General features: G+C 39.0%; 61 protein-coding genes and 1 pseudogene. 29 read left to right on the top strand and 33 right to left on the bottom strand.

All coding sequences use genetic code 11. From position 1 onward, the window contains the following. Window positions 1–454 precede the first annotated feature (454 nt). A complete protein-coding gene (locus HZC31_00830) occupies window positions 455–919 on the top strand; it encodes a hypothetical protein (GenBank protein MBI5001908.1) in 465 nt (154 codons plus the stop codon). A 324-nt stretch (window positions 920–1,243) separates the two neighbouring features. Here the strand turns inward: HZC31_00830 and HZC31_00835 are convergent, their stop codons facing one another. The 5 genes from HZC31_00835 to HZC31_00855 all read right to left on the bottom strand — a co-directional run bounded on the left by HZC31_00835 (window position 1,244) and on the right by HZC31_00855 (window position 6,942). Continuing rightward, complete coding sequence (locus HZC31_00835; protein ID MBI5001909.1) at window positions 1,244–3,388, bottom strand: hypothetical protein; 2,145 nt, start codon at window positions 3,386–3,388, stop codon at window positions 1,244–1,246. Between the two features lie 58 nt (window positions 3,389–3,446). After that, complete coding sequence (locus tag HZC31_00840; protein MBI5001910.1) at window positions 3,447–4,034, bottom strand: DUF84 family protein; 588 nt, start codon at window positions 4,032–4,034, stop codon at window positions 3,447–3,449. A 195-nt stretch (window positions 4,035–4,229) separates the two neighbouring features. Next, complete coding sequence (locus HZC31_00845) at window positions 4,230–4,439, bottom strand: hypothetical protein (GenBank protein MBI5001911.1); 210 nt, start codon at window positions 4,437–4,439, stop codon at window positions 4,230–4,232. Window positions 4,440–4,450: 11 nt separating this feature from the next. Next, a complete protein-coding gene (locus tag HZC31_00850; GenBank protein MBI5001912.1) occupies window positions 4,451–5,791 on the bottom strand; it encodes an ATP synthase F0 subunit B in 1,341 nt (446 codons plus the stop codon). 215 nt (window positions 5,792–6,006) lie between these two features. Further along, the gene (locus tag HZC31_00855) at window positions 6,007–6,942 is read right to left on the bottom strand and encodes a MarR family transcriptional regulator (protein MBI5001913.1); all 936 of its coding nucleotides are present in this window, start codon (window positions 6,940–6,942) and stop codon (window positions 6,007–6,009) included. A gap of 104 nt (window positions 6,943–7,046) precedes the next feature. On the opposite strand from HZC31_00855, the gene HZC31_00860 reads away from it, so the two are divergent. Next, window positions 7,047–7,271, top strand: a complete 225-nt coding sequence (locus tag HZC31_00860; protein ID MBI5001914.1) for a hypothetical protein — start codon at window positions 7,047–7,049, stop codon at window positions 7,269–7,271. Window positions 7,272–7,277: 6 nt separating this feature from the next. Here HZC31_00860 and HZC31_00865 read toward each other — a convergent pair whose 3' ends face one another. After that, complete coding sequence (locus HZC31_00865; protein MBI5001915.1) at window positions 7,278–7,841, bottom strand: hypothetical protein; 564 nt, start codon at window positions 7,839–7,841, stop codon at window positions 7,278–7,280. 58 nt (window positions 7,842–7,899) lie between these two features. Beyond that, window positions 7,900–9,420 (bottom strand): hypothetical protein, encoded by a 1,521-nt coding sequence (locus HZC31_00870; GenBank protein MBI5001916.1) that lies wholly within the window; start codon window positions 9,418–9,420, stop codon window positions 7,900–7,902. Between the two features lie 96 nt (window positions 9,421–9,516). Between HZC31_00870 and HZC31_00875 the strand changes: the two genes are divergently transcribed. After that, window positions 9,517–9,906: a hypothetical protein gene (locus tag HZC31_00875; protein ID MBI5001917.1), complete on the top strand. Its 390-nt coding sequence runs from the start codon at window positions 9,517–9,519 to the stop codon at window positions 9,904–9,906. 180 nt (window positions 9,907–10,086) lie between these two features. Here the strand turns inward: HZC31_00875 and HZC31_00880 are convergent, their stop codons facing one another. Next, window positions 10,087–10,404, bottom strand: a complete 318-nt coding sequence (locus HZC31_00880) for a YhbY family RNA-binding protein (GenBank protein ID MBI5001918.1) — start codon at window positions 10,402–10,404, stop codon at window positions 10,087–10,089. A gap of 468 nt (window positions 10,405–10,872) precedes the next feature. Here HZC31_00880 and HZC31_00885 point away from each other — a divergent pair, with 468 nt between their 5' ends. Next, the gene (locus HZC31_00885) at window positions 10,873–12,627 is read left to right on the top strand and encodes a cation:proton antiporter (GenBank protein MBI5001919.1); all 1,755 of its coding nucleotides are present in this window, start codon (window positions 10,873–10,875) and stop codon (window positions 12,625–12,627) included. A 29-nt stretch (window positions 12,628–12,656) separates the two neighbouring features. On the opposite strand, the gene HZC31_00890 is transcribed toward HZC31_00885, so the two are convergent. Beyond that, window positions 12,657–13,526, bottom strand: a complete 870-nt coding sequence (locus tag HZC31_00890; GenBank protein ID MBI5001920.1) for an NAD(P)H-hydrate dehydratase — start codon at window positions 13,524–13,526, stop codon at window positions 12,657–12,659. 63 nt (window positions 13,527–13,589) lie between these two features. Beyond that, a complete protein-coding gene (locus HZC31_00895) occupies window positions 13,590–14,378 on the bottom strand; it encodes a DUF814 domain-containing protein (GenBank protein MBI5001921.1) in 789 nt (262 codons plus the stop codon). Window positions 14,379–14,566: 188 nt separating this feature from the next. Between HZC31_00895 and HZC31_00900 the strand changes: the two genes are divergently transcribed. After that, on the top strand, window positions 14,567–14,872 hold the full coding sequence (locus HZC31_00900; GenBank protein ID MBI5001922.1) for a ribonuclease P: 306 nt from the start codon (window positions 14,567–14,569) through the stop codon (window positions 14,870–14,872). A 207-nt stretch (window positions 14,873–15,079) separates the two neighbouring features. Here HZC31_00900 and HZC31_00905 read toward each other — a convergent pair whose 3' ends face one another. From HZC31_00905 to HZC31_00915, 3 genes are all read right to left on the bottom strand, one after another. Further along, a complete protein-coding gene (locus tag HZC31_00905; protein ID MBI5001923.1) occupies window positions 15,080–15,274 on the bottom strand; it encodes a hypothetical protein in 195 nt (64 codons plus the stop codon). A 77-nt stretch (window positions 15,275–15,351) separates the two neighbouring features. Beyond that, a complete protein-coding gene (locus HZC31_00910) occupies window positions 15,352–15,987 on the bottom strand; it encodes a metalloprotease (protein MBI5001924.1) in 636 nt (211 codons plus the stop codon). A 32-nt stretch (window positions 15,988–16,019) separates the two neighbouring features. Beyond that, entirely contained in the window at window positions 16,020–16,442 is a 423-nt protein-coding gene (locus tag HZC31_00915) for a DUF192 domain-containing protein (protein ID MBI5001925.1), read from the bottom strand. A gap of 416 nt (window positions 16,443–16,858) precedes the next feature. Between HZC31_00915 and HZC31_00920 the strand changes: the two genes are divergently transcribed. From HZC31_00920 to HZC31_00930, 3 genes are read left to right on the top strand one after another with little or no spacing between them, the layout of a single operon-like run. After that, on the top strand, window positions 16,859–17,500 hold the full coding sequence (locus HZC31_00920; GenBank protein ID MBI5001926.1) for a phosphatidylserine decarboxylase: 642 nt from the start codon (window positions 16,859–16,861) through the stop codon (window positions 17,498–17,500). After that, entirely contained in the window at window positions 17,497–18,024 is a 528-nt protein-coding gene (gene pssA, locus HZC31_00925) for a CDP-diacylglycerol--serine O-phosphatidyltransferase (protein ID MBI5001927.1), read from the top strand. The genes HZC31_00920 and pssA overlap by 4 nt, the downstream gene beginning before the upstream one ends. Next, window positions 18,025–18,579 (top strand): CDP-2,3-bis-(O-geranylgeranyl)-sn-glycerol synthase, encoded by a 555-nt coding sequence (locus HZC31_00930; protein ID MBI5001928.1) that lies wholly within the window; start codon window positions 18,025–18,027, stop codon window positions 18,577–18,579. It abuts the gene before it with no gap. 4 nt (window positions 18,580–18,583) lie between these two features. On the opposite strand, the gene HZC31_00935 is transcribed toward HZC31_00930, so the two are convergent. Then, window positions 18,584–19,786, bottom strand: coding sequence for a phosphoglycerate kinase (locus HZC31_00935; protein MBI5001929.1), 1,203 nt, complete (start codon window positions 19,784–19,786; stop codon window positions 18,584–18,586). A 157-nt stretch (window positions 19,787–19,943) separates the two neighbouring features. Between HZC31_00935 and HZC31_00940 the strand changes: the two genes are divergently transcribed. Together HZC31_00940 and HZC31_00945 are read left to right on the top strand one after the other, a co-directional pair. Further along, window positions 19,944–20,216: a hypothetical protein gene (locus HZC31_00940; GenBank protein MBI5001930.1), complete on the top strand. Its 273-nt coding sequence runs from the start codon at window positions 19,944–19,946 to the stop codon at window positions 20,214–20,216. Window positions 20,217–21,090: 874 nt separating this feature from the next. Further along, a pseudogene (locus HZC31_00945) lies at window positions 21,091–21,195 on the top strand (DUF1187 family protein). A gap of 25 nt (window positions 21,196–21,220) precedes the next feature. Here the strand turns inward: HZC31_00945 and HZC31_00950 are convergent. Both HZC31_00950 and HZC31_00955 read right to left on the bottom strand, forming a co-directional pair. After that, a complete protein-coding gene (locus tag HZC31_00950; protein ID MBI5001931.1) occupies window positions 21,221–21,790 on the bottom strand; it encodes an NADAR family protein in 570 nt (189 codons plus the stop codon). Then, window positions 21,790–22,227 carry a hypothetical protein gene (locus HZC31_00955; protein MBI5001932.1) on the bottom strand — a complete coding sequence of 146 codons (438 nt, stop codon included), beginning with the start codon at window positions 22,225–22,227 and terminating at the stop codon, window positions 21,790–21,792. Before HZC31_00955 ends, HZC31_00950 begins: the two co-directional genes overlap by 1 nt. A 130-nt stretch (window positions 22,228–22,357) precedes the next feature. Here HZC31_00955 and HZC31_00960 point away from each other — a divergent pair, with 130 nt between their 5' ends. The 3 genes from HZC31_00960 (at window position 22,358) to HZC31_00970 (ending at window position 25,420) form a co-directional block, all read left to right on the top strand. Continuing rightward, entirely contained in the window at window positions 22,358–22,882 is a 525-nt protein-coding gene (locus HZC31_00960; GenBank protein MBI5001933.1) for a hypothetical protein, read from the top strand. A gap of 330 nt (window positions 22,883–23,212) precedes the next feature. Continuing rightward, window positions 23,213–24,919, top strand: coding sequence for a hypothetical protein (locus HZC31_00965; protein ID MBI5001934.1), 1,707 nt, complete (start codon window positions 23,213–23,215; stop codon window positions 24,917–24,919). 51 nt (window positions 24,920–24,970) lie between these two features. Further along, complete coding sequence (locus HZC31_00970; GenBank protein MBI5001935.1) at window positions 24,971–25,420, top strand: hypothetical protein; 450 nt, start codon at window positions 24,971–24,973, stop codon at window positions 25,418–25,420. 7 nt (window positions 25,421–25,427) lie between these two features. Here HZC31_00970 and HZC31_00975 read toward each other — a convergent pair whose 3' ends face one another. Beyond that, on the bottom strand, window positions 25,428–26,375 hold the full coding sequence (locus HZC31_00975; protein MBI5001936.1) for a methyltransferase domain-containing protein: 948 nt from the start codon (window positions 26,373–26,375) through the stop codon (window positions 25,428–25,430). A 64-nt stretch (window positions 26,376–26,439) separates the two neighbouring features. On the opposite strand from HZC31_00975, the gene ppsA reads away from it, so the two are divergent. From ppsA to HZC31_00990, 3 genes are read left to right on the top strand one after another with little or no spacing between them, the layout of a single operon-like run. Next, window positions 26,440–30,063 carry a phosphoenolpyruvate synthase gene (ppsA, locus tag HZC31_00980; GenBank protein MBI5001937.1) on the top strand — a complete coding sequence of 1,208 codons (3,624 nt, stop codon included), beginning with the start codon at window positions 26,440–26,442 and terminating at the stop codon, window positions 30,061–30,063. A 2-nt stretch (window positions 30,064–30,065) separates the two neighbouring features. Beyond that, window positions 30,066–30,395: a hypothetical protein gene (locus HZC31_00985; protein ID MBI5001938.1), complete on the top strand. Its 330-nt coding sequence runs from the start codon at window positions 30,066–30,068 to the stop codon at window positions 30,393–30,395. A gap of 40 nt (window positions 30,396–30,435) precedes the next feature. Continuing rightward, a complete protein-coding gene (locus HZC31_00990; protein ID MBI5001939.1) occupies window positions 30,436–32,958 on the top strand; it encodes a hypothetical protein in 2,523 nt (840 codons plus the stop codon). A 67-nt stretch (window positions 32,959–33,025) separates the two neighbouring features. Here the strand turns inward: HZC31_00990 and HZC31_00995 are convergent, their stop codons facing one another. From HZC31_00995 to HZC31_01015, 5 genes are all read right to left on the bottom strand, one after another. Then, window positions 33,026–33,532: a cupredoxin domain-containing protein gene (locus HZC31_00995; GenBank protein MBI5001940.1), complete on the bottom strand. Its 507-nt coding sequence runs from the start codon at window positions 33,530–33,532 to the stop codon at window positions 33,026–33,028. Window positions 33,533–33,610: 78 nt separating this feature from the next. After that, window positions 33,611–33,982, bottom strand: a complete 372-nt coding sequence (locus HZC31_01000) for a response regulator (GenBank protein ID MBI5001941.1) — start codon at window positions 33,980–33,982, stop codon at window positions 33,611–33,613. A gap of 84 nt (window positions 33,983–34,066) precedes the next feature. Continuing rightward, a complete protein-coding gene (locus tag HZC31_01005) occupies window positions 34,067–34,483 on the bottom strand; it encodes a 50S ribosomal protein L31e (protein ID MBI5001942.1) in 417 nt (138 codons plus the stop codon). Window positions 34,484–34,494: 11 nt separating this feature from the next. Continuing rightward, window positions 34,495–34,668, bottom strand: coding sequence for a 50S ribosomal protein L39e (rpl39e, locus tag HZC31_01010; GenBank protein ID MBI5001943.1), 174 nt, complete (start codon window positions 34,666–34,668; stop codon window positions 34,495–34,497). A gap of 5 nt (window positions 34,669–34,673) precedes the next feature. Continuing rightward, on the bottom strand, window positions 34,674–35,102 hold the full coding sequence (locus HZC31_01015; protein MBI5001944.1) for a 30S ribosomal protein S19e: 429 nt from the start codon (window positions 35,100–35,102) through the stop codon (window positions 34,674–34,676). A gap of 95 nt (window positions 35,103–35,197) precedes the next feature. Here HZC31_01015 and HZC31_01020 point away from each other — a divergent pair, with 95 nt between their 5' ends. Further along, a complete protein-coding gene (locus tag HZC31_01020; GenBank protein MBI5001945.1) occupies window positions 35,198–36,250 on the top strand; it encodes a hypothetical protein in 1,053 nt (350 codons plus the stop codon). Between the two features lie 41 nt (window positions 36,251–36,291). Further along, entirely contained in the window at window positions 36,292–36,939 is a 648-nt protein-coding gene (locus HZC31_01025; protein MBI5001946.1) for an adenylate kinase, read from the top strand. A 16-nt stretch (window positions 36,940–36,955) separates the two neighbouring features. On the opposite strand, the gene HZC31_01030 is transcribed toward HZC31_01025, so the two are convergent. Then, complete coding sequence (locus HZC31_01030) at window positions 36,956–37,402, bottom strand: Lrp/AsnC family transcriptional regulator (GenBank protein MBI5001947.1); 447 nt, start codon at window positions 37,400–37,402, stop codon at window positions 36,956–36,958. Window positions 37,403–37,581: 179 nt separating this feature from the next. Here HZC31_01030 and HZC31_01035 point away from each other — a divergent pair, with 179 nt between their 5' ends. Continuing rightward, window positions 37,582–38,661 (top strand): glutamine synthetase beta-grasp domain-containing protein, encoded by a 1,080-nt coding sequence (locus tag HZC31_01035; protein ID MBI5001948.1) that lies wholly within the window; start codon window positions 37,582–37,584, stop codon window positions 38,659–38,661. A gap of 34 nt (window positions 38,662–38,695) precedes the next feature. Here the strand turns inward: HZC31_01035 and gatE are convergent, their stop codons facing one another. Genes gatE through HZC31_01060 form a run of 5 tightly spaced genes read right to left on the bottom strand, consistent with a single transcriptional unit; the run spans window position 38,696 to window position 42,341 of the window. Continuing rightward, entirely contained in the window at window positions 38,696–40,510 is a 1,815-nt protein-coding gene (gene gatE, locus HZC31_01040; GenBank protein ID MBI5001949.1) for a Glu-tRNA(Gln) amidotransferase subunit GatE, read from the bottom strand. Between the two features lie 49 nt (window positions 40,511–40,559). After that, window positions 40,560–41,249, bottom strand: a complete 690-nt coding sequence (locus HZC31_01045) for a class I SAM-dependent methyltransferase (GenBank protein MBI5001950.1) — start codon at window positions 41,247–41,249, stop codon at window positions 40,560–40,562. Window positions 41,250–41,306: 57 nt separating this feature from the next. Then, window positions 41,307–41,954, bottom strand: coding sequence for a hypothetical protein (locus HZC31_01050; GenBank protein ID MBI5001951.1), 648 nt, complete (start codon window positions 41,952–41,954; stop codon window positions 41,307–41,309). Continuing rightward, window positions 41,951–42,157, bottom strand: coding sequence for a hypothetical protein (locus HZC31_01055; protein ID MBI5001952.1), 207 nt, complete (start codon window positions 42,155–42,157; stop codon window positions 41,951–41,953). The genes HZC31_01050 and HZC31_01055 overlap by 4 nt, the downstream gene beginning before the upstream one ends. A gap of 1 nt (window position 42,158) precedes the next feature. Beyond that, window positions 42,159–42,341 (bottom strand): hypothetical protein, encoded by a 183-nt coding sequence (locus HZC31_01060; protein ID MBI5001953.1) that lies wholly within the window; start codon window positions 42,339–42,341, stop codon window positions 42,159–42,161. Between the two features lie 111 nt (window positions 42,342–42,452). On the opposite strand from HZC31_01060, the gene HZC31_01065 reads away from it, so the two are divergent. Genes HZC31_01065 through HZC31_01075 form a run of 3 tightly spaced genes read left to right on the top strand, consistent with a single transcriptional unit; the run spans window position 42,453 to window position 44,928 of the window. Continuing rightward, entirely contained in the window at window positions 42,453–43,400 is a 948-nt protein-coding gene (locus tag HZC31_01065) for a hypothetical protein (protein ID MBI5001954.1), read from the top strand. Between the two features lie 32 nt (window positions 43,401–43,432). Beyond that, window positions 43,433–44,494, top strand: a complete 1,062-nt coding sequence (locus tag HZC31_01070; GenBank protein MBI5001955.1) for a mechanosensitive ion channel family protein — start codon at window positions 43,433–43,435, stop codon at window positions 44,492–44,494. 26 nt (window positions 44,495–44,520) lie between these two features. Beyond that, window positions 44,521–44,928, top strand: a complete 408-nt coding sequence (locus HZC31_01075; GenBank protein MBI5001956.1) for a hypothetical protein — start codon at window positions 44,521–44,523, stop codon at window positions 44,926–44,928. 251 nt (window positions 44,929–45,179) lie between these two features. Here the strand turns inward: HZC31_01075 and HZC31_01080 are convergent, their stop codons facing one another. The 4 genes from HZC31_01080 to HZC31_01095 form a co-directional block, all read right to left on the bottom strand. After that, window positions 45,180–46,754 carry a hypothetical protein gene (locus HZC31_01080; GenBank protein MBI5001957.1) on the bottom strand — a complete coding sequence of 525 codons (1,575 nt, stop codon included), beginning with the start codon at window positions 46,752–46,754 and terminating at the stop codon, window positions 45,180–45,182. After that, window positions 46,745–47,308 carry a hypothetical protein gene (locus HZC31_01085; protein MBI5001958.1) on the bottom strand — a complete coding sequence of 188 codons (564 nt, stop codon included), beginning with the start codon at window positions 47,306–47,308 and terminating at the stop codon, window positions 46,745–46,747. Before HZC31_01085 ends, HZC31_01080 begins: the two co-directional genes overlap by 10 nt. A gap of 84 nt (window positions 47,309–47,392) precedes the next feature. Further along, window positions 47,393–48,925: a cobalamin B12-binding domain-containing protein gene (locus tag HZC31_01090; GenBank protein MBI5001959.1), complete on the bottom strand. Its 1,533-nt coding sequence runs from the start codon at window positions 48,923–48,925 to the stop codon at window positions 47,393–47,395. A gap of 138 nt (window positions 48,926–49,063) precedes the next feature. After that, window positions 49,064–49,273, bottom strand: coding sequence for a hypothetical protein (locus HZC31_01095; protein ID MBI5001960.1), 210 nt, complete (start codon window positions 49,271–49,273; stop codon window positions 49,064–49,066). A gap of 128 nt (window positions 49,274–49,401) precedes the next feature. Here HZC31_01095 and HZC31_01100 point away from each other — a divergent pair, with 128 nt between their 5' ends. The 6 genes from HZC31_01100 to HZC31_01125 all read left to right on the top strand — a co-directional run bounded on the left by HZC31_01100 (window position 49,402) and on the right by HZC31_01125 (window position 55,329). Beyond that, the gene (locus HZC31_01100) at window positions 49,402–50,361 is read left to right on the top strand and encodes an Lrp/AsnC family transcriptional regulator (GenBank protein ID MBI5001961.1); all 960 of its coding nucleotides are present in this window, start codon (window positions 49,402–49,404) and stop codon (window positions 50,359–50,361) included. A 373-nt stretch (window positions 50,362–50,734) separates the two neighbouring features. Beyond that, window positions 50,735–50,953, top strand: coding sequence for a hypothetical protein (locus HZC31_01105; GenBank protein MBI5001962.1), 219 nt, complete (start codon window positions 50,735–50,737; stop codon window positions 50,951–50,953). Beyond that, on the top strand, window positions 50,931–51,386 hold the full coding sequence (locus HZC31_01110) for a hypothetical protein (protein MBI5001963.1): 456 nt from the start codon (window positions 50,931–50,933) through the stop codon (window positions 51,384–51,386). Before HZC31_01105 ends, HZC31_01110 begins: the two co-directional genes overlap by 23 nt. Then, a complete protein-coding gene (locus tag HZC31_01115; GenBank protein ID MBI5001964.1) occupies window positions 51,383–52,351 on the top strand; it encodes an NTP transferase domain-containing protein in 969 nt (322 codons plus the stop codon). Before HZC31_01110 ends, HZC31_01115 begins: the two co-directional genes overlap by 4 nt. Window positions 52,352–52,444: 93 nt before the next feature. After that, window positions 52,445–54,043: a hypothetical protein gene (locus HZC31_01120; protein MBI5001965.1), complete on the top strand. Its 1,599-nt coding sequence runs from the start codon at window positions 52,445–52,447 to the stop codon at window positions 54,041–54,043. 23 nt (window positions 54,044–54,066) lie between these two features. After that, complete coding sequence (locus HZC31_01125; GenBank protein ID MBI5001966.1) at window positions 54,067–55,329, top strand: hypothetical protein; 1,263 nt, start codon at window positions 54,067–54,069, stop codon at window positions 55,327–55,329. 5 nt (window positions 55,330–55,334) lie between these two features. Here HZC31_01125 and HZC31_01130 read toward each other — a convergent pair whose 3' ends face one another. Next, window positions 55,335–55,781 carry a hypothetical protein gene (locus tag HZC31_01130; protein ID MBI5001967.1) on the bottom strand — a complete coding sequence of 149 codons (447 nt, stop codon included), beginning with the start codon at window positions 55,779–55,781 and terminating at the stop codon, window positions 55,335–55,337. A gap of 101 nt (window positions 55,782–55,882) precedes the next feature. On the opposite strand from HZC31_01130, the gene HZC31_01135 reads away from it, so the two are divergent. Further along, window positions 55,883–56,341: an NUDIX hydrolase gene (locus HZC31_01135; protein MBI5001968.1), complete on the top strand. Its 459-nt coding sequence runs from the start codon at window positions 55,883–55,885 to the stop codon at window positions 56,339–56,341. Window positions 56,342–56,437: the final 96 nt, after the last annotated feature.

Consider the following 56,437-nt stretch of genomic DNA (forward strand, 5'->3'; position numbering starts at 1 on the left):
TTTGTTAATCCACATCAACAACTCAAAGGGAAAACTCCTGCTGAAGCAGCAGAGATTGATCTCCATTTAGGACAGAACAAGCTTCTTGATCTCATAAGATGGAGAGCAAAAATGCAGATGACGAAGAGATGACAATGTCTCAAGAAACAAGATTTTAAGAAAGCAATCTTGTCGGTACTAATTATTTTTGGAGTGTCATTTGCTACAAATATACTTTTATCTGGGTTATTTATCAGTAGAATGTTACAATGGCAGCATATTATTACAATTGTTATGCTCAGCATCTCTTTTCTTTTAGGTTTCTTTGTTATATTTAAGATTTACAACGAAATATGGTGGAAGTGTGTTATAGTCTGGTTTTTATCTGCAATAAGTATTGCTATTATATATGCGATTCTAATCATAATCTTTGCTTTAAAGATGTCAGGTTTTTTCATAAGAGGAGGTTAAAAAAATGGTTGAACAAAAGAAACAAAAAATGCCAATAGGCATGATAATAATTTTAATACTTATTGGGTTGGGGATATTAAGTCTAGTTTCAACACTTGCGCACCCTATTTTTCAGCTAGGTCCTTTCATGATAGGTGGTGTTAGTGCGGTTATAGTACTCTTATTGATAATTGCAATCTTGTGTGCTGTCGTCTTTGGTATCATAAAAAAATTTATGTGGGCAAGAAAATTAGCCATTGGGTGGTATATATTTTCTATGATCAGCCAAGTGTTGAATCTTGTATTCTTTCTCCTGAACACATCAATGTACGATGCGTATTATAAAGAAGTGTTAGGGGCAGAAGTGTCTGCATTTATGACCCAAAGCGCAATAACTGGCGCACTTATAGTTGCAATGCTTTATAGCTGGGTAATAGGAAGTATAGTCATTATCTATCTTTATAGAAAAAAAGATTTTTTTGTAAATTAGTTTTTTATTTATGAAAAATCGGCGCAAAACCTTGCACTATTTCAAATCTGCGATTTGTAATATGCGCAAAACAAGTTTTGCGCATTTAGTGCGAGGATGTAGCGCCGAGATTCCGCAAGCGCCGATTTTACATCCCACGGAAGCGCCACCACTCGTTCGCGAACCGTAAAACCTCGCTCTTTAGAGCGAGGATAACACAGATTCCAAAAAAGGAATCTGTGGAATTGTGGACATAGTCCACAATAGGTGAGCAATAATGTAAGTGGCGCTTCCGTGTTATTTTTTAATCAAGTATATCTTAAGAATTTTTTCCAGTCAGCAAACCTACTCCAACGGCACTTGACTCCACAATTGCCAATCATTGCTTGGAGAGTACGAACCAAAAATAAAATACGGACTTTGCATCTGATTCAAGTAGCCAAATTGCACATCTTGCCATGCGCGAGATGGTGCGCCGATGGCAAATCCGCTTCCAACATTTGTTCCCAAGTGTCGCCAGGATGCGGTAAGTTGTCTGCCTGGATCAATTCTGTTTTCTTCCCAACCTTCAGAAATCATGGTCCCTTTGTATCCTTTACTTTTCAAATATTCTAATGTCCATTTGACAGGCAAATTTCCTTGACCAATAGGAAGGTGGTGGTGTCCTGCGCCGAATGCGTCAACTGCGTGAATGTGTCCGATAATGCCTGACTTCTCTAACTTTTTAACTTGCTCCTGATACCAGCCATCAAATCGTTTTTTTCGCTGATCAACAGTTTCTCCTTGGAGGGGCTGGAAGTGTGCCCACCACATACCGAGGTGCTGCGTGTCGAACGTTGCTTTGATGTGTCTGTCCGCGTATTTCTTTGCTTCTTGCTCAGTCATACCACGGTAATGCGGATTGGTAATCATTTTGAGGTTTCCTTCTTCATCACGCTCTTCGTGAGGGCTTGCGATTTTTTTCTTGCTCAGCAATTCGACCATTTTTCGTCGTCCATCACTAACAAGTTCAATTAATTCATCAGGATGTGTTCCATACCCCATTTCAGGGAAAAGGTTTTCAGGAGCAACGAAGACATCGCGTTTAGAGTTTGGATTATATTTGGTTTGTTCCATTGCCATAATCCCTGCTTGCGCGTAGCTCAGGGAAGTTTTATCTTTTGCGTAGCGGATAACTGGCATGACGTGTTTGAGTGTTTCTTTATATTGTTCTGCGTTCGCGTCTGCGGAAGCGGACGCTTCGTGCGTGTATTTCATTTGACGCTCGACGTCAACAAGTGCGTCTTTGATAATGTCTGTTGGTAATCGCTTTTCTCCTCCAACGAATTGTTGTGTTGCTCTGCTTGCAGCATACCGACGAACTTTTTCATCATTCTCCATTATTTTCCAGAGCTCTTCTTTTGGGAGTTGTTTCTCAAGTTTTTGATAATAAGTAAGTGCCTTGTTGAGTTCTCGGAATGCATCAACATAATCATCATACATTCGCCCGTGATAGAGCGAACTACCCTTTGCTTGTAAAATTTGTTGTTCCATTTGTTTTCTGAAGAAAATTTCTTCAGGAGTCCAGGGAACTTCTCGTCCAAACTGGTCCTTTCTTTTTTCATAACGTTGATTCCACTGTTTTGCTTTTTCCAGATAATAATTCCATGTTCGACGTTCAGTCTTGAATTCAACCAGTTCAGGGTCCCATTCAGGAACGCGTTTCGCGAGATCCTCCATTTTTGTCTCTTCAAGAAAATTCCCATTAAGATCGACATATTCTTCATATCCTTTTTTAGGATTAAATTTTGTTTTAAACTTCGGTTCATACAATGTCTGGCTTTTTCGAACTTCTGTCACGAGTTTTCCAGTTCGATCATCAACCATGTACAAAACCTGTCTGCCTGGTTCTTCTTCATAGGACAAAAATTGTTTAACACCAGGAGCGATTTCCCTGTTCCACGCGGCGGAAGAAATATCACGTTGCGCTTCACCAGTGTGCACAACAACAGCGCCTGCGTTGACATCGCCCGCAAAAACAATCGCTTTTTTGACTTCTTCCATGCTTCGATGTCGAAATTCATCATTAAAACCACGTTCCTGATAATTGTAGCCGGAAAGGTTTCCAACAGTGTTTGGTGGTGTATGGACGCTTGTATAACTCACGGAGTTTGCGCGGGCAAGTTCGCGGAGTGCTTGTCTCGCTTCATGACCGTATCCTTCTGCGCCTCCTGGTTCGCCTCCTCCTTGAATAGTCGCGAGTTCAATGCTTCCTGCGCCAATGCGAATTGCTTGGGAAGCGGTTTGAACAAGGCTACCGAATCTGCTTCCTTCTGTAACAGAAGTACCAAGGTCATTGACACCTATGGTAGAAGTTTGTGTTCCTTCAATGTTTGGACCGTGTCCTCCTCCTTGACCAGAAGCTTCACCAATGTACGAGTCCGCGACACTTGAATCAGTAAGAGAATGATAATCCCGTGTGGGTCCAAAATAGCCGCTTCCGAAGAACATAGGTCTTTTCTAGAAAAAGAGATATTTAATGGTTTTGGTTCTTAGAGGAAACAAAGAGCTATCTATACATTTCAACATTTTCAAAAGGAATCAGTGCTCGTCGTACAGCGTCTGCTATTTCTTGGCTTCGTTGGACTCTCGCTTGTGTGAGCAAATGAACACATCCATGTTCTTCACCTATTTTTGGAGAATCAGTAAATCCGCATCTTTTATATGCTTCACTAATATCCACATGTTCTTGGAGAACGCAATCTATAACTGCTTTTGGATGTTCAAATCCTGCAGATGAGCCAAATAAATATGTATCTCCATCATATATAGTGCAAATTGTTTTTTCTTCATAACGCGGGCTTCCGTCAGGGTGAACGAGAAGAGGGATTTCAAGGAGTCCTGCTTCAATTCCAACTCCAAAGCGGCAATCACCATCATCTTTTCCTTCAGTAAATGCTCCTGATGCTCTGTTTATTGCTCCTCTCATTGTTTCATCCATTCCAAAAGGTTGGTCACGAACGTGAGAAAGAATGTTGTATGCTCTAATCTCATCAGAAACAAAAGCTGGATAACACTGCACGTGAGACTCACCATAAATAGCTCTATGTACTGCTTCTCCTTTTGTCCTGTTCATGGATCCAACTGCGATAATCATAGAAGAAAGGAAAAACCCACTCTTTAAAAATGTAAAGGAAAGTGGAGTAGTGAAGCAAGGGAAAAAAGCTTAAAGTAGAATAAAAGCACGCACTAGTAAACACACCCCTGCCAGAGGGACCCATTGCAGTGGCAATGGGGTCTTATTGAGATGAGAAAGACTAAATAAATAAATCAAAAGAAAAAACAAAAAAAATTAAATAATATCTCCATAATCATCTTCTTCATCATTGACAGAAAGGTCTTCTTCAACAGTGTCGACGTTGGTCACGTCATCAACTGTTTGGGAAGTTGTTTCTGTAGTTTCAGAAGGCGTTTCAGAGGTTGTTTCTTCAACAGTTTCTGTTCCACATCCTGCGACTAAAAGAAGCAAGATGAGAAAAAATGCAAGTGCGTATGATTTCATTGTTTTCCCCTCTATTGTTCTTCAGATGATTCTTGTTCATCTTCTGTATCTTCAGTGTCCTCGTCTTCAGATTCATCTTCGCTTTCTTCAGTTTCACTGTCAGAAGAGTCATCATCAGATTCTGCAGCTCGAGATTCTTTCGCATTTTTACGCGCTTCCTTTGCTTCATCACGAGAAGCTTTTATCTCTTCACGTGCTTCATCGCGAGCAGCTTTAATTTCCTCTCGTGCTTCATTACGTGCAGTTTTTATCTCTTCACGTGCTTCATCGCGTGCGGCTTTAATTTCTTCTCGCGCTTCCTCACGTGCTGTTTTCATTTCTTCTCGTGCAGCTTTTCGTGATTCTTTAACAGCTTCACGCATGTCTTTCGCGAGTTCTTTTGCTTCTTTGACAAGTGCTCGTGCTTCTTCAGTGAGACTCTTTACTTCTTCTTTGTCAAAGTCAGCTGCGGCAATTGCTATTTCATCAGCGATCGCTTCAAGCTGCGCGATAATTTCATTAAGTTCTGCGGAACCTTCTGCGTCACCGTAACGGTCAGCGAGTTTTTGAAGATTGTTCAATCGCGCAAGAACAACAGTGGATTTTGCGTGTGCGTAGCCGCTTCGCGCTTCTCCCCAAGCTTCTTTTGCTTCATCATCTTCAGTGGATTCTTCTTTATAATCTCCAACTGCTTCAACAACAGCACTCACTTCAACATCATTTTCTTCAAATAATGTTTTTGCTTCTTCGCGTGCATTCTGTATAATCTCTTTGACTTGTTCATGCACTGCTTCAAAATCACTTTCAGGTGTTAAGCTGTCGCGAAGTGCTTCAAGTTCAGCTATGTATGCTTCAATAGCGCTGGTATCAACGTCAGGGAAGTTTTCGTTCAAGTATGCGATAACTCCCTCTGCTGTTAAGATTTTCTCTGTCATAAAATAGTATGCGCGTGCATATTCAGTTTCATCCTGCGCTTCTTCCATTGCTGTAACGTCTGCTTCAACATCTTCAAGTTCTAATTCTTCAGCTTCTTCTTCAGTGATTGTTTCTTCACTTTCAGTTGAATCTTCTTCATCAGCTTCTGCTGTGGATTCTTCATCATCAGCACTTTCTTCAGCTTCTTCGCTTTCTTGTTCAGAATCATCAGTTTCAGTGTCTTCAGAACCTGTTTCTTCGGTAGATTCTTCACTATCATCGCTTTCTTCAGTTGTTTCATCTTCTGCTTCTTCAGACGTTTCCTCGTCGCTGCTCTCGTCATCAGTGGTCTCTTCTGCGTCTTCAGTTTCTTGTCCTTCTTCTGCAGCAACGCTTACTGCGAAAAGAGAAAAGACAACAAGAAACACCATCAATAAAGAATACATTGTTTTGTTCATGTTCTCATCCTCGTTTTTCTTTGTATATCCCAAATACAAAGGTGTTTAAATATTTTATTAGTGGAAAGAGGAATGCATGCAATGCATGGTCCATGGCGGGTGTGTTGCACAGGATCCATGCATTGCGCATCCATCATACGCACTACAGATTCTGTAGCTGGAAACTATATTACTAATTTTATGGAAACTATGGAAACTATAGGTCTTGAAAAATCTCAAACCCCTTTCTTCATCTTCTCTCCAAGAGTAAGAATTCGTATTTTTCCTTCTTTTTTGACAGCAACAAGTCCGCGAAGTTCTAATCTTTTAATAATCTTGCTCATGTTTGATTTTGTGTAACCAAGCTGTTTGATGATTTCATATTGTTTAATCTCTATGTTTTTAATAATTAGTGCAAGAACTGCTTTTTCCCGTTCATTAAGAATGTTCGTCGCCTTCAATGCTTTCTGTTGATTACGATACACATAGAGTTGTTGCGCACCAATCCCAAGACCCGCACCAAAGATAAGAGTAAGAAGAAGAATCGCTGTCCATTTCCAGTAATTGATGCCTGTTTCTTGTGCAAATCGGACCAGAAAAACAGATGGAGTATCTTTGGTGAGCGCGCTTTGCCACTGAATCACCACATTGTCTGCGGTCTCGCTGACTGTTGCGTCAGGAACAATAAGATAGTTTTCTCCCCCGTCTTGTGCAGTATTATAGAGCACCACATCTTTGTCCAGTTTGACAATATGGACAAAATTTTCAATGTCTGCGGAAGGAACAAGGACAAGAAGATATTCAAAATATCCTTCTTTTTGCACAACGTTATGAGTGACTGTTTCAAGGGTGACAACACGAGCTTCATGGGGTTGAACAGGGATAGAAAAACTGAAAGAGACTTTTAGATTTTCCTCTTCTTCAGTAACGCTGTACGAAATGGTTCCATAAGAATCCCGTATGCTTTCTATTTCAGCGTCTTTTGCAAGGTGCAGTATCCCTTGCGTTAATGCACTAGTTTTTGTGTTGTTAATAGTTATTTCTATGCTGTTGGCAACATCATCATTTGAAGGTGCAGCAGTAATCTTATAGGATTCAATTTCAAATGCGGAAACTATGTGGAAACTCAACAAAAAAATAAGTACTGAAAAATACAACATTCTGATCTTCATGAGTTCAGAATAATGAGATAAGATTAATAAAGATTTAGGTGCAAACAGATGCAAATTCATAAGATATAAAAAGCAGCCCTTTTTTTAGAAAAAAAGAAAGCAAAATGATCACATGGAAAGAATATGTAATTATGCAGTTTTTGAACACTATTACATTTCTCATTATTCAGGAATTTTTCTGGTTAAAAATGAGAAAAAGATTTGACTCCATTCTTGGAAAAGGCAAAATAGCAACCCCTGCGACGCATTTAAAAAATTTCAAGCAGCGCGTGAAAGATTGGCGACAACGAGAAAGAGACGCGCTTGTGCAGAGTCATAAAAAATTATAAACTTACTCAAGGAAAATACTTCTGCTTTGGCGCGCTCTGTTCTCCAAGTAACTCTTTAGTGAGTCTATACGTTGCGTCAGCAATCTCTTTCAACTCGTCAGGCATCTCTTTGTATTGTCCGAGGACTTCAATAACCTCTTTCTGTAAATCTTGAAGAACAGTTGTGCGTGCGTAGTCAACAACAGCGTCTTGCTGTTGGTAATTATAGCGAATGTTTTGCAGTTGGGTATACAAGCCAACAATAGGATGTCCCTGTGGAACGCGCGCGTTTTGCGCCTGTGATTCAAGATCCTTGCCTTCTTTTTCAAGATATTTGCTCAGTTCAGCGCGCTGATCATCGAGTTTTTTGCGTTCATCTTGTTCTTTCAATAATTTTTGTTCTTGAAGAAGTGCATGTTTCAGCAGTTCTTTTCTATTCCTATCAAGAAGTTCTTGTGATTGTTTGACAGCCTGTTCGGTACTTTGAAGATCTTTTTTTGCTTCTGCCGCGAGCTTTTCAAGATATTTAATGCGCTCTTCAGGACTCATTTTTGCAAGCGCTTGAGCAACCTTGTTCTGGTCGTATTCCATAAGAGAAGAAAATGCGTAATCTTATTTAAAGTTCTCTATATATATTTGAGAAAAATAACTACCAATGAACCATTCCATTTTTCTTTTTGAACTCTTTGTAAATCTGATAGCACCCTTCTTGCGCGACTTTTTCAGCAGCTTTTTTTTCGTTGTCAATAACTTGCTTATCAGGTGCGTGGTCGTGACCATGATCTTTCTCTCCAACACCCATTCCTAATGGTTTAATAATTTCTCCAAATCCTTTGAATACAGCGACAAAAGGTTCAGCAATTCCACCACCGGACTTCTTTCCATGGCCTCCGTCTCCGTGATCTCCATGCGCATCTCCCTTTTTCTTTTCTTTTTTCTCACCATAGGGAGAAGGTTCTCCAGCTTCTTGAAGATACCTTTCTAACTCATCGCCAAGAGATTCGAGCGCAGCTTTGACGCTGCCATCAACAACAGAGAGAAGATCAAAATCTTCTTTCTCTTTCATCTTAATATACTGATCAATCTTTTTTTTATCCCATCCATACGCACGAAGCGTCAAATCTGTTTTTCCAACATGCAGTGGTCCACGCTGATATTCTTGTTGATATGCCATTTGTGGCGTAGAACGATAAGAGAAATGCAACAACACAACAGAGTACACATGTTTGTTGGTAATGAGTTGTCTTCCGAGTCTGAAGTTCGTCGGGAATTTTTTCGCGAGCACTTCAATCTCCACAAGCGATCCTTCAAACGCGGAAATCAAATCAACAGATTTTGTCTGATCCATCATTTGAAGTCGTTGAATATTTCGTAAATAGGGTTTGACCCAGTGCATGTACATTTTAATGATGTCAAAATGCTGGCGGAGATATTTAATAGTAAAAACACGCCTATTCTTGATTTCGTCATATGTTGTTCGCTTCCACTCCATAAACGTGCGAAGCTTTCTCTTCAAAACTCTCTTGACTGCTTCGTTGAAATCAAGCGCGTTGACCGCGATTTCAATGTCTTCAACAACTTCAGGATGAACGCTGAAGAATAAATCAGGAAGCGTGGTAAACTGAAGTTCTCTTGCCATCCCAAAAACAGACGCGGGGTTTTTTGATCCTTGTTCAACAAGATCAATCCAGATTCCTTTGAGAGTAATTTCCGCGCTCTCTCTGCTTTTACTGTGGGAATAACTATCTTTGTAATAGTTCATTCTTTCGTCGAGAATTCTGATTTCACGGACAAGCTGGAACAATTCTTTGACCATCTTCCCAATGGTTGCGAGAAATTGGGAAACTTTATCCTGTTGTAAACCAAGGCGCTGCTGTGCGCTGCCGAAGAATGCGGAATGTTCTGACGCGCCAAACATATCTGTTATTTTGGTAAGCTCATTAAATCCTTCGTGAGTTCGGAGAAATTCCATTGTCCAAAAATAATTCTCTTCTATGGACTGGTTGAAAATCTGATGCACTACTTTGTAGGTGAGTTTTGATTGGGGAAAACCAGTCTTGACATAGATGGTATTCCCTTTAAAATCCATTCCTCCTTCAATCTCTTCTTCATCAGGTGATCCATCATCTTTTTTGAAATCAAATTGAGCAAGTAATTCAGGAGACGTCATTTTTTCCTCTTTTGGTGAAGTTCTGGAGAAGAAGGTATATAAATCTTTATTTTTTGAAAAGAAAACACATAAAAAGTTGAATCGCTTCACATATTCATGGAAGTTATTATTGTTCTTTTCTTATTATGTACATTTCTTCTCTTATTCATTTTCTTTTTTGCTCGATTTGAGTGGATCATCAAAGAAGCGCGCCATATATGCTCTTTACCTTCAGGATATTTTAAGTTAGGCCAGATAACTTTACTCTCTTTCTCTGTAATCATCTTTATCATTTTATTAATACATAATCTTATTATAGAGAGAGAAACATCAAGCCTTGATATTTTTCTTACTGTAATTGTGGGTTTTTTAGGAACAATATTTGGAATGTTTTTTGGTGGAAAGGGAGAAGGGGAAGTAACAAAAGAAAGAATATTAGCGACAGCTGAGGCAAAGAACCTCATTAAAAGTTATGAGGAGATATTTGAGAAATACTTAAAAAAGTGATTATAAGTAAAAGAGACGATCTAATTTCTCTACAACATGTTTGGAGCGGTCTCGAAGTAGTCGAAGTTCGCGCAGATCTTTAGGGCTGATTATTATAGTTTGTTCATTTCTCCGATCTTTTGATTTGTTCGTCATGAAAAATATTAAGAGAATCATCTATATAAAGAATTCGTTTTACTCCTACTTTCTCCAAAGCACAACAGTATTCCCTACAATCGAAATGAGAGTAGAACCAGTTTTGAGAGCAAGTTCCTCGCCTAACTCCCGCTTGGTCATGGGAATATCATCCATAAAGTTTCTTAAGAGTTTAATTTTCACTAATTTATGTGATTTCAGTTGTTTTATGATCTCTTGAAAGAGTGTCTGACCAAGTCCAGCTTTTCCAATGCGAACAAGCGGCTCTATTGCGTGTGCTTTTTTTCGAAGGGAAATAAGCTGCAACGTATTCAATTCAGGAGCTTTTTGTTCAGGTAATGCTGAAATTTCGTGTTCATCCATTATTCTTTGAAGAATTATAGCTCATTTATATAGATGACTTTGAATATAGTAAATATCCTTAGATTTCGAACCGGCTATAGGATATTTACTATTCAGCAGAAATCCACCAATGTTCGAATCTCATGGATTTCTGCTATAACACGATTTTTGAGCATTTATGCAAATGCATCTGTCAAGAACCACCAATCATCGCTCACTTCGTTCGCTATAGATTGGTGGCATGATCGAGGTGGTTCTTGAGCATGTTACGAATATAGCACCTTCAAAAAAACGAAGGTGGACTGATTGAACTATGTTCAATTCATTACGAATCGCAATTCGAAATGTTGTCCACTGGTTACTAAACCAGTGGTATATTCGAAACATATTGAGAATTTTGGCAACTTGAAAGATCCTCAACATTATCAATAACTTCACTCCGAAAGTTTTATATGCATGAAGTAGTAAAAACAGGCATAAGGGGCGATCATGGCGGAAAATGTATTCATTGAGCTCAGTATAATCATTTTGATAGCAATAGGATTCGCAGCATTAATGCGACTCCTCCGTCAGCCATTGATTATTGGCTATATTCTGACTGGTATTGTCGTCAGTCCATATTTCTTGGGTTTATTTAGGAGTTCAGAAGATATTACCACATTTGGGCAAGTAGGCGTTGCGCTTCTTTTGTTTATGGTGGGTTTGAGTCTAAATCCACAAGTCATACGAGAGGTAGGGAAAGTTTCTATTATTACTGGGGTCGGTCAGTTGTTATTTACCGCGATTGCGGGGTTTTTTATCGCAAAATTGTTAGGATTTTCCGTCATTACGGCAGTATACATTGCGGTTGCGTTAACTAATTGCAGCACGATTATTATTCTCAAATTAATCTCAGATAAAGGAGAGTTAGATAGATTATACGCGAGGATTACTATTGGCTTTCTGCTTGTTCAGGATTTGATCGCGATTCTGATTCTCATGTTTATTTCTTCGTCAGCAGGTGGAGGAACATTTGCGCATATTCTCACAGAAACAGTGGTGAAAGGAGTAGGCGTACTTGCGCTATTATTTGTCGTTGGCATGTATGTGTTGCCTGCGTTAATAGACCGTGTTGCGAAATCGCAGGAGTTCTTGTTATTGTTTTCCATAGGGTGGTGTCTGCTTCTTGCGGCGTTTTTGTGGTACCTTAATTTTTCACTTGAAATTGGCGCTTTGCTTGCGGGAGTGACACTTTCGCTTTCTCCATATCGTCATGAAATTAGCGCGAGAATGAAACCCCTCCGAGATTTTTTTATCATCTTATTTTTCATAATCATTGGGTCACAGATGAATTTTCAGAATGTAACGTACTCATTCTGGAGCATTATTCTTTTCTCTTTGTTTATCTTGATAGGAAATCCATTGATTCTGATGATAATTATGGGCGCGCTTGGCTACACAAAAAAGACAAGTTTCCTCGTTGGGCTTTCTGTTGCGCAGGTAAGCGAGTTTACATTTATCATGATTGCGCTTGGTATTAAAGTGGGTCACGTCCCGCAGGAAATAATGTCTCTGGTGACAGTGGTGGGTATGATTACCATTGCAGGTTCCACATACATGATCATGTACGCAGATAGATGGTATTGCATCTTCGAGCCATATTTGGGAATATTTGAGAGAAAGGGAAAGAAAATAGATGGCATAAAAAAGCAAAAGACAAAAGCGTACGATATTATTCTTTTTGGGTACAACAAAATGGGATACGACCTTCTGGATTCATTTAAGAAACTCCGCAAAAAGTTTTTGATCGTTGACTACGATCCTGATATCGTTCGGCGCTTGACGAATGAAGGATACGATTGTCAGTATGGCGACGCAGAGGATATTGAATTATTAGAAGATCTTAATGTGGGAAAAACAAAAATGTTAGTTTCAACTATACCAGATCTCCGTGTGAATGAGATTATTATTGCAAAAGCGCGAGAGCAGAATAAAAGTGCAGTGGTGATTGTTCTTTCTAATCATATTGAAGACGCAATCAGTCTCTATAAATCAGGCGCGACATATGTCGTGATGCCGCACATGGTAAGTGGCGGGCATGCCTCTTCGCTTATCAAAAAACATGGAATTGATGTAAAGAAATTTTTCAAAGAGCGTGGAGAGCATCTTAAAGTGCTTCGCGAGCGGCAAAAGAGACATAATGTGAGGAAAATTAGCGAGTTATACCATAAATATTTCAAAGGAAAGTTTGGAAAGAAAAAATAATGAGATGCAATTTTTATTGACCAGAGGCATTATTTGTGTAAGCCTTCTTTGCTTTTCACTTCTTTTCCAGTACCATAAAAAGTGTCTTCAACAACAAGACCAATTTTCTTGAGCATATCGCTTGCGACAAGTCCAGCATGACCTATTTCCCCTTTGACTACGTCACCGCAAAGACCGTTAATGTATGCGGCGGCGATTGCGCTGTGGAATGGATCTTTTGTTTGTGCGTAAAAGCCAACAGCTAATCCCGCGAGAATATCACCGGTGCCGCCAACAGTCATTGCAGGGTTGCCTGTTTTGTTGTACGCGACTTTGCCATGGCCGTAAATCATATCTACATTCCCTTTGAGAATAATGATGTTGGATCCAATATATTTATTCAACTGAAGTTTTCGAATATGCGTATTCTCAAGAAGCATTTGAAATTCGCGTTTATGAGGCGTTAAGATGGAGTTTTTTGTCTCTTTCAAACTGATTGCTTTGATAGCGTCAGCGTCAATAACAAGGGGTTTATTTTTCTTGCTGAGTTCTTTGATGACATCAATGCAGAATTGGTGTGATTTTCGTCCAATACCATTGCCAATAAGAACTGCGTCAAAATCTTTTGCGAATTTCACGACAGCGTTGACGTGTTTTTTGTCAAAATACAAGCAATCAAACTTTTTGGTGATGAGATCAGGCGCAAGTGCGTTTAGCGCCCATGCGACTTTTGTCGGAGCTGCGACAGTGACAATATCAACCCCGCTGCGCAGTGCGGCGATACCTGCGAACGCGACAGCGCCAACGTAATCCTGGCTTCCGCCAATGAGAAGAACTTTGCCAAAATCTCCTTTTTTTGACGTGGGAAGTCGTTGAGGAAGTTTCAATTTTCGAACATCTTGTCGTGTAATATATTTCATATAAGTCTATTTTGGAATATTGAAATATTTAAGCTTTTGGATTTGTTCAACTTATTAGAAAATCTACTTCTTGATCTTAACATTCCCTGCAGGCAGCATCCGTATAATTTCATCAATCGTTCCTACTTTAAACTGCGAACGAAGCGTTTTTGCGAGATCGCTTGGTTTTTGTTCTCCTTGTACAATTTCGACAAAATGTTCTGCGTGCGCTTTGATCGCGGCGTAAGGTCCTGCGATAATCCTTCCTTGTTGAACACCAAACGCAAATCGCATGTCATGATCAATATAATGCATTTTTCCTGTGATGACAAACGCGCCGCGTTCAACATATTCTCCTGCTTTTGCGGTTTTGGTGACTTGTTCTGGAGTGACCCAGCCAACTTTGACGTTGACAAAGCCAAGTTTCCATGCCCTGCTGTATAGCGCAGTCGCAGTCGCGGTTTCGTTTATCGTGCGTTCAGAAGGTTCTTTTCCTTCAGATTTAATGACAAAGAAGGGGCTTCCTTGTAAATCCGTGTGAAATATGAGATCTTTTGGAGCAGTGTGTTTCTTGATAACAAGTTCGTTGGTGATTGCGTCTCTGCCGCCGATCACTAGAAAACCATCAGAAGAGTAAAACCAGTGAAATTTTTCATACCATTCTTTTTTTGGGACGTTTTGGACAGCTGTTTTGTGCGCTTCTACTTTTTGTTCTACTTTATGTTGTTCGTGGAGCGCTGTTTGGAGTTTTTGTTTGCTGATCTCGAGTGCTTTTTTTGCGCCTTCGAGTTTTTTCTTTGCTTTTTTCGCTTTGTCAAAGTAGATGCCAGCGTTTTCGTGAATAGTTTTCGTGAAGTTGAGGGAAATTTGCATGAGTAATTTCCATCTTCTTTCCTTTATATAATTAGTGAAAAAGTCTCATCCCGCCGTAGGCGCCGACGCGACGGGGGAAGGCCCCTCGGGGTGTCGCGTAGGACAAAATTCGAAGAATTTTGTCCGTAGGCCGCCTGCTGCGGCGGGATGGCAAAGTATTAATAACTAAAAGAATTATTTTATCCAACATGGCCAAAGATTACAAAAAAAAACATCAATCGCAAATCGAATCGCGAATTCGTCATCTCTTTAACGAAGCGCATGAAGTGCGAATTTCAGATACATCTTCCGCGTCGAGATATGTTTTTCTCGCGAGAAAGCTTGCGGCAAAGGCAAAAGTTCGAATTCCAAGAGAACTTAAAAGACAGTTCTGCAAAGAGTGTAATACATTCTTCATCCCAGGAAAGAATTACACAGTGAGAACAACAGGGAAAACAATCAGCTATACTTGTAAAGTTTGCAAGAAAATCACGAGAATAGGATATAAAAAATAAATATCATCTTTCTCAAGCCTTCAGCCCCCTGGCAGCCCGTATCTTAAACATTTCGAAATTCTATCTTTAACTTATTTATGCATATTATAAACACAAACAGAATTTCGTAATGTGTTAAGAACCACCGCATAAGATTTTGAAAGGTGGTTCTAAACAAAATCGAGAATTGGTATACTCACATTCAATAAGAGTTCAAGAAAAAAGAATCTATGGTTTGAACATATATTTGAACTCGTTTCGTTTGCCTGTATTTTTGTATTTTACTAATTGACTTTTTCTGAGTTTTTTCAAACTCATCGTGACTGAGCCAATAGAAACATCAATGCTTTCGCTGATCTGTTTAGAGGTGAACCATTTGTTCTTATTCTCCTTCAAAAAGTTGTAAACTTCCTGTTGTCCCATACAGGTACTAGTAATCCAAAGTACTATATAAGTCTTTGGGTAGTTTATTTATAAATGACCCCTCCTTATAAACGCGGCTAACCACTGCCAAAAAGCACAATTTTGAGCACAAGAAGTCCTATCCCAAGGCAAACCATGCCGCCCCAGACAAAGTAATTCCATTTGAAGATTTTCGCGCCATCAAAGTTCATGAAAGGAATCATATTGAAGATTCCAAGCCAGCTGTTAATCAAAAAACCATATTTTGCGGTTGCGAGCACAAAAGGATGAAGAAATAATGCAGAAATCAAAAGAAAAAATAATGCGAAAATATAATTTGTAAGTGGACCGACAGCAGAGATAATTCCATTCTGTCGCGGCGTAATGTGCGGCCCATAAATCATGACAGCGCCGGGCGCGGCGAATAAGAAGCCCATAAACGAAGAAAACACTGCAAACAATAACATCATATTATCCGCGCGAAATTCTGCCCAGCAATGATAATACTGCGCGACAAGTTTGTGCATGAGTTCATGCAAAAGAAAGCCAGTTCCAACAGTTGTTGCGGCAATAATAAAAATCAATCCCGTTCCGAGACCGAAAGAAAAGCCATTCAATAAAATAGTAAACGCAAGACTCACGAAGAACCATGCTTTCAAGAGTTCATGGATTTCAACATCAGAAGTCCTAATTCCCCATATTTTCTTTTGATGCGGCGCTTGTGCGAAGTACATTGTTCTCTTTCTCATGTCAGTCTATTTAAAAGTTACTCAAACACAAGAGAATCTCCAATAGCAATCTCCTTTTTCGCAACAAAGCCCGCGTTCACTTCCAACGCATAGAGTGCAGGTTTTGAGTAATATTTCTCACAATCAGCAACAACACACGGTTCAAAATTCTCCTTAATATCAACAATAGTACCAGTACTCTCAACAAAAATAATATCAAGTGGAATCTTTGTATTTTTCATCCAAAACACGCGCTGCTTTTCTTCAGAAAAAACAAACAACATGCCAGAATCAGCGGCAAGTTCTGTTCGATACATCAAGCCGATTGCTTGCTCATCAATCGAATCAGCAATCTCAATAATAATAGGAATTTCACTTGTTACTGTTTTAATGATAACAACATCTTGTGAAGCACAGCTAAGTAAGAAAAAGAAGCAAATGAAGACAAATATTTTTTTCATTACACAACTTGAGGGGTTGCAGTTCTTATGCTTTACGTTTTCATTCTGTAAACACGCATCATCTTAACATAAACAATCGCTCCACAAAGTCCACATGCACAATTCATCTCTTTTTTATTAACTTATTTTTGTCAAGAACCACCGATCACCGCTCCCTTCGGTCGCTATAGATAGGTGGCATGATCTCGGTGGTTCTTGAGCATGTTACGAATATAGCACCTTCAAAAAAACGAAGGTGGACTTGTCCACTGGTTACTAAACCAGTGGTATATTCGAAACATATTAAAATATATAAAAAAGCATAGGGATTCAGAAGCGATAGGGCAAACCAAAAATGATAAGGCGAATCTAAAAGTAATAAAGCGAATAAAGAAGTGAGACAACAACTTTATATATCTCTGCAGCAAAATAACTGTATGCAAATCATCTTAATAATTTTCATCATTCTCGCGGCAATAATCACAACCCTCTTGCTCCTATGGAAATTCTTCTTCCTCAGAAATCCAACTCCAAATATTCCAAAGGAAAACAATCTCGTCATAAGCCCAGCAAACGGAAATATCGCGAGAATATACGAATTCAAGAATGAAAAGCAAGCAAAACCAATAATCGCGGAAAAAGGTTTCTTTGGGAAAATCCCTTTAATCACAAAAGACGTTGCGAAAGAAGGATATATCATTCTTATCCGTTTGCACGTCTATAATGTTCACTGGCAACGCGCGCCAATTGCGGGAAAAATTACAGAAACAAAATACATTGAAGGAAAATTTCTCAACGCGGTAAAAGATGTCCAAAACATGCAATGCTTTTTTGAGAATGAAAGAAACGAAATTATAATAAAAGGCAAGATTACCTGTAAAGTCATTCAGATCGCGGGATATCTCGCGAGAAGAATTGAATGCTTTGTCAAACAAGGCGATGCAGTAAACGCAGGAGAAATAATTGGACTTATTAATCTAGGAAGCCAAACAGCGCTTATCGTTCCAAAAGTAAAATTAAAAATTAAAGAAGGAGATATAGTACACGTAGGAGAAACAGTTATTGGTGAAATGAAATGAAAATGAGAGATATCATCAAAGTTGCGGATTTCTTTACTATTGGAAACCTTCTTTTTGGTATGCTCTGTATATTTTACGCAATAAATAGCAAATTCATTTACGCGGCAATTTTCTTGTTCATCGCGATGATTTTTGATTTCCTTGATGGTAAAGTCGCGCGAATAAGCAAAAAGATAACTGATCAAGGAAGACATTTTGGAAAAGAATTGGATTCATTGTCCGATGTGGTTTCGTTTGGAGTAGCGCCAGCAATTTTTGGGTACACACTCGGTCTCCAAGCATGGTGGGAAATTCTTATTCTCCTCTTCTTCACTACAGCGGGAATGTTGCGATTAAGCAGATTTAATATCACAGAAGGTCATGGTTATTTTGAAGGGCTTCCTATTACAGTGAACGGCTTTTTATTTCCTATCTTATTTCTTCTCCATCTCAAAACAGCGTATCACATAGAGTATGTATTGATCGCGTATGTCTTCATGGGTTTTGCGATGATGAGTTCGAGAAAAGTGAAGAAGGTCATTTAAATGAACCCCACCACGCAATTCCTATTAACCGCGTTCTACGTCATCATCCCTGCGGCAATCGCAAACATGATGCCTGTTTTTGTAAGAAGCATTAATTTCCTCAACATTCCAATAGACTTCAACAGAAAATGGTATGACAATAAGCCAATCTTCGGAAATCACAAAACATATCGCGGATTTTTCTTTGGCATCCTCGCTGCAATAGTCATCACCTCCATCCAAAGTCTTCTCTATCAATATCCGTTTTTCCAACAAATCAGTTTTTTTAATTACAATGAAATCTCTTTCTTTACAGTAGGATTTCTTATAGGATTTGGCGTTTTGTTTGGAGATCTTGTCAAAAGTTTCATCAAAAGAAGAGTCAACGTCAAGCCAGGAGATAGTTTCTTTCCATGGGATCAACTGGATCTAGTTATTGGCGCAATCGTCTTCATTTCATTTATCCAAAGAATTCCGTGGAGCATGATCATATTTTACATCATCGTTGGTCCAACACTGCACGTCTTTTTCAATCATTTAGGTTACTGGTTGAAAATTAGGGAGACGAAGTGGTAATTTACTAAACTGCACACAACTCAGGAAACAACTTCTTATTCTCAACAAGCGCGGAAATTCCAGGCAAAAGAGTTCCCTGTAATAACTCAAGAGAAGCGCCGCCACCAGTAGAAACAAGACTCATGTGATGGCTAAAACCAAAATGTTCCACAGCAGCTGCGCTATCGCCGCCGCCAATAATTTTGACAGCGGAAGACGCGGCGACCATGCCTGCGATATATTTTGTGCCGTGTCCAAATTTTTCAATTTCATACGCGCCAACAGGTCCAGCCCAGACAATCGTTGCGGCATGCTTCAGTGTTTCCGTATATCGTCGTAGTGTTTCAGGACCCAAATCAATTGCCATCCAATCAAAAGGAATCGCGTCAACAGAAACTACTTTGATAGAAGCGTCTGCGCCAAATTTGTCAGCCACAACAACATCAACAGGAAGCAAAAATCGTTCATCTTTTTCTTTCAAAAGTTCCGTTGCGAGAGGAAGTGATTCTTCGTCAAACGCGGATGCGCCAATATTTTTGCCAGCTGCTTTCAGAAATGTGTTTGCTAATTTCCCGCCAATCAGCAAATGATCAAGATGCGGCAGTAAATTATGAATCACGCCAATTTTGTCTGCTTTTGCGCCGCCGATAATCGTGACAAATGGTTTTCGCGCGTGCTTCACAAGTGTTCCTAATCCTTCAAGTTCTTTTTGCAAAACAAAACCAGAACAGGCAGGAATAAACTGCGCAATTTGCGTGACAGACGCGTTTGCTCTATGGCAAACACCGAACGCGTCCTGCACAAAAAAATCTGCGAGAGTAGCAAGCTGCCGAGCAAAATCATTATTATTCTCTCCTTCTTCTTTGTAGAAACGAACATTCTCGAGCATAAGCACATCGCCTGGCTTCATAGAATAAACTTCTTTTTTAACTGCGTCGCCGATGCATTCATCCAACTTCTTAATATACATTCCAAGAAGTTGACTCAGGCGGTGCGCAATCCCGTCTGTCTGAAGTTTTAGTTCTCGTCCTTTTGGTCTGCCGATATGCGTCAATAAGATGATCATTGCGCCTTGTTGCCTGAGATATTTGATGGTCGGCAATGTTTCACGAATCCGTTTATCATTAGTCACATCGCCGTGCTCATTCATCGGCACATTAAAGTCGACTCTCACGAGAACTCGTTTCTGTTGAAAATCGCAGTCGTAAAGTGTTCGAAAGTTGTACAAAACTCATCCCTCAAGAAGATCATACAAAGTGTGATGTTTTTAAAGGTTGTGAAAGCATACTTGTAATGCGTAACTACTCTAAAGTACTAACAAAACCAAAAACTATATAAATAAGTGCCTTCACTACTATTGCTAAGTAACACATTAGGGGACGATGATGACAGAGACGACGACACAAGAAAAAGCACCAATTCCAGCAGCAGATATTGCTATGATTGTGCAAAACGCGGTGAAGGAAAAAGTTCCTCAAAATGCGGTTATTATTGAGGCAAAACCTCTTCTCGCTCGTGATTATGTTGATCCAGTTGATGAGCAATACAAGCTCGAGAGAAAGAACAAAATAGGAACTATAGAGCACAGAGAATCCGCTGAAGGAATCGGATCCTTACATGCGTTTTTCCTAAGCGCTGGCGACATGCCAGAACTATAGTGAACGCACCAAATTATCGTAATAAAAATAGTGCGTTCACTATTCCGCAGACGCAAATAAGTTACGATAATTTATTGCGTCTACCATATAATCATACTCATCCCAGAGGTGGAGCAAGGCACAAGGATTTTACTCGCATCATCCCTCCGTGTGTTTATTGCTCCACCGCTTTTTTTTCTCTATCAAAAACTATTTAATATCAGCTTCTTAATTTTTCTATCATGTGGCCATTTGGAAAAAAGACTGCGAAGGATTATATCGAACAGATTATTCGTCTGGCAAAAGCAGTGAAGGATGATTTTCCAGATGTTTATGAGACTGGAAAAATAAAAAACATTCGAAAGCTTCTTCTCATTATTCAGCGTTTTAATATAAAACAATTTGCTGCGATTAAAGAAGAAACAGGGTCTGCAAATTTAATGAAGGCGGCGGAAGCAATTGCTCGTGCGGCTGATGAAGCACTCATGGATATAGAGAATCAATACAACTTCACGAAAGCAGAAACTCTTGTGCAAAAAATTATTGAGTTAGAAGCGTATATTGCGAACAATTTTGAAACAGAATTGCGCTTTGCCCCATCAAAAGAGTTAGGGAAAATCTTGAAATATTCTCCGCAAGATGCAATCGCGAAAGGATATCTCTTTCGTGGGTTGTCAGATGCAGACTATCAGAAGGTACTTAAAGGGGTAGGCATAACCGCGAAAAAACCCGACGGAAAGGTTTCTGTTCTGGACCATATTCTTAATCCAGCGAATGATCCAAACACGCAATTCATCTCTCTTACTGCTGATGTTGACACTGCTCGACATTTTGGAAGGCCAGTCGCAGTGAACGTCGCAAAAGTAAAAGGTCATCTCATGCCTCCTGACGAAATTCGCCGTGCAACTGGACGAGATACAAGGGTAGAAAGATTACGAAAAAAGAATGTGGAATTTTTGCTAGCGCCAACAAAAACAAGCGTTGCGGAAATCCCTGCTGATGCAGTAGTAAGATAGTAAGAAAAATTAAGCAACACGTTTTAGTTTTCTGAAAATATGCTCTCTATACAAATACGCAGGATTTTGATGAGCAGCACCTTCTATGCGTTCAGGAATAGGTACAAATGGAATAACATTCGAAGTACCTAAATAATCTCTTTGCATGTGTAATTCTCGACGAACTTCACCAAGGATGACTCCAAGCATGTTTCTTCCTCTTCCGTCTCTTCCGACACCCCAGTAATTGTCTTTAGGAGTTGCTTCGATAATTCTTTCATCTCCTGTTGATAAGAGTAGATCACCAAGATCAGGGTACTGCGCAAATTTCTCCAACACGACCCATCGCATATAATCATCTTTGACAGTGTCCCAATCTCGTCGAATTGGATAGTTTCTATCGCGACCAAGATCTGCTGCAAAATGTGGTGTTCTAGCCCCCCGTATTTTTTCTTGATAACGAGAATTATGCGAAAATTTTTGTGCCTGAAAAAAATGTTCAGATGTAGGCCAGACTTTATCATCTATTGTTAATTCATAAAGTGCAAAATTAGAAAAACACCCAAATGCATCATCGACGTGATAAAATCGAATTGCCATTAGTTTCCCTCGAGTTCCAAAAGAAGGATATTAATTCTTTCATCTAAAGCAATTCTCTCTTCACTTCCAACTGTTTTGGGAATATAAGTTCTACTCATATTATAAGCATGTTGCGCCTTGTCTTTAAGAGAAAGCTCTTGTGTTTGCTGGTGCTGTGCTGCGTAACATTGGCCGAGAAGGAGTTGCAAGTCATATCGTCGTTCATAAACTTCAGCTGCTTGTTCTCCATGAGCTATCGCATTTTCAAGAGCAGCTGTATCTGAGTTTTGTCTATACAGACCAAAATAAGATAATGCTAAACCATACTGAATGTTAAAGGATGGGGCAGGCGGTAAGCCTTCAGAAATACAAGGAGTAAAAGATGATAGCGCAGCAGTATAATCTCCAGAATCAAGAGCCCTAAACCCTGCGTCAATAAGCGAAGTAATATCTGCCATGAGGGATCTTAGAAACAAAACTCTATTTATAAATGTTGTCATAATTTATCATTAAGGAGGGGTGACATAAAACAAACACGTAGTCTCGAATTCAGTAACCCTTATTAATTCCATCCCCTCAAGAATTGTCATGGTCATCCATCTCATTCAGCAAGTACTAGGGATAAGCAATCCGTATCATGATTTCACGTCAAACATTACGCGAATTTCTGCCATTCTCTCGTCGATGGAAGATAATGCAAAGGCAGCAAATCATGCTGCGGTAAAAGAGAAAACAGATGCAATAAAAAGAATGATTGGCATTCCTGTTGCGAGTAATAGTCAGTGTCTCATTCATTTAATGCAAAAAAAGACAGACAAGCTGCATGCGCTGCATCAGTCCGGCGAGAAAACGCAGTTGCAGACAATGGAAAAAGACATGCGTCATGCGCTGCAATATTTAATCAATTATATCGTCCAGATAGGAACAGTTTCTCAGGAATTATCAAGACAAAGTCAAAAGCAAAGAGTTCCTGTCCTTGAGCAGCATATTAATCATGCGCGGCATTATGTCATTAAAATGAAAGCACGCTGTCACATTGAGATGAAGGCCTATGATGCGGCAAAAAGGCAGAAACCGCAAGTGCGTCAGGTAGTCCATAGAAAAGCGGCGTGAGTAATAGTCTGATTTTCTTATTCTCTTTCATTTCATTCTCATTATTTAAGTATGTTTTCTCTCTAAAATTAAATAATAAAAGAATGGAGATTCAAAAGGACTGTAAGGCGAATAAAATGCAGAGGCAGCTATTTATTTCAGCCTACAAGAAAAAACACGCACAAGCAAAGCAAAATGTCAGGGGGACCCAATGCTCCTTAAGGAGCATTGGGGTATTATGGAAGTAAAGACAATAAAAAATTATCTAAAACATATCAAACGAAAAAGAGAGCATAGACCAAGCTTTCAATATCTTTAAATAGAACAGATGTAGAGATAAAAGTGATAATCGTGACAAATATAGTAACGCTGAAAAAAGCAACAAAAGAGTCCTTGCATATTGTTGGAGAAAAAGCAATACGTCTTGCAGTACTTTCGCAAAAATTCTCCGTTCCTCCCACATTCATCATCACAGCCACAGCGTTTGATCAATTTCTCACAAACAATCACATAAAAAAACAGGCAAAAGAAATGCTTGAGAAAATAGAAGAAGAGAATGAGACAAAAATACAAGAAGCAAGCGACGCGATAAAACTACTCATCCTCAACGCGCCATTACCAGAAGAATTACGAGAAGAAGTTCATGACGCGTATTATGCGTTGAACATTGACGAAACACATTCTTTAAACGATCTGATGGAAACAGGCGAAGAACCAATAGTGGTTCTACGACCTTCTCCAATCCATGATGAACAAGCAAATCTACACGAATCTATGTTAGGAGTTCAAGGGATGCAAAACATAGAAAATGCGATTCTCAATGTCTGGGCATCTTTTTACAATCCAGAAGCCATATCTGTAATGATTAAAAGTAAAATAGAAGAACAGAAAAAAGAAGAACCCAAACAAACACAAAAAGAAACGCAGTTTGCGATCATCGTCCAAAAAATGATAGACAGCCAAGCGTCAGGAGTAATTCACACGAGTTACAAAATGAATAAAGAAGAAGTGCTTATTCTCGGCTGTAAAGGATTAGGAACAGCGTTAAATTCAGGATTAATCAGTCTAGACAAATATTTCATCACAAAAAAATCATTGAACATTGCGTCGATTGAAGTAGGCAAACAGCCATTCATGTTAGAACGAGATTTTGACACCAATAAAATTGCGAAAATTTACATGCAAGAAGAATACAGTAAAAAGCAGAAAATTACAGACAGGCATATTGGCGAGCTCACGTTGCTCGGAAACACAATAGAACAAATATTTGGCAAGCCGCAGGAAGTGGATTTCGCGATTTACAAAGAAGTAATTTCTATTCTTGGCGCGAGAGACGCGGAATGGTACAAGGAGAGTCTGCAAAAAGCAGCGCAGCCACAAGAAGCAGCGCCGCGGTGGAAAGAGCCAACGCCAGAAGAAGTAGAACAAAAAGAAAAAGAAATATCAACTTCTATTACACACGAGCTTGAGCAGGATACGTTAGTGGTCAATGCATTAAGTGGAACGCAGCATATTTTAGGCGAATCGCCAGAAGCAGTACATCTTGTTTATCCAGAAGAGAGCATGGTCATCCAGGGAAACACTTCAAATGATCCAAATGACATTAACGCGGTAATTCTGGGCATTGATTTCAATGCCGCGTTGAATGAAGTTACGCAGACAGCAGGCACAGAAATCGCGGCAGTGTCAGCGGCGATGAATCCCGCGCAATCCCCCTCCCAAACAGCAGCTGTTATTCTTGAAAAGCAGATTCCTTCCATAATTACTGAAGCAGTAGAACAGGAAGCTGCGGAAGAAAAGCGAGAGGAAGAAGAAATAATCGCAGAACAAGTGCGAACAGTCCAAAAAAAAGAATTGTCTGCGTTTGAAAAAGCATCAGGAAATCTCATTATTCATTGTTTTAAAGAAGTAAAAGAAAAAATTCCAAAAGAACAGTGGGCAGCGTCTCCAGAGCTCCGCCACCTTGCGGTTCTTGCGCAGAATTTCTCACAAAAAAATGTCGCGCCAACGCCAGCGCAGGTGAAATTTGCGTTGGATGCGATGGAAAAGGTCAAATAAACATATTTGCAAGTCAAAAATTTTATAAAGCAGTGGAAAGTTCTGAATTTTATGGATATTGGAAAATATGTAGGTATACTTGATGATCGTGCATCAAAAGCGCAAAGAGACATTCTTGCAAATCTTGAAGCAGTAAACGGCAGTATTTATGGAAGAAGTGGAATAGAAACAGCGCTTCATTATGCAGGTGTTTTGAGAGCAGGTGCAATTGTGAGTAGCGATAAGGTGGGAGATATATTAGGCTCCATAAGTCCATCAGAAGTGAGCGAATTTGGAGATGTAAGATTTTGGTATGCTGGTTTCAGACCGATTCATGCGGGAATTGTTGTTGATGCAGAGCATGTTTTCCATGCAAGGGCGAGTATAGGCTTAATTGAACCCCATGAAGCAGTTACTCAAGCTCTCCAACAATTACGAGGAAGCGTTCTTGTAACAAGTAAAGATTACGGGCTTGCAAAACTCATGATAAAGTATGGAGAGTTCAATACCTCATTATTCTAAATATTATTTATCTTTTCACTCTCTTCAACACAACAACATGTTTCGATAATGTCTGATGCAAATACCATCGAAAATCATGTATTATGTTCCACCCAGTTTTTCTGCAAATCTTTTTGTAATCCACAAAATCAGGAAATCCCACCACAATCGTGTTTGTATTTTTCTTTGCGTTTTCCAAAAAGCGCGTATACAAAGAAAGAAGATTCTGTGATCGAGTATTTTTTCCAAAGGGAAGTTCTGTCACAATCGCGGCGCATTTTTTTCTGAATGTTGTCGCGTCTCCTGCTGCAATAGAAACAACTTTTTTCGTAATCTTGTAATGGTGCAAATTCTGTTTACATTTCTCGAGCATCCAGGGGCTAATGTCAAAGCCAACTGCCTTCCGTCCAGAAAAAGCAGCTTCCAGTAAAATGCCGCCAGTGCCGCAAAAGGGATCAACAACAACAGCATTTTTTTTTGCAGAAGATAAATTCACAAGCCCAAGCGCAAGTTGCGGATCAAGGGATGCGGGATAAAATCCAGGGCGAAGTTGTGCTTTTCGCTGCAAAAACGCGTTATCATTTTTCCATAAGCGCAAGCCAGCATACACAGTATTCCCAAGAAAAAAGAAGTGAATCAAACTATCTGGATGTTCAAGATCAACGACAGGTTTCTTCAATGTATCCCAGATCATACCTCCTAATTTTCGTTCAATTTCTTGTATATCGCTCCGCACGCAAAAGCTTCCTTTGATTTTTTTGTTCCAGGCATATTTCTTAATCTGCTTTTCAAGATTTTTTTTAGAGCAGGAAAAAAGAATAGCATGAGTTTCTTTGGTGAACGCGAGTGGAAGGTCAATTTTCTTTTTAGAAGACACAAAAGCATAGTTTTCTTTGGTTTTGTGAAGAGTATAAAACGAAGCAACCTCTGCCTGGGCAAGAGGCAAATTCTTTTGTGATAAAACAAAAAGCATCATAGGAGAGCAACGAGACACTCCATTATAAAAAGATTTATATTTATGAAGTGACAAAAAAACAGGCATGAACACAAAAGCAACAAAATTTATTCTCTGGTTTGATGAGTTAGGTATTGAAGACGTCCCAATCGTGGGCGGCAAAAACGCGTCGTTGGGTGAAATGTATAGAATTCTTGTTCCGCAAGGAGTACGGATCCCCAATGGCTTTGCGGTAACCGCGTACGCGTATCATTATCTTGTGGAGAAAGCAGGAATTAAAGCAAGTATCCAGCAAATTTTGAAAGGATTAGATACACAGAATGTTTCTGATCTTGCGGAACGAGGGCATAAAGTACGAGAGATTATCAGAACCGCGAAGTTTCCAGAAGAGCTTGCGGTGGAAATCATAGCGGCATATCAAAAGATGTGCAAGCTATATGGGAGCAGAACAGATGTCGCGGTGCGATCGAGCGCGACAGCAGAAGATTTGCCAGACGCGAGTTTTGCGGGCCAGCAGGAGACCTATCTGAATATTCGTGGAGACAGTGACTTGATTAACGCGTGTAAGAATTGTTTTGCGTCTCTCTTCACCAATCGTGCGATTTCCTACAGAGTGGACAAGGGCTTTGACCATTTTTCTATTGGATTAAGTATTGGTGTCCAGAAGATGGTGCGTAGCGATAAGGCGTGTTCTGGCGTTATGTTTTCAATTGATACAGAAACAGGATTTCAAAACGCGGTCTTCGTTACAGCGGCGTATGGTCTTGGAGAAACCGTCGTTCAGGGCGCAGTCAACCCAGATGAGTATTATGTGTTTAAGCCAACATTAAAAACAGGGCATAAATCAATTTTATCAAAACGTGTTGGCGAGAAAAAAATAATGATGGTGTATAGTGATAAAGTGCAGCAGACAACAAAGACTGTCGCGGTTTCAGAAGACCAGCGAAAGAAATTCGTGCTCACTGATGATGAAATTTTAACCCTCTCAAAATGGGCGTGCATTATTGAAGATCATTATTCGCGAAAAGCAGGAAAGTTCAAACCAATGGATATGGAATGGGCAAAAGATGGCGTCACAAACCAATTATTTATTGTGCAGGCTCGTCCAGAAACAGTGCATTCACAACAGGATTTGACGCAGTTAAAAGAGTATGGGCTCGCGAAAAAAGGAAAAGTAGTGGTTATTGGAAAAGCGGTTGGCGAAAAGATTGGTCAAGGAGCGGCGGCAATAATCAAGGATGTCAAGGATATTTCGCAGTTCAAGAAAGGGCAAGTTTTGGTCACAGAAATGACAGATCCGGATTGGGAACCAATTATGAAGATTGCGAGTGCGATTGTCACGAATAGTGGGGGGAGGACGTGTTTTCCAGCAGGCACTAAAATTTTAACAAATAAAGGATTTAGAAATATTGAAGAGATTTATGACAATCATGAGGAGATTGAAGTTCCTTCGTTAAACAGGAAGACGCTCAAAGTAGAGTGGAAGCCGGTTATTGCTTCCATGAAAAGAAGAGCAGAAGTTATTGAAATTGAAACATCATTGACAGGGAGAATGAAGGGCAACACATTGCGGCTTACGCCAAATCATAAAATGCTCACCTTTAATGATGCTCAATTAGTTGATAAAGAAATTCAACAGATGCTTCATGAACAGCAAATGCTTTTGTGTGCGCAAAAAATTCCAGCGCTTACAGAATCAACTGAAAAACAAAAAGCACTAGCATACCTTTTAGGTGCAATAAGCACAGATGGGAGCATTTATACCTCTAGAACACATGGTGAAGTACAGTTTATTCAGAAAGAAACAGAAGAAAAAAAAGAATTTATTGAATATGTAAATACATGCTTAAATGAAACATACAATAAAGAGTTTAGCGTGTCAGTCAAAAAAACAAGTAGTGGAGAGATTAGAGGAAAACCAGCGATTGGCAATGCGAATGCGTATCGCTGTTATAGCAAAGAGGTTGCGTATACGCTGCTTCGGGAACAGCAGACAATAACGCAAACGCTCCTGAAAGCGGATGAATCTCTTATTTATTCTTTCCTTGCGGGAGTTATTGATGGCGATGGGTCATTAAGCGCAGAAAAAAATAGAATTAATATTTATTGTTCTAAGGAATATCTGTTTCAGGCAATAATCGTGGGCTGCCTTAGAATTGGAATTGTTCCGCAAGCAACAGTAAACAGAACAATTTGGAACATCCAGATTGTTGAAAAAGTAGATGAAATTTGTAAATGGACAAAAAGAGTTAAAGGGAAAGAAGAAAGAAAAAGAATAGGAACAAGATTTTTTAGTGCAAGGCAGCTTTTAGGAGGAAGCAAGTACATTGGACATTTCTCCACAAGTTTAGGTAAAAATCTTTTATTAGATGCAAAAAAAATAGATGCTGCAAAAAAGTTTCTTTCTCCAGAGTATGCGCAAAGAATTGAACATGTTTTACTATCAGATACAAGAATGCAGAGAGTTTCATTCGCTCATGATTGTGGTGAGCAGGATGTGTACAATATTACTGTCGCGGATAATCATAACTATGTTGTCTTTACAGAGAGATATACTCCAGTTGTAGTCAATAACTGTCACGCGGCGATTGTCAGCAGAGAGTTAGGAGTCCCATGTGTCGTCGGAACAAATAATGGGACAGAAAAAATAAAGCAAGGTCAAAAAGTGACAGTAGACTGTTCGAGTGGCGATGAAGCAATCGTTTATGATGGATTGTTGAAAATAAATGTTAAGGTCACGGATCTGAAAAAAATTCCAGAAACAAAAACAAAAATCATGATGAATCTTGCGGCGCCTGAGCAGGCGTTTGAGAAATCATTTTTGCCAAATAGCGGCGTGGGATTAGCGCGACAAGAGTTTATTATAAGTTCGTACATTAAAGTGCATCCAAAAGCGTTAATTCATTTTGATGAATTGAAAGATAAAAAGCTCAAAGAGGAGATTGAAGAAATAACATACAATTACAAAGATAAAAAGGAATTTTTTATTGACAAACTCAGCCAGGGCATCGCGACAATTGGTGCAGCGTTTTATCCAAAAGATGTGATTGTCAGGATGAGTGACTTCAAGAGCAATGAGTATGCGAATCTTATTGGGGGTCATTTGTATGAACCAAAGGAAGATAACCCAATGATTGGCTGGCGTGGCGCGTCTCGGTATTATACAGATTATCAGGAAGGATTTGAGTTAGAATGTAAAGCAATGAGAAGAGTCAGAGAAACAATTGGCTTGACCAATGTCAAAGTCATGATTCCGTTCTGTCGAACAATTGAAGAAGGGAAAAAAGTATTGGACGTCATGAAAAAACAAGGACTGGTACAGGGCAAGAATGGCTTGCAGGTCTATGTGATGTGCGAAATCCCCTCTAATGTCATCTTGGCAGAAGAATTCCTCAGCATTTTTGATGGATTCTCGATTGGTTCAAATGATCTCACGCAACTCACGTTAGGAGTTGATCGTGATTCAGCGTTAGTCGCGCATGTCTATAACGAGAGCAACGAAGCGGTCAAGCTTCTTGTTCAGCGTGTTGTCCATGTCGCGAATAAAATGAAGAAGCACATGGGTTTCTGTGGGCAGGCGCCAAGCGATAATATCGAATTCGCGAAGTTCCTCGTCGAGTGTGGAATTGAGTCCATGTCTTTGAATCCAGATTCTGTGGTGAAGACAACGTTGGCAGTTGCGGATGTGGAGAGGAAAGTGAAGAGGTAAGAATGAGCATCCTCGACACCATTTTGGACACATTTCGAAGTCCAGATCCTAAAAGAGTCAAAGAAAGAATAGTGATACAGATTCAAGACTATCAAGCAACAAAAGCAGAGCTCCAAGAACAAAGGCGAAAATTACAGCTTGCAATACTTAATTTAAATAGAAGATTAATGCATCTGCGGAAAAACAATCCTTCTCTATTAGCAGAAATCAGAAGTGTCAGTAGGCAAAAGACAGATGTAGAATATCAAGATCTTGAAGTAAAAACAGCTATTGAAAAACTAGATAGAGAAATTGCTCAATTAACTGCAAGGTATCGTCAGGTAGCGGCCTAAACAACAAATCATTTAAACAGCGCAGCCCTTCGTTTTTCTCATGGAATTCATCGCGGACATGCACATTCACAGCAAATATTCACGAGCATGCTCAAAAGATCTCACCATTCTCAATCTCGAAAAGTGGGCAAAAATAAAAGGCGTCAATCTCTTAGGCACAGGAGATTTTACCCATCCAAAATGGATTCAGGAACTCAAATCCTCTTTAACAGAAACAGAAAAAGACAGTGGGTTCTTTCAAACAGCGACAGGATTTAATTTCATTCTGCAAACAGAGATTTCCTTAATTTACACGCATAATAACAAAGGCAGAAAAATTCACAATCTCATTTTCGCGCCAAGTTTTCAGGCAGTGGACGAAATCACAAAATTCTTGCTCACCAGAGGAAGAGTAGACTACGATGGCAGACCAATTTTCAAAATTCCTTGTCCAGAATTAGTTGAAAAAATGAAAGCAATAGATGAGCGCATCCAGGTTATCCCCGCGCATTGTCTTCTACCCAATGAAAAAGTTGTTTGTAATCCAAAAGCAAAAGCCATCTCTAATATAAAAGTAGGTGATATGGTTTTAACACACAAAGGTAATTTCAAAAAAATAAAACAGATATTCAATAGGCAATATAAAGGTAAAGCTTATAAAATTCAGCCTTATTATTTTAGAGAAGGAGTAGCGGTAACTGAAGAGCACCCATTTCTCGCCATAAAACCTGTTAAAAACTGTAGTTTTGTAGGAGGGCTCTGTAAACCTAATAGTACTGCTCAGGGAAAACATAGTTGTACTAAAAAACATTATAATTATTATAAATCAGAATGGATACAGGCAAAAAATTTAGAAAAAAATGATATTATATTATATCCCCGAATTAAAGAAATAAAAGATTCAAAAAATATTAATTTATCGGATTTTATAGAAAAGTGTAATTATAAAATCTCTGAACTTACCATAATCCCAAAATCAGGAAGACAAGATAAACCTATAAAGAATATCATAGAAACAGATAATGATTTCTGTCGGCTTGTTGGATATTTCTTAGCAGAGGGTTATATTAATAAAAAAAATAGTGTATTACAATTTTCCTTTGGTCCTACTGAAAAAGGGTATATAGACGATGTCACTCTTCTCATGGAAAGATGTTTTGGGATAAAAATAACAAAAGTGAGGGAAAGAAATGGGTATGAATTATATTTCTTCTCTAAGCCATTAGTGGAGATGTTTGAAACTTTATTTTATGAAAAAGAAAAACCTAAAAGAGCATTTTCTAAACAGCTCCCTCAATGGATGCTCTATCTGCCATTATCTAAACAAGCTGAAATTTTAAGGGGGTGGTGGAGAGGTGATGCTGGATGGACAACTTCTGAGGTTCTTGCAGAAGAAATGAAAATTATTTGTTTACGGTTAGGCATACTTCCTTCCATCTCTAGAATAACTAAAGAGACGCATAATAAGAAACCACATCTTTTAGGTGAAAGGACAATAACTGCAAAAAATGATTTTATGATCTTTGAAAGATTATCCTTTTACAGAGATGAATTTTCGTTACTGGAAGATGCATCATTTCATAAATTCAAATCAAAATTAGAGAGAAAACATGGATGGATGGATGATCATTATTTTTATATTCCTATTAAAAAAATAGAAACTTTTGATTACTCGGGGTTCGTCTATAATTTAGAAGTCGAAGACGATAATTCTTATGTTACTTCGGCAGCAACAGTACATAATTGCTGGACACCATGGTTTGGCTTATACGGCGCGAATGGTGGTTTCGATAGCATAAAAGACGCGTTTCAGGATCAGATAAAAAATGTCCATGCAGTTGAAACTGGTCTCTCAAGCAATCCTGAAATGAATTGGCGCTTGAAAGAGTTGGACAACATCAATCTCGTAAGCTTCTCAGACACGCATAGCTTTTGGCCGTGGAGATTGGGAAGAGAAGCGACAGTTCTCAATATCGAACCAACGTTCAACGCGCTCGCAAAAGCGTTGGAAACAGGAAATGGTTTGAAAGAAACGATTGAAGTCAATCCAAATCTTGGAAAATATCACATGACTGGACATAGAGTTTGCAATGTTTCTTTCCATCCAGATGAAGCAAAAAAGCTGAATGATGTCTGTCCAAAGTGCGGCAACAAATTAACAGTTGGTGTTGATCAGCGCATTGAACAACTCGCGGATCGTCCGTTAGGATACAAGCCAGAAAACGCGAAACCGTTTCGCTCTTTAATTCCAATCTCAGAACTTCTTGCGCAATTTCATGGAAAAGCAGTTGCGACAAAGAAAGTTTGGGAAGAGTACAGAAAATTAGTAACAGACAAACAATCCGAATATGATGTGCTTCTTCGAATGCCAATAGACGAGATTGCCAAAGCAACAAGCGCGGAGTTTGCAGAGATCATGGAAAGAAACAGAGCAGGAAAAATAAACGTCAAAGGCGGCTATGATGGTGTCTATGGTGTTCCATTATTGGATGAGAAAGCAGAAGAGAAATATCAGGAAGAGCACCAGAACGTGATGGCAAGTATGAAAAAAAAGCAGACAGGATTGCAGGAGTTCTTGAGTTAGGTCAATTCTTACTAAAATAAAAAATTAAGAAACCAAGAAAAATAAATAAAAGAAAAAATAATTCTTACTAATTGCTCTGACCAAAACTCATGCCAGCGACCATAAACTTAAACAGTTCATCGCCAGTGTTTTTGTCAGTGAAGTAAAAGACGCCTTCTTCATTTGTTTCGATAGTGAGTTCAATAGTTCTTGCTCTGTCCACATTTTCGTCAACAAGAAGATCTTCATTGTAAACCTGTGTTGGTTTTACTCGTTCGCTGTATACAACAAGCGTGACAAGTTCTCCTTTTTCAACAACAATAGTGGAAGGGCTTGCGCCATCAATAGTAACAGTAACTTCTTCTCGTGCTTTGCCTGTCTGGACAAACGCTTCTTCATCTGCGTTGACATCAACATTTTCGTCTGCAGTTTCTGTTTCAGTAGTTTCGCTATCTTCTGCGTCTTCGTTGTCTGCTCCCTCAGAATCAGTGTCTGCGGACTCAGTTGTTTTCCCAGTAGTATTTGCTTCCTGTCTGCATGCGCCAAGTGCAAGAAGAAGCACTGCAATAACAATAACCATTAGAATTTTCCTCATGAACATCATCCTCCTTAACTCCTGTCTGTTTTTCCTCTTTGTTTTCCTATATAAAATTTTCCAGTTTTCCTGCAAGAATCAGAGGCGAAGTAATTCGCGGACTTTTTCTTGCAATTCAATAGGACTGAATGGTTTGGTGATGTAAGCGATTGCTCCTTTGTCAATGCCTGTTAAAATATCATGATCTTCTTTTTTCGCGGAAACCATTGCGATGACAATGTCTTTTGTCGCGGGGTTTTGCCGAAGTCTTCTGCACACTTCGTAGCCATCAAGGCCAGGCATCATGACATCGAGAAGAATGAGATCAGGTTTTTTCTTTGCGACGAGTTTGAGAACTTCTTTGCCGTCTGTTGCTTCGATAATTTCATAGTCTTCAGCACCTAAACTGAGTTTGATAAGATCGACAATGTGTGGTTCATCGTCAGCAACAAGGATGATCTTTTTTATCATACAAAATTATGAGGGAGTGCAGTTTATATAGTTTATTGATCGAATAAAAATAAGATAAACATAATGAAGAAAATAACAAAGAATTTATTCCTTATTCGCTTCTTTCTTTGGCTTTGCTTTAGTTTCTTTCTTTTCAGAAGTGACTTCTGCGTCAACAATATTTTCTACTGATTTCTCAGCTTTCTTTTCTTCTTTCGCAGCTTTTCCTTCCTTTTTCTCATCTTTGCCAAATTTGAGTGGCTTGCCGAAAAGTTCTGCGTAAACAGTTCCTTCTGGAACTTTCACAACATTCACGCGTACGTGATGTGGCGGGTTTTTCATACCATGCATCCAAAGATGTTCGTTAAGAAATTTGCCGATTCTGATATTTTCAGATTTCATATGTTTGACGAGGAATTCGCGAAGCGCGCGAGATGCTTTTTCAGTTCGTCTGTATTGAGGAACTTTGAGGTATTCTCTTCGGAGTGGAATGGTGTATGTTCGTTCTAGTTTTTCAGCCATAGGATTCACATTTATGCTTTTGTTTTAACGCGGCGCCAGTTTCTTTTGACAACAGTGAGTCGTCCAGGGTGCACTCGTCTTCCTTTGCCGTACTTTTTAGGAACTGCCCAGAAAGGTGCCCATCGAGTCTGTTTGCCGACTTTTGCTAATCGTAATTTTCTGCTTACATGAATATTTCGTGCCATAATAATCACTGGTTTTTGACTGTTTTCGCGACTTTGTCAAGGAAAGAAAGTCCTTGTGGAGTAATGATTCGTCCTTTTTTGATGCCTTTGTCTTTATATTTAACATATCCCGCTGTTTGGAGTTGCTGCAATACTTTTCTGATTGCGCTTCCGCCTGTTTTTCTGAATTCCGCGGGTTGGTGTCCTCGTCGTTTTCTGCCGCCGTAGATAACACGGAGCTTTTCTGTTCCGATTGGACCGCGAACTGCGATTTTACGAAGAAGTGCTGCTGCGCGAGCGTACCACCAGTCAGGATCCATAGGAGGACGTGCTGCGTTAGCGCCTGTTTTTGCGAATGATGCCCACACGGGAGCTTTGAACGTGCTTTGTTTTTTCAGTTCTTGTGCTACTGCGGTAATAAGTTTCTGAGGATCAGATTCTTGGAATTTTGGCATGAAACTTTTGAAATTGCAAGTCATTTATATATGTTTCGAATGAAAATGGCGTTCAAAAGGCATTCTTTTTATACACTTATGAAATTCTCAGGGCAATGGCAACAATATTTTATGGCGTCGCGGGAGAAGGCAACGGGCACGCAATCCGCGCGAAAACAATTATCGACGAATTAAGAAAAGACAACGCCGTGCATATTTTCAGTCATGGAAAGGGCTACAAATTTCTCAAACAATACTTCCCTATCAAGCGAATTCTTGGTTTCCATATGTATTACATAAACAATACAGTGAGCAGTTTTCTGACAGGAATAGTCAATATAGCGAAATTACCGTTCATGGCGATTGCTTCACTGCAATATCCAATCGCGTTCATAAAAAACAAACCAGATGTAATAATCACAGACTTCGAGCCATTTGCGTTGTATTGGGCAAAATTCTTCAATATTCCGACAATCAGCATCGACAATCAGCATAGTATTACGAACACAAAAATTGACAAGATAGGAGGGCAGTGCCTGACAGAATTATACTCCAAAATAATCATTCACACGTTTCTTCCAAATCCAGATCAGACAATTATTACAACCTTTTTTCCAACTGAAATAACAAAAAAAAATACAGTGCTTGTTCCTCCAGTGATAAAGCGGGAAGTGCAGGAAATAAAGAACAAAAAAACAAAAAACAAAAAACACATTTTTGTCTATCAAACCTCGCCGAGTTACAAACGAATGCTTCCCATATTAAAGAAGATCAACAAACAATTTATCATCTACGGATTCAATAAAGAAGCAAGAGAAGAAAATCTGCTCTTCAAAAAATTCAACAAAGAAGAGTATGTGAAAGATCTTGCAACAGCGGATGCAGTGATAATCAATGGTGGTTTTACAACGTTAAGTGAAGCACTGTGTTTGCAAAAACCAATTTTTTCCATTCCAATAAGGCGGCAGTTTGAGCAGATTGTAAATGGACATTATATCAACAAACTGCAGTATGGCATGGCAGTGAAGGAGATTACAGAAGAAAATTTCAACATGTTTCTCGAAAAACAAGAGCAGTACAAAAAGAATATCAAAAAGATAAAGTTGGAGGGGAATAAAGAATTATTTAACATAATAAGCAATACTCTAAAACTTCTAAAGAAAGCCTAAAACACAAAAACAATATAAAGCACCGCAGGTAAACAATACTCATGCGAATCATCTTTCTCGGTCCACCTGGTGTTGGCAAAGGAACACAAGCACAGCGCATCTGTAAAAAATATACCATTCCCCAGATTTCTACAGGCGATATGTTTCGGCAAGCGATTAAAGAACAAACTCCTTTGGGGAAAAAAGCAGACGCGTTGATGAAAGAAGGAAAGCTCATCGATGACAGCATCACCATTGGCTTAGTCAAAGAACGATTGCAGAAATCAGATTGCAAAAACGGTTATCTTCTTGATGGATTTCCGCGAACAATTCCGCAGGCAGAAGGGTTTGATCATTTACTTAAAGAAATAAAACAAAAATTAGACGCAGTAATTTCTCTCATCGTGGATGAAGCAGTGCTCATCAAACGACTCTCAGGAAGACGTTCTTGTCCAAAGTGCAGTGCTGTATTTCACATCGAGACAAATCCTCCAAAGAAGAAAGACATCTGTGACAAATGCGGAGAAAAGCTCATGCAGCGCGATGATGACAAGCCAGAAACAGTGCACAAACGTATGGAAACCTACAGAACACTGACTGCTCCATTAATTCAGTATTACAAAAAGAAAAAAATGTTGCGTGAAGTGAACGGAGATCAGGAAATTCAAGTAGTGTTCAACGAAATTGTAAAAATTCTTGAAAAGAAATAATTTCTTTCTACAAGAATTATTGCACCTTAATCCTTTCTTCTTTCATGGTCTTCAAAACTAATTGTGTATTTGTTCGCAACACAAAATCAAACGTCTGAATATGTTTCAAAAATGCGTCCATAAGTTTCCTATTTCTAAATCGTGCAATAATCACCACATCAAATGCGCCAGTCACATCGTAGACAGCAACAACATTGGGATGTAACGCAATCTTTTTCTCCACTTGCTCCAGTTTTCCTTTGCTGACTTGCACTTCAACGATAATAGTGATGTCGTATCCTAATTTTTCATAATCGAGCTGCGCGCCATAATGTCCAATTATTTTTTCTTTTTCAAGAGCATGCATCCGATGCATAACAGTTGCAGTGCTCATCCCTGTCTTTTTTGCAATTTCTCGAAGACTGAGTCTGCTGTTTTCGAGAAGCGCGTTGAGAATCGCTTTGTCTTTATTGTCGATATTCATTTTGTTGTTTTGTTTAGTCTGTTGCAATTTATATGTCTTTTGTTCAACAAATATTCATTTTTCATAAAATTAAGAAACATTTGTTTCAAAAATTCTAAAATAAGTATTAATACCATACAATCCAAATAATTCTAGTTTGTCCCAGCAAACAAGAAGTAAAAAAAAGGAGGGGTTTAGGTATGAAAGTAATTGCAGAATATTTGTGGTTGGATGGGGTAAATCCAACAGCATCGATCCGTGGAAAGCCAAAAGTGTTTGATGGAGAAGATGGAACAACAATAGATGCATTAACGCTTCCTGATGAAGGGATAAAAAGAATTCCAACATGGGGATTTGATGGGAGTAGCACAGAGCAAGCAGAAGGTCATGCATCTGATTGCGTTCTAAGACCAGTTCGTGTTTATCATGATCCAATACGATCTCGAATACGACCAGAATATCTTTCTATCTTAGTATTAAATGAAGTCATGATTGTTCCAGGAGACACACCGCATCCTTCTAACACTCGTGCGTTACTTCGTGCACAAGTGGAGGCGCATAAAGCAGCAGAATTTTGGTTTGGCTTAGAACAGGAGTATACATTTATGAGAGCAGATCAAGGAGGAGTTGGAAGACCATTAGGCTTCCCAAAAAAAGGTTTTCCAGGAAAACAAGGTCCATATTATTGTGGAGTAGGAGGAGATAGAATTTTTGGAAGAGAGATTATGGAAAAACATCTTTTCGCGTGTCTCGATGCAAAGTTAGTAATTGCGGGAGCAAATGGAGAAGTTATGCCTGGGCAATGGGAGTACCAAATGGGTAACGGAACACCAGCAAGTGACCCATTGAGAGTAGCGGATGATTTAATCATTGCAAGATATCTTATGAACAGAATCGCGGAAGAGTACGGCGTTATTGCGTCTCTTGCTGCAAAACCAGAGAAAGACTGGAATGGTGCGGGCATGCATACAAACTTCTCAAACAAAGCAATGCGAGAAAGTGATGTAGGTTTCTCTGAGATAATTGAGCGGTTGCGAAGAAATCATGACGCGCATATTAGAGTGTATGGCGATGGAATTCAAGATAGATTAACAGGCCATCATGAAACGTGTAGTTTCAGAGAGTTCAGAGCAGGAGTTTCTGATAGAGGAGCAAGCATAAGAATCCCATGGCAAGTTGCAGTGGACCATAAAGGATACCTTGAAGACAGACGACCTTGTGCAAATGTTGATCCATACGTTGTTGAAGCAAGAATAATGGAAACAGTAATGGGCAAATAATTTTCTCTTCATTTTCTTTTTTTAATTTCTTTTTCTACACAATCAATCTTCGTAAAATCTCATTGATCTTTTTTCCATCAGCTTTGCCGCGAAGTTCTTTCATCGCAAATCCCATGAGCGTTCCAAGCGGCGCTCCTTTGCCATCCGCAACAATTTTCTTCAAGATATTCTCAAGCGCAGCATCATTCATACTTTGATATTTGGAAAAATCACACGTTTCTTCTTTTGCGAGATCAAGAAGCACATCATCAAGTGCTTCTTTTGGAACACTGCCTTTATCAAGTTGCGCAAAGACTTCTTCAAGTTTCTCATCAGTAATTTTCTCAATCTCAACATTGTATTTTCTTTTCACTTCACGAATTTTTGGGATCATAGTTTCCGCGATAAACGCGGGTTTTAGTTGGGAGAACTGCGCTATCCATTTTTCAAAAACAGCAGCCTTGCCAGATTTCGCAATTAAATCCGCAAGATCTTTTGCGAGCCCAAGCTTGACAAAATCAGCAGAACTTTCTTCAAGTAATTTTGGTAATTTTAAGTCACTCACATCAGCAACAAGCGGCATGACATCTGTTTCAGGATACATACGGCTAGCGCCAGGGATTGGTCGCATGAAGGATGTTGTTCCATCTTCATGTGCGTTGCGAACTTCTTTGAGTACGCCATGCTGCAAAGAAAGTACACGATCATACACTGCTTCAAGTGCGCGTAATACTTTCTCGCGTTGATCAGCGATAATCACAAATCCATCTTTCACACCACAACCTAACTTCTTCTTGACAAGATCAACATACTCTTGTTCAATGCCATATTTAGGAAGTTCATCACTGTGAAATAAGCCACCAACGCCTGCCGCGGCTTTCGCGTACATCGAGAGTTCAGAGCCAATTCGTTTGCCAGGCATTGTTTCTTTGCCAAGCAATCCTGCAAAACCGTCTAACTTTAATCCATAAATCACGCCATTTTCATTTAATATATTCTGGACAATCTTAGATGAACACTTCTCAAGAACAGGAGTAACGTCAATAAAATCTTTTTCAATCGCGAATTTACCAAGTTGTTTTTGAACATCAAGCAGTGTTTGTTGTCGCTGCATTTCATTTTTAACAATAGTGGGAACCAACTTCAAATCTTGCGCGCCTTTAATTTCTACCCGTTGTCCTCCTGTAATCGAGACATTGACGTCTTGTCGAATAGTGCCAAGACCTCGTTTAACCTTTCCGGTAGAACGAAGGACCATGCCAATTTTTTCAGCGACTTTTTGCGCGAGTTCAGGACTGTCGATGCTTGCGTCAGTCGCGATTTCAATGAGTGGAACACCAAGCCGGGATAAATCATAAACGTCAAAGTCACCTTTTCTTTCAACGATTTTTGCGGAATCTTCTTCTAAGCAAATCGTGTCAACTCCTATTTTTCTGCCATCGACTTCGATAAAGCCATTTTGCGCGACGAGAGAGGTTCGTTGAAAGCCAGTCGTGTTGGAACCATCGACAACAGTTTTTCGCATCACTTGAATTTCATCAACAATATGCGCGTGCAATAATTGCGCGACAACAAGCGCGGTTTCGAGCGCTTCTTTGTTTATTGGTTGTGGGGGTTCTTCATCAATGTCCACAAGACAATTATACGCGTCGTAACAATTATAGAGGAAATATTTTTGTTTTTTTTGTTCGTGTGCAGCGGCAATATCTATTTCACCAGTTTCCCCGACAACTGCGCGAAGGAATCGTTTGACTATGAGGTTTGGTTTTTCATCTTCAGTTGCAAGTTCAGCAGGGCAATTGCAGAATAATTTTTTTCCAGCGACTTGCTGATGAATTTCAAGACCTACTTTGAGTCCTTTGGTTGGCATGAAGAAATGAGAAAGTGTATTCTTATTAATGTTTTTGGTTTTGAAAGAACTACATCCTCACTGCAGTAATGTAATAATAATCTTGCGGAATTAAATTTGCCTTTTTTTCATTATACACTGCTCGTTCAACAGGAGTATGATCAATAAATCTATACTGTCGAAGCACATCAAGCACGTCATCAAGATTTGTGGTTGTCTTCTCTGTTGTAAAAGCAACGACTGCTCGCTGTCTAAGATAAGGCAATGCGCGTTGCAGCGCAAGAACAGGTGGCACATATTCCCCAAAAACCCCGACAGAAATGAGCGCGTCATATTTTCTGTCTTTGAGGTCTATTCCATGGACAATATTTTGTTTCCACGTATCTCTATATCCTCGTTCTTTTGTTTTTTTCAGCATTTCTCGAGAAATATCAATGCCATCAACAGTGTGCCCAGATGCAACAAATGGTGCTCCTACTAAACCCGTTCCGCACCCCACGTCAAGAATTTCTGATGCAGGTCGGAGAAGAGGAAGCACCATCTCAGAAAAAAGTAAATGCACTTCTGGCGCTTTTGCGAGTTGTACGTCATATGTATTCCCAAAATAGTCTGATGCCCAGTCATTAAATTTATCAGCAACATCATCATAATGGGCATAGTTATGGACTGGAGCCCAGCGTGTTTGGGCAAGGATTGCTCGCTCTCGCTGGAGGCGGCGCAGCGCGTCAACGGGATTTTCTAGTGGTATTCTTATCTCCATAAAGGAGAAAAATAGCAGCTGTCTTAAATAGTTTATCCTTTGGGAGTGGTGAATCAACTAGAAAGTAGCGGTCTTATCTCCATGCGCGATGAGATGTTTCATATTCCACCAAAGATATCGTGCCATGCTTGTTTCTTCTTTTGTCGCTTCACTGGAGAGAAGCCGCTGTATATTTTCCTTAAACATATTTTTTGTTCTTCTCTCTGCTTCTTCTACTGTATTGCCTTTTATAAGAGAAAGCATCGCTTCGTGAGATGGTTCTAAAAAGAGTTCTGCGGTTTTGTCTGTAAGTGGTTCGGTTATTCTTTTGGGTTCATAGAAAAAAATAAAATCCTCTTCATAACCAAGATATGCTTTTGCTCCTTGTTTAATGCTTTCAGAGCCTAATACTTTTGCGGAACGGCAAGAAATTGCGTAGGTTATCTTTTCTCTTAAGAGTGCGTCATTTTGTTTTGCAATAACGAGCGGTTCATCTTTATGACCTCCAACAGCATCTTCTCTGCCATGCCCATTAAAAATAACCAGTCCAGGTTCTTGTTTTTTCAAGATTCCTTCTGTTTTATCTCTGTTTGCTTTCTCTCGTGAAAGATCAAAGACAGTAATTCCTTTTTCTTGTGCTAGAGCAATTGCTTTTTTACTCCAATGGGATAAATAATGTGTAGTGTCATCATGCTCCGGACGGGTGATAAGCATTTTCTTATTCATGTTGTGACGATCCCTTCTTTTAATGCTTGTAAGAATTCGAGCTCAATCTGGATCATCTTTCTTCCAATTGCGTCTTCTCTTTTAACGCTCTCAATGAGTTGTTCTTTTGTAAATTCACCTATAGAGCCAATAGAAATCTTTTTGTCAGAAGGCAAGACTTCTAGCCGTGCAATAATCAGTTTTTTTATATCTTCATCTATCATCTTAGATAATCCTCAGTTTTTCAAGTTTCTTTAATATCATGTCTCCAATCTTTGTTTTATTTTGTATTTCTAAATACGCGACATCCCAGCTAATCGGACCTGTTTTATCTAACACCGCAATAATCTCCTTTCTTATATTCAAGGGAAGGTTTGCGTAAACTTTTAAGAATCTTTCTCTGAGCATATGCTTCATACTGTTTTTTTAGTTAATATAGTTTTGGGTTCCTGTCAGTTTATCCTTTTAAAGTGGTAAAAATGCATAACCTTTAAAAAACAGGGTGCGTTTCTCTGGTGTATGACAGTGGGAATTTCGTTGACGAATGGAAAAGAAGCGATTGTTATTGCTGATAGCAGAGTTTCCGCAGCAGGAAGACAAAGCGATTCCGCAAATAAGCTTGATACATTTAGCTGTAATAATTATGCCGGAGTTTTGTTTGGTGCAGGTTATGGGAATCTTGTTCTCGGTGTTCTTAAGTCTCTCTCGAGTTTCAAAGGTGGTTCTCTGGATCAATTTATTGAGGTAGTAGTCAGGGATCATCAACAGAGAGTAAGAAATGCGGATTGTTCTTATCTTGAGTATGTTAAAGGAGAAATTCAAAAAAAAGCAGAAGTGATCGCAGATGAGGAGCAAAAACGACGATTCATCTATGAGGAGCAGCATAAGGCAATGGAAAACTATGCTCGTAATAAACAAGTGGCAGATACTATTTTTACGGTTGTTGCGTATGATCAGCAAGCAGATAAAGTAAGGCTTTTTTCAATTAATGAAGCGTCTGCAATGCAAAATTTTCAAGATCATAGTGAAATAGGTTCCGGAGCAGATGGCGCGCATATGTACCTTTCTACAAAATTACAAGGTGTTGATACTACACAACTTCCTCTTCAAGATTTGATTTTTTTTGCTCTTAATGCATATAACCAAGCAACAGTCAATCAAGGTGTTGGTGGAACACCTAAAATTGCAGTAGTTTCAAAACAAGGTATAAAAGTGCTTGAATATGAAAGAACAGTTGCGTTGGCGAACCTTAGTGGTGCATGCCTTTCTGGTTTTCCTGAAGGTGTGACTAGCGATACTGTCCGAAAATCATTGGCAGCAATTGCAACAGGGGAAAATCCTCAATATCCCGAAATCGCCGCAATTGTAGGAATTGAACCAACAGTATTAAGTGGACTTTATGTTCCTTACTCCTCATGGCAAGAACGAGCAAACAGACAACTCTTTCCGCATAAAGCAGAACAATAAACTATAAAAACAACCCTTGAACCCAAACAACCATGGCAATTCCAACAATCTTACAACTGACTTTTTTCAACAACACATTACTTCAATACATTATTTTCTTTAGTATTATCACAGGTGCAATTCTCATTGGAAAAATTGCGTACTATCTGATAAAAAATTTCGTTAAAGTATTAACAAAGAAAACACAGACAGTTGCGGATGACATGTTGATTGAAGTCTGCGAACATCCAGTAGTCTTCCTCATTTTTATAATTGGATTTTATATCGCGTATAAATCACTCACGCTGACAGAAGCAATAGAGCATACATTCTTTAACATTGTGCTCGTGATGTTCATCTTTAATCTCACGTGGTTCTTCACCAGATTAATCGATGGTGTAATCAAATATTATCTTATTCCATTCAGTCAGAAAACACAAACTGATTTAGATGATGCGTTAATTCCTATCTTGCGAAGAATGAGTAAAATAATTCTCATCTTCATTGCGGCAATAATTGTGCTCGACAAGTTCGGCTACAATGTCGCGTCACTGGTCGCAGGTCTTGGTATTGGTGGTCTTGCGGTCGCGCTCGCGGCGCAGGAAACACTAAGCAACGTCTTTGGTGGCGTTACTATTCTCACTGACAAACCTTTTGCGCTTGGCGATAGAATTAAAGTCTCTGGAAACGATGGGTTTGTCAAGGAAATTGGCATGCGTTCTACAAAAATCACCACGTTAGATGGTTCAGAGTTAGTGGTGCCAAACGCGACAATCGCGAAAGAGATTATTGAGAACGTGACAAGAGAAAAATCAAGAAGAGTCAAGTTGACCGTGGGATTAGTGTATGAGACAGATCTCAAAAAGTTAAAAAAAGCAATGGAGATTGTTAAGAAGATAGTCGTGGATCAGGAAGGCGTTGAGGATAAATGTGATGTTTTTTTTGATGAGTTTGCTGATTTCTCCTTAAACTTTGTCATCGTCTATTGGGTAACAGACATTCCGAGAATCTTTGAAATAAAGAGCGCGATCAACCTGAAGATCAAAGAAACCTTTGAGAAAGAAGGCTTGGAATTCGCGTATCCGACACGAGTTATTTACAACAAGAAAGGATAAATAGGAGTTCTTCCTAATAACCCATTATGGAACTCAATCTTTCTATTAAAACAAAGCTCATTCTTGCGATTATTACAGTGATCATCAGTTTGGTCATGGGTCTTTATACAAAGTTCATGTTCTTTCTTCATTTGCCATACTATATTGATTGGTGGAATTTGGTTTGGTATATTATCAGTTGGATTATGCTTTTTGTCGCGGGTTTTTTTGTGGGAAAAGAAGCGTTGCAAATCGCGGACCTTTATGTCAAAAAAAAATTGCAGGAAACCTATACTGCGACAGTGGATTTGCATAAAGAAGGATTGAAGCGTGGCATTGAAACAACAAAAAAAGGTTTCGAAACAACAAGAGATATTGGGAAAAAGACAATCCATTTTCACAAGAGGATGTTGGGGATAGATGAATTAGAATTTCAGAAGAAAAGGAAGAAGTAGAATTATTCATGTTGTGTCATATTCTTCATCTCTTAATACGTTTTGAAAAATAAATAATAAAAGAATAGGGATTCTCAAGGACTGTCAGGCGATTCACACAGCAACAAGGCGATTGTTTGCCTAGCAACAGAGCAAATACACGCACCAGTAAAAGCTAAATTGTCAGGGGGACCCATCACGTAGTGATGGGATTATTATGAAAAGATATAATCATTTTAAAAATAGAAATAAATCAAATAAGTAAACCAGCCCTACGTCGTTGGACATGTCGCTTGACTTACAGTAACGCCGCTCATTTCATCCATATGATAAAATTCTATTGATGCATAATCAAACCACGGTTTCATCGTTGAGATAGCACTGCTTAAAGAACCAGAAGAAGACGGATAATACAATGGATCAGTCACACCATCTGCGTTACATTGTGTTGATTCTTGAAACATGTAGTCAACAAAGCTATAGCCCGTATCATCTTCAGCAACATCACCAGAAATATGGCTTGATTGATATACTGCTTGTATCCCACAACAACTACTTCCATCAGCATCTTCTCCTTTAAATCGTTCTAGGAAACTTGGTGCATCTTCATTGAAGACAAAGGTATGCTCAACGATGTGCTGATACATATCGTCTTCACTAAAATCATCACTGACATTTTGTACAACAATTGGAAAATATCTTCCATCATCAGAGAGCAAATCAGTGCGTAAAATACTGTACGGATCATACAACCCCACAATCGGAATCGTCGTAAATCCTTCTCCAGTAATTCCAGAGAATGAAACAGTAGTCTTTGTTGTAGAAATCGCAAACGTGGTATTCACATCAATCTCCCATGGTCCAGTTTCATCAATAACAATGGAAGTCACATTAATATCCACGTCAATCGCGAGCTGTTCTTCTGCAAGCGCTTCGAAGGAATTCAGTAATCCTAAGAAAAATCCTTCTCCAACAATGGGAGAATCAAGGTAAAAATCAATGGGAATGTTCTCTGTCCCGGTTGTTTCTGTAATATCCCATTCCCATGATTCAGTACCACAGTCAAAATCACCTGATGCGCAACTAAAATCAGAGGCACCACTCGTAATACTATAATCACTGTCACTCTCTGTAAACGGCGCAGCGATCACCACGTCATAATAGGTCTCTTGAGTAAGAGGCAGTTCCCCGCCAAAGGTAAAAGTGTATGAACCATCGCTTCCAAAATATTGAATATCCAATGCAACAAGTGAACCAGTTTCGTTGTACACCACAGCATACAAAACGTTGGATGTTGCGGAAGAAGTATTCTCGAGAGTAACAGTCATGGAATGAAGTGATTCCAATTCTTCATACGAAGAAGGAAGCGACACCCGTTGTACAACAGCAAGAGTATCGCCAAAGGATTCTGATGATGGGCTAGAAGAAGTCTCTGCGATTGTAATAAACTCCGTATCATTCCACGCAGTCAGTGTCATCGCGAAATCATCAGAAAGAGAAGTAACGTCATACGTTCCAGAAACAGTGCCGTTCATCATAACCTCACGGTAAAATGCTTCAGGATCATCAATTGCGGTTTCAGTCGCATTCACATAAGAAACCATTGCCCGCAAACTGTTTGCGCCAGCGACTTTCACAATAGTAGTCAAAACATCATCGCTCAATGATTTCGTAAACATATTCACGACAACTGCTTCAGTGCGTTCAGCTGCTGCGTTTTGTTTGTCCATCATGACGTGGCTCGATGCTGCGTACAGAACAAACGCGAAAATAGAGATGAGAAAAATGCTGACAAACGTAAACATGAATCCTTTTTTCCAAAATCTATCTTTCAAAATTATTGCCATATCCGAATCTCCCCGACGTATGGTCCCCACATTTGTGTATTATTGACAGTGCCAAAGAGAATGGTTTTGTACGGAAATAAGACAGTCGCGTTCTCCTGGTTAAATGTTGCGTTGTTTGTGTAAAAAGATGTTCCTTCAATGCGAACATCGATGTTCACATCATCAAGGTTTCTGTAAGAAACATAATCCGCGATGCAGGTGCTAAGCATTTCTGTGCAGTATGTACAGTCTTCTGTTGTGGAGCGAAAATAATATTCTCCTAATTGTTGAAAGAGTGTATTGGAAGTGTCAGTAATGTATCCTTCTTCAATTGCGGTGCTGTTGATGCTGCAGTTTCCTTGACTAATATCTTGAATCTCCACCATGAACAGATCCGCGGTGTCATAAAGTTCTGTTTGCACAATCCCCACAGGTGGTTTAGACAGGACAACAAAGAGATACAGAATGATTCCAAAGCCAATGCTGATCACCATGAGGGAAAAGATTGCTTCGAGAGTGAAATAGATTCCTTTTTTGTGAGAACGCATAAATTTCATGTTCTGAGGAAGACGCATTGCATTTTCCAGCAAACTGATGTATTTATGCTTTCTTGTTCTGTGATGGTAAATAAGATTCTTTTCTTGTCGGTTCAAAATTCCTTATATGCTTGGTTCAAATCCTCCTATCTGCTCAGGTCTTAAGTAGTGACAACACATTTCAACAAATCTCTGTTGATGCAATTTCAAATCTTTATTCGTCAATCCCTTTGGATGATAGTATCTTAAACTCGCATCTCGTAAAACATCACTATCTATATCAATATGTTCAGGTAAATCTTTCCCTGTTTCTTGAAGATAAAATCTACGGACTTCCGGAATTCTCACTAACCTCTGATACCAAAAAGTATCACGTAATGGCATTGCCAGAGAAAAATCAACTCGTACCAACTTTCCATGCCCATATGTTCTGCTTCCAAATTCTCGAAGAAGGCGCTCCATACATTCTAAATTATATCTATGCGATTCTTCAGAATCTCCTGGTAACCCTGCCATAACTGGTAAAAACATATCTATTCCTATCTCTGTTGCTCCTTTGACAATATCATATACTTGTTGATATGCAAAACTAGGTTTATTAGAAAGCGCATTGACCCTCCCATCAAAATTTTCAACACCGACAAAAAGATTCTTGACTCCAAGATCCTTTAATTGAGTCATCATGCTTTTGCTTTCTGATTGATAAAAGAAGGGGACATACCCGTAGACTCGAAATTCTATTTCTGAAGGAATGGAAAAATCTTCTTTCGCGCGAAGTAACAACTCAAGTTTTTGTGGTGTAGCAAGAACATTGTCAGCAATAAAATATTCAGTAATTCCATGTTTGTCATAAAGCTGAAGAACTTGTTTCCAAAACGTATGAGCATTTCTCGTCACAACGTTCGGATTGCGAGCACTGACGCAATAGGAACACGGTCCACTTTGTTCCGCTTTTTCACACCCTGTTGAAAACTGCACAGCAACCATACCAAGGAAATTACCCTCTTTTTCTCGTAACTCGCGATATAATCGGGTCCTTGAATCAAATGCTTTCATCACTTGTGTATAATCTGGTGCGGAAGTAAAATCCCAGATTGGTCTATCAACAAGATCCGAGACACTGCTTTTTTTTGATTTGACAACTTTACCATCACGGTCTCTGTAAAAAAGGTTTGGAATATCAGCTGGATTCTCTCCACGGACAATGTCAACAAGCGCGTGTTCTCCATCGCCTGCAACCACGTAATCAATAGGGGAGTTTTGTTGTAAAAGTAATCTTGCGGTAGAACTATAAGAGGCGCTAGGTCCACCAAGAACTATTATTTGATGAGGATTCTCTCTTTTAAGTTGTTCTGCAATTCTTAGGCTGTTTTCCAAATTAATGAGAATAGTGCTGAGACCAACAATATCTGAACCACCACACGAAGCTTGCATATCCTCTTTTGTTTTATATCGAAATTCAAAATCCTCTGCAGTTTCTCCATGCACTTTTTGAGCTCCAATACACTCTACATCAATCCCTTCACAATGATTTCTAATATTCTGTGCAAGAATTGCTAAGCCAGACGATAAGGGATGATTTATGTTTTCAATAGACCATGGACGATCATATCGTTCAGATGGTGGTGGAAAAGCGAGTGTCACCTTTTTTTTCATTTTTACCCTCTTATTCTTCTTTTGAAAATACCAAACTAATCATTATCTCCGTCCTCATCCCTTATCCCATCCCTCATACAATCCTTTTCCCAGATGCAATCCATTATTCCGTCCATTGTCTCCTTCATTATTCCATTTTCATTCATCATTCCATTCTCGTACTTCCTGTTCATATCTAGGGTTTTGTCTTCCAAGTCCATCATATCTTTGAGGTGCTTGTGAAGGAGACCTACGCAGAAGACCATCTTCACAAATTCCTGCTGGATAATAAGCACCAGGAATTTGTCTCAAAAATCCATCATATACGGGTTGATTAGTTACCTTTTCATCTAATGTTCTTTTACTCATTTGATTTACCTCTTGTGTTTTACTACTAAAAAGTAAAATAAGTGAAGAGTAGAGATTAATAAGAATATCTAAATAAAATACTAATAATTCCGTAAAATTTATAAGTTTATTCCAATTTAATAAGAAATATGGTCATTTTAGATAAAAAAGACAAAAAACTACTCTTTGAATTAAGTCAGAATAGCAGGCAGACGAATAAAGAAATTGCAAAAAAGATTGGATTATCAGAACCAAGTACTGCGTACAGAATCAACAGATTAATGGGAAATAAAATAATAGAACATTTTTATGTTATCACAAACAATGCAAAATTAGGATATTTTCATTACAAAATTTTCCTTCGCGCAGCGCAGATGAACGAAGAAACAGAAAAAATGTTTATCAAAGGAGTGAAAGAAAATAAGAATGTCATCTGGTTTGTTTCTACAAGAGGGAATTATGATTATGTTATTTCGATTTTAGCGAAGGATATTCATGAATTTAGTACCGTGTACAAACAAGTAACGGAAAAATTTGGAAGTAATATTCTGCAGAGAAATGTGTGTGTTGTAGAAAAAGCAGGAATTTATTCCAGGGGGTATTTATTAAATCAGGTTTCCAAAGAACACAAATATGGTATGAAAGAAGAAGCAATTATTTTGGATGACGATGATAAGAGATTACTTCAGGTAATTTCCACAAATGCAAGAATGCCTTCTGTTGAAATAGCTCGTGAGCTGCGGATAAGCGCAGATAAAGTCATATATCGGATGAAGAAACTCATTGGTCAACAATTTCTTCTGGGTTTTGGAACAAAACTTACTTTAAAAAATTTAAATATAAAACAATATCTTGTTTCTTTCAAATTTCAAAATTTCAGCGAACAAAAATATAATATACTTAAAGAAATTGCCAAAAAAAATCAATCTCTTCAATATTTTATTTCCATTATAGGAGACCATGATCTGGAGTTAGAGTTAGAAGTGCAGGATACAGAGCAGGTAGACAATGTATTCAGAGAAATTAAGAGATTTTTTACGAACGAATTGAGAGGATATGAAATCTTAGAAATTACAGAAGAGTATAAATTGAACTATTTTCCGTTTTAATAGAAAAAGTCATTCACTTATTATGAGAAAACTGACAAAAACAAATCTGCGAAGTTCCGAATATTAATGTTTTCTCATATAATTTAACAAAGAAGAGAATGCGCTAATTTTTATATAAAAACCCCTCCAACTATATAGGAACCCCCTTTTTTCTACAAGGAATGTTTATATAATCTAAGCGGCAATCTTATTTTTCTGTTCAAATAGTAATTTCTTGGTTTGCTGGGACTGTTCTTCGGAACAGGGTTGCACCGGGGTTATTATTTAACTCGGCAAAAGGCTCTCCTTTTGCCTTTATTTTTCTAACTGCGATAACAGTATTTGAACGCGTACTATCGTAAATTATATATAGTTCTTTGTGTAAAATAATTCCATGCGAAAACAGCTTCAGCATACCACAATTGTTGTCATGGTACTTCTTCTTGTATTAGGCGGTGCGTTGTATCTTGTAGAAACAACGACAGGAAGCGATGGGAACACGCTCACTGCGGCAACAGTTGGCGCGCAAGCGGTAAACTGCGATGAGCCGCTCGCGAAAGACGCGTCTTCTTTTGAAAAACAGGAATATTATGATCAATGCACAAAAGCATAGAAAAGCGCAAGCAGCGATAGAATTTTTGTTTGTTGTTGGTTTTGCGATGCTGCTGCTCATTCCGTCGCTTGCGTTATTTGGCAGATTTGTGCAGGAATCATCCTACACAGTGACCACAAGTCAAGTCAATAAAATTGGAAATTACATGTTGAGCACAGCGAAAACAGTGTATCATGGAACAAACGGAACAGTAATAGTCATTGAAGTAAATTTTCCTGAAGGAGTTACTGATATGGAAATTCCTGAAGAAACGCATGATCAGATTATTTTCACGATGGATATTGGTGGCGCGGAAACACAGCAGGTGTATTATTCCGATATTCCGATCAATGGCACGTTCAGTAGTAGTGATGTGCTAGAAGGAATAAAAAAATTCAGATTAGAAGCAATAAACAATGGCGCGCTTGTGCAGATAGAGAGATTGATACAATGAAAGAAAAAGTAAACGCGGTTATTCTTGCGGGAACAAAGAATTGTGAACCCTTTATAATTGGGAAACAGCAAGAATACAAACAATATCTTGAGTTAGAAAAAAAACCAATTGTTTCGTATGTCATTGACGCGGCATTGCGTGCAAAGCGCGTGGATAAGATTTTTATTATTGCGGATTCCAAGCGAATGAACAAGCTTCTTGGAAAATATAATGGCAAAGAGCGATCCAGAATTCACCTTATTGAAAATCAGGAATCTTTAATGCAAAGTTTGCTGTATTGTTTTCAAGAGTGGACGCCAAAAGGAATCTTGCTTCCCTCAGACGCGCCGTTTCTTCAGGCAAAAGATATTGACAAATTCATAAAAGCGGTTGATCCAAAAGTGGATTATGTCATGGGGTTTACTGATGGGAGAAAAATAGATACTCTTTTCAGCGAGCTTTCTTTGTACGTAAAGAAAGACAAGATAAAGTACGGTCTGTTTCCGATATACCATGCGCATGTCCGAATTAGCAATCTTCATTATATTGATTTTACACGAATAACAACCAATGAGCTTGCGTTCAGCCAGACGGTTTTTGATCATAGAAAACTGTTGAAAGAAGATGGAAGGAAAGACAGGAAGAATTGGAGAAAGATTGCGTGGGCATGTTTTCGGTATCTTCATAAAAGAAAATATCATCCCGCGATAATCATGGGAAGTTTTTTTGCGCTAGTTTATGGGATTTTGTTTTATTGTAGCCACAAAACAAAAGGAACAAGATTGGAAAAATTCTACACCTTTTTCTTGCGTCCTTCTTTTATCGCAATAATTATAACAATGCTGACGGGGTGGAGAATAAAGTGCCAGATCATTGTGAATGAAGATTTATCGCCTATGCTTGACGTTGATGTTCCGGAAACCTATCTTCTTTTCGCGAAAAACAAACATTTTGAAGAAGTAAGAAGTATTCTAAAGCAAGTATAGTTCTTTAAAAGCTGTTTAAAAAGTAACCTTTATATAGGATTACACTTAAAAAAGAATGCATATCACAGAATCGCAAAAAAAAGAGGGGATAGTGTGGTAATGCATTTTTCGTTGAACAAAAAAATACTCAACAGTATTATTTCTTTTTTGATTTTTATTTCAATTCTTACAGCAGTTTCCGCGCAGGATTATCTTGCGTTGCAGGGAAGCGCGGCAGGTTCTGGTAGAGGAATAGGAAGTGGGACTGGGCAAGGAAATATTACTATTGAGATTTGGGGTGCAGCAACAGGAGGTTCTTTGCTTTATAACTCTACATCAGATTTTTGGGGTGCGTTAAATAATAGTAGATATGATATTTTACTTGGAAATGGGTCGCAGCCATTAAATCTCAATTTTTCAAATACATATTTCATGGAAATCTACATTAATGAGAGAGAATTGGATTTTAATGGAACTGAACGACAGGTTTTTCAGAGTCCAGTAGGAAATATTACAGTGACGACGCCGATTAAAACAACAAATAGTTTGAACGTGAATGATTTCTTTAATGTAACTGGGTCAACGAGTGTAGTTAGAACAAATGGGACAGTGATGATTTTGAATGCTGATGTTGATGATGCGTTGAACGTCTCTGGTGCAGTTTTCTCAGACACTCAATTTAAAACAGATGGACCAATTATTAGTATAGCGGCAGCAACAGCATTAGGTTTGGATGTCAGCGGCTTTGCGACCGTTGCCAATTTCTTCAACGTGACTCCAGCAACAAGCGCAGTACGAACAAATGGGACAGTAACTATAATTAATGCAGACGTAGATGACGCGTTGAACGTGACAGGAGCTACATTTTCAACATTGCAAGTTAAGACAGATGGTGGATTCATTAGCCGTGCGGCAGCAACAGCGCTAGGTTTGGATGTCAGCGGCTTTGCGACCGTTGCCAATTTCTTTAACGTGACTCCAGCAACAAGCGCAGTACGAACAAATGGGACAGTAACTATAATTAATGCAGACGTAGATGACGCGTTGAACGTTTCAGGTGGGTTAAAGATGGGTTCAGAACCAGGGTCAGCATTCACCTTTGCAAGTTTTACTATCAGCGACCAAGGTGTCGTCACAACTGATGCAAACATTGGACCAGTTGCAGGAAGAGGGAATGTGATCATCAATAGTCTCACAGAGCCAGCGTTGAGAATTAACTCAGGATTCAACGTGAGTGGGACAACAGGAAATCTCAAAACAAATGGGACAATTACCATTACAAATCTTGATTCAGACGATGCGTTCAACGTTAGCGGTGCCTCTATCTTTAAAGATAAGGTCTTTATCTCGGGTCCTGCTCCAGATCCTATATTTACAGTGAACAATGGGTTTAATATCAGCGCAAGTAATGGTGCAGTTAGAACAAATGGAACAATTACCATTACAAACCCTGATACAGACGATGCGTTGAATGTCACAGGAAGCATTGCGCAGCAAGGACCTGCGTTCACTATTGGCAATGCAGATTCAACGACACAAAATCATGTTGATATTTATGATGGGGGATCAAACAAATGTGCGTATCTTACATTATACGATGAGAATGGTGGTCCACATTATTTCTGGACGAATACGACTGGTGGTCTTCTCACTGCGTCTCTTCCACCAATTAATTGTGATGGAGAAGGAACAACTGTAGGTTCACAAGCATAGTTTAGATAAAAATGGGACTAACCATGAAGGAAAAAATAGTATTAAAAGGTTTTCTCTTTTTTCTAACTATTTTATTTTTCTCATCTTTTGTTTTCGCAATTCAAGGCAGCGATAGTTCTGGAACAGTTACGAGTTATAGCGGGACAACAGGAGCGGCTGCTGCGAGTGGAAGTTCTTCAGATAGCGCAGTAAGTGGAGGAAGAGTTTCTGCAGGAGGATCTGCGGTTTCAAGCGCGTATTCTGATGGAACAATTTCAGGAAGTCCTGGCGCGGACCTTTCGACAACAGATACAAGCACTTCTTCAGAGGGTGGATCAGAGAGTGGATCGGGCACAGAAACAGAAAGCGGTTCTCTCAACAGTATTCCTTCGGGTGGAGGCGGTGGTGGAGCAGGACCAACAGCAGAAGCAGCGACAGAATCAGCCGAAGCTGCTACTGAACAGACTACTGTAGAAGCAGAAGCACAAGCAGCGGCAGAAGCAGCAACAGAAACAACAGCTCCTGCGGAAAATGCAGTCACTATTGCGATAGAATTAAGTGCAGGAGATTCTGTAACATTAGCTCCACAGACAGGGGCGGCAGGCATGTCTGTAATTGCAGTGACTGATACAACAGCGACAATTGTTATCACAAGTGATAGTGCAGGAAACGCAATCACAGGTGGTGCGATTTATCAAGCAGAGCAAGAAGTAACAATGGAAGTAGGACAAACCATTGATGTGGATAGTGATAACGATGGCATTGCGGACTTACAAGTAACATTAACACAAATAAATTATAACTCTGAGGCAGGAAAATATGAAGGCATTTTCACGTTAACATATTTGAATCCCACAGAAGAGATTGTTTCTTTTGTCAAAGAGCAGATTGATCGAGGAGAAGTCGCGTTTGTGAAAGGTCCAAGTGAAGAAGAAATCTCTTTTGCGTATTGGATATGGATTCTTGTCGCGTTTATTGTCATAAGTGTTCTTACGCTTGTAGGATGGGTACTCTTTGATAAGAAGAACAAGAAACATTTTCCTACAACAATTCCAACACATTATTTTGAAAAGCTCATGCGGCAAGAAGTAGGTACACATAAAAAACCAGAAGAGCAAAAGAAAGAAATAACACAAATAGAAGTAAAAAAAGAAAATAATGTTGGAAAAGAACAACCTATTGGAACACAGACAATTCTTTCAGAAATAAAACAGCCAAAAAAGAAAAAAGGCAAGAGAAAGAAGAATAAGAAAGCAGCAAAAATAAAGAGAAGTAAGAAAGCAAAAAATAAGCGCAAAAAAGTATAAATAGTCTACTCTTTCGAAGCGGACAATTCATCAATATCTTTTTTCTTTAAATTTAAGTGCTGTGCGGGTCGCCGTAATTCCTGCATCCACAAAATGCCAATTTTGATCATTGCTTTGTTAAATTTATCAGAAATTTTGTAATGTTTTTTGTATAAATCGTAATCAATAAGTCCCATGCTTTTCATCGGCGTTAAAATTCTGTCGTAAAACTGTCGTTTGTTATAACTCAGTTTCACCTGTTTTCCGCGATATAATGGATCATCAATTTCAGCGAGAATTTCGCCTTCGTGAAGGTGCGTCGCGAAAAGAGACATAGTGGTTTTTGTGAGAATGCCATCATTTTCTTTCATGCGTTGGATGAGAAGCTTGCCAACGACAACTTGTTGTTTGGTCGCGAAGATGATTTCAAAAATATCTTCAGGCATGTTAAATTGATCAAATAAAATAACCATAGAATCACTCATTGCCAAACCAGTATATAAATCTTTCGGAGCAGTATGGTTTTTCGTATACTGGAGAAAGTTATTTATAGTGGTTTATTCTTCGTTATCTGATGCCGCAGTATTCTTTTCAGTATTGTCAGAAGTTGGTTATCTTTTCAAAGGATAAAACCAAAATTCTTCTTGGAAAAAGGAAAGGAGAAGCGGATTATGATGGCGTCTTTTCTTTTTTTGCTGGAAAGATGGAAACAAAAGACGCGTCAATTCTTGAAGGGCTGAAAAGAGAGAAAGAGGAAGAGCTTGGAAATGATTTCAAAATCGACGTGTATCCTCTTTTTACGCATAATTTATTTTATACAAGCGTTGGTGGAAGAAAAATGATTTTGCCGCATTATTATGCGGTCTATAAAAGTGGAGAAATTACTCTGAATGACGAGTATTCAGAAGCACGATGGGTTTCAGTAAAAGACTTGGATTCTTTCGAGCCAAAAGTGGAAACAATTCCAGATGTGGTCAGGCAGATGGCAAAACTGGAAAAAATGATGAAAAAAGAAGATTTTGTCGTGATGTAATTTATAGTTGGGTGTTTTATTTTTCTTTTGAGTGTTTCTCATCTGTATTCTTCATAACTTCATCATTCATCATAAATACCCCATTACACTTTAGTG

The organism is Candidatus Woesearchaeota archaeon, assembly GCA_016214075.1.
Taxonomy (GTDB): domain Archaea; phylum Nanobdellota; class Nanobdellia; order Woesearchaeales; family DSVV01; genus JACRPI01.

Excerpts from the sequence above, each read along its gene's own strand:
- HZC31_00895 (MBI5001921.1), bottom strand. The coding sequence starts at position 14,378 with ATGCAAATTTCCCTCAACTTCACGAAAACTATTCACGAAAACGCTGGC.
- HZC31_00885 (MBI5001919.1), top strand. The coding sequence starts at position 10,873 with ATGGCGGAAAATGTATTCATTGAGCTCAGTATAATCATTTTGATAGCA.
- ppsA (MBI5001937.1), top strand. The coding sequence starts at position 26,440 with ATGAACACAAAAGCAACAAAATTTATTCTCTGGTTTGATGAGTTAGGT.
- HZC31_01100 (MBI5001961.1), top strand. The coding sequence starts at position 49,402 with ATGGTCATTTTAGATAAAAAAGACAAAAAACTACTCTTTGAATTAAGT.
- HZC31_00975 (MBI5001936.1), bottom strand. The coding sequence starts at position 26,375 with ATGATGCTTTTTGTTTTATCACAAAAGAATTTGCCTCTTGCCCAGGCA.
- HZC31_01130 (MBI5001967.1), bottom strand. The coding sequence starts at position 55,781 with ATGGTTATTTTATTTGATCAATTTAACATGCCTGAAGATATTTTTGAA.
- HZC31_00840 (MBI5001910.1), bottom strand. The coding sequence starts at position 4,034 with ATGATTATCGCAGTTGGATCCATGAACAGGACAAAAGGAGAAGCAGTA.
- HZC31_00915 (MBI5001925.1), bottom strand. The coding sequence starts at position 16,442 with ATGAAAAAAATATTTGTCTTCATTTGCTTCTTTTTCTTACTTAGCTGT.
- HZC31_01050 (MBI5001951.1), bottom strand. The coding sequence starts at position 41,954 with ATGAATAAGAAAATGCTTATCACCCGTCCGGAGCATGATGACACTACA.
- HZC31_01060 (MBI5001953.1), bottom strand. The coding sequence starts at position 42,341 with ATGCTCAGAGAAAGATTCTTAAAAGTTTACGCAAACCTTCCCTTGAAT.
- HZC31_01110 (MBI5001963.1), top strand. The coding sequence starts at position 50,931 with ATGATCAATGCACAAAAGCATAGAAAAGCGCAAGCAGCGATAGAATTT.
- gatE (MBI5001949.1), bottom strand. The coding sequence starts at position 40,510 with ATGCCAACCAAAGGACTCAAAGTAGGTCTTGAAATTCATCAGCAAGTC.
- HZC31_00985 (MBI5001938.1), top strand. The coding sequence starts at position 30,066 with ATGAGCATCCTCGACACCATTTTGGACACATTTCGAAGTCCAGATCCT.
- HZC31_00900 (MBI5001922.1), top strand. The coding sequence starts at position 14,567 with ATGGCCAAAGATTACAAAAAAAAACATCAATCGCAAATCGAATCGCGA.
- HZC31_01085 (MBI5001958.1), bottom strand. The coding sequence starts at position 47,308 with ATGCGTCTTCCTCAGAACATGAAATTTATGCGTTCTCACAAAAAAGGA.
- HZC31_01090 (MBI5001959.1), bottom strand. The coding sequence starts at position 48,925 with ATGAAAAAAAAGGTGACACTCGCTTTTCCACCACCATCTGAACGATAT.
- HZC31_00910 (MBI5001924.1), bottom strand. The coding sequence starts at position 15,987 with ATGTACTTCGCACAAGCGCCGCATCAAAAGAAAATATGGGGAATTAGG.
- HZC31_01005 (MBI5001942.1), bottom strand. The coding sequence starts at position 34,483 with ATGGCTGAAAAACTAGAACGAACATACACCATTCCACTCCGAAGAGAA.
- HZC31_00855 (MBI5001913.1), bottom strand. The coding sequence starts at position 6,942 with ATGAAGATCAGAATGTTGTATTTTTCAGTACTTATTTTTTTGTTGAGT.
- HZC31_00950 (MBI5001931.1), bottom strand. The coding sequence starts at position 21,790 with ATGGCAATTCGATTTTATCACGTCGATGATGCATTTGGGTGTTTTTCT.
- HZC31_00880 (MBI5001918.1), bottom strand. The coding sequence starts at position 10,404 with ATGGATGAACACGAAATTTCAGCATTACCTGAACAAAAAGCTCCTGAA.
- HZC31_01035 (MBI5001948.1), top strand. The coding sequence starts at position 37,582 with ATGAAAGTAATTGCAGAATATTTGTGGTTGGATGGGGTAAATCCAACA.
- HZC31_01105 (MBI5001962.1), top strand. The coding sequence starts at position 50,735 with ATGCGAAAACAGCTTCAGCATACCACAATTGTTGTCATGGTACTTCTT.
- HZC31_01030 (MBI5001947.1), bottom strand. The coding sequence starts at position 37,402 with ATGAATATCGACAATAAAGACAAAGCGATTCTCAACGCGCTTCTCGAA.
- HZC31_01115 (MBI5001964.1), top strand. The coding sequence starts at position 51,383 with ATGAAAGAAAAAGTAAACGCGGTTATTCTTGCGGGAACAAAGAATTGT.
- HZC31_01025 (MBI5001946.1), top strand. The coding sequence starts at position 36,292 with ATGCGAATCATCTTTCTCGGTCCACCTGGTGTTGGCAAAGGAACACAA.
- HZC31_01015 (MBI5001944.1), bottom strand. The coding sequence starts at position 35,102 with ATGCCAAAATTCCAAGAATCTGATCCTCAGAAACTTATTACCGCAGTA.
- HZC31_00930 (MBI5001928.1), top strand. The coding sequence starts at position 18,025 with ATGAACCCCACCACGCAATTCCTATTAACCGCGTTCTACGTCATCATC.
- HZC31_01045 (MBI5001950.1), bottom strand. The coding sequence starts at position 41,249 with ATGGAGATAAGAATACCACTAGAAAATCCCGTTGACGCGCTGCGCCGC.
- HZC31_01070 (MBI5001955.1), top strand. The coding sequence starts at position 43,433 with ATGGCAATTCCAACAATCTTACAACTGACTTTTTTCAACAACACATTA.
- HZC31_01020 (MBI5001945.1), top strand. The coding sequence starts at position 35,198 with ATGGCAACAATATTTTATGGCGTCGCGGGAGAAGGCAACGGGCACGCA.
- HZC31_00845 (MBI5001911.1), bottom strand. The coding sequence starts at position 4,439 with ATGAAATCATACGCACTTGCATTTTTTCTCATCTTGCTTCTTTTAGTC.
- pssA (MBI5001927.1), top strand. The coding sequence starts at position 17,497 with ATGAAAATGAGAGATATCATCAAAGTTGCGGATTTCTTTACTATTGGA.
- HZC31_00905 (MBI5001923.1), bottom strand. The coding sequence starts at position 15,274 with ATGGGACAACAGGAAGTTTACAACTTTTTGAAGGAGAATAAGAACAAA.
- HZC31_00890 (MBI5001920.1), bottom strand. The coding sequence starts at position 13,526 with ATGAAATATATTACACGACAAGATGTTCGAAAATTGAAACTTCCTCAA.
- HZC31_00870 (MBI5001916.1), bottom strand. The coding sequence starts at position 9,420 with ATGACGTCTCCTGAATTACTTGCTCAATTTGATTTCAAAAAAGATGAT.
- HZC31_00990 (MBI5001939.1), top strand. The coding sequence starts at position 30,436 with ATGGAATTCATCGCGGACATGCACATTCACAGCAAATATTCACGAGCA.
- HZC31_01125 (MBI5001966.1), top strand. The coding sequence starts at position 54,067 with ATGAAGGAAAAAATAGTATTAAAAGGTTTTCTCTTTTTTCTAACTATT.
- HZC31_01095 (MBI5001960.1), bottom strand. The coding sequence starts at position 49,273 with ATGAGTAAAAGAACATTAGATGAAAAGGTAACTAATCAACCCGTATAT.
- HZC31_01075 (MBI5001956.1), top strand. The coding sequence starts at position 44,521 with ATGGAACTCAATCTTTCTATTAAAACAAAGCTCATTCTTGCGATTATT.
- HZC31_00940 (MBI5001930.1), top strand. The coding sequence starts at position 19,944 with ATGACAGAGACGACGACACAAGAAAAAGCACCAATTCCAGCAGCAGAT.
- HZC31_00850 (MBI5001912.1), bottom strand. The coding sequence starts at position 5,791 with ATGAACAAAACAATGTATTCTTTATTGATGGTGTTTCTTGTTGTCTTT.
- HZC31_00960 (MBI5001933.1), top strand. The coding sequence starts at position 22,358 with ATGGTCATCCATCTCATTCAGCAAGTACTAGGGATAAGCAATCCGTAT.
- HZC31_00995 (MBI5001940.1), bottom strand. The coding sequence starts at position 33,532 with ATGAGGAAAATTCTAATGGTTATTGTTATTGCAGTGCTTCTTCTTGCA.
- HZC31_01135 (MBI5001968.1), top strand. The coding sequence starts at position 55,883 with ATGCCGCAGTATTCTTTTCAGTATTGTCAGAAGTTGGTTATCTTTTCA.
- HZC31_00920 (MBI5001926.1), top strand. The coding sequence starts at position 16,859 with ATGCAAATCATCTTAATAATTTTCATCATTCTCGCGGCAATAATCACA.
- HZC31_00875 (MBI5001917.1), top strand. The coding sequence starts at position 9,517 with ATGGAAGTTATTATTGTTCTTTTCTTATTATGTACATTTCTTCTCTTA.
- HZC31_00830 (MBI5001908.1), top strand. The coding sequence starts at position 455 with ATGGTTGAACAAAAGAAACAAAAAATGCCAATAGGCATGATAATAATT.
- HZC31_00955 (MBI5001932.1), bottom strand. The coding sequence starts at position 22,227 with ATGGCAGATATTACTTCGCTTATTGACGCAGGGTTTAGGGCTCTTGAT.
- HZC31_01065 (MBI5001954.1), top strand. The coding sequence starts at position 42,453 with ATGACAGTGGGAATTTCGTTGACGAATGGAAAAGAAGCGATTGTTATT.
- rpl39e (MBI5001943.1), bottom strand. The coding sequence starts at position 34,668 with ATGGCACGAAATATTCATGTAAGCAGAAAATTACGATTAGCAAAAGTC.
- HZC31_01080 (MBI5001957.1), bottom strand. The coding sequence starts at position 46,754 with ATGGCAATAATTTTGAAAGATAGATTTTGGAAAAAAGGATTCATGTTT.
- HZC31_01055 (MBI5001952.1), bottom strand. The coding sequence starts at position 42,157 with ATGATAGATGAAGATATAAAAAAACTGATTATTGCACGGCTAGAAGTC.
- HZC31_00970 (MBI5001935.1), top strand. The coding sequence starts at position 24,971 with ATGGATATTGGAAAATATGTAGGTATACTTGATGATCGTGCATCAAAA.
- HZC31_01000 (MBI5001941.1), bottom strand. The coding sequence starts at position 33,982 with ATGATAAAAAAGATCATCCTTGTTGCTGACGATGAACCACACATTGTC.
- HZC31_00860 (MBI5001914.1), top strand. The coding sequence starts at position 7,047 with ATGATCACATGGAAAGAATATGTAATTATGCAGTTTTTGAACACTATT.
- HZC31_00835 (MBI5001909.1), bottom strand. The coding sequence starts at position 3,388 with ATGTTCTTCGGAAGCGGCTATTTTGGACCCACACGGGATTATCATTCT.
- HZC31_00865 (MBI5001915.1), bottom strand. The coding sequence starts at position 7,841 with ATGGAATACGACCAGAACAAGGTTGCTCAAGCGCTTGCAAAAATGAGT.